We start from the raw sequence: 57671 nt of genomic DNA on the forward strand, positions 1-57671 counted from the left end.
CCGCGAATTAAGTCTTGAGGATTCTGAACACCAATGAGATTCAAAAGTTGTACGCTTAATACTGATATCTGCTCCGACACCATCCACACGAATACGTGCATAAATTGGAATTTGCCCATCACTTTTGATTGCCGTTTTTTTCAGCCAAAAGCCAATACTAAATGATTTTGTGGTTTTCATTACATTTCACTTTAGTTAAACAATGATTAAAGTGAAAGTCAAATCTCTGGAAAGTCCCGTAGGAAATACAATTTACAAAATTCATCTCAATTAAAATAGGACACCCTATAGGACATATTTAACGATGAACTCAAATGATTTCAATTGAAACCAAAAAATATTAAATATCTGAAAATCATTTATTTAACATTGTTTTGGTTTGCAATAAATCAACTTTGTCGGGGTGGCAGGATTCGAACCTGCGACCTCCTGCTCCCAAAGCAGGCGCGATAACCGGGCTACGCTACACCCCGAGGGTTGTAAAAAAAATTGCGGAGAGACAGGGACTCGAACCCTGGCGACAGTTACCCGTCGACAGATTAGCAATCTGCTCCATTACCACTCTGGCACCTCTCCTTAATTTTATGAACTTGTGCAATAAAATTGCGGTTGCAAATGTATACTATAGTTAAGAAGAACGCAACTATTTTTTACATTTTTTTTATAAATTATTCTGGGTACTCGATTCGCAAATGGTAAATGTTTGCTAACTTGTATTTTAGCACCTTTTTAATGGACTGAATTTCCTTGAAAGTAATGTTAGCATTTAAAAATTGTCCGCCTTCAATTTGTTTATCAATGATATTTTCAACGAAAGCATCGATTTTTGTGGAGGTTGGATCCTTTAAGCTTTTAGAAGCTGCTTCAATACTATCACACATCATTAATATGGCTGTTTCTTTACTAAATGGTTTTGGTCCTGGGTAGCTAAAATCTGCGACATCTACGTCTTCCCCTCCTTTCTTCTCTTGCATGTAAAAATAATAAACGACACTTGTTCCGTGGTGTGTTCTAATAAAATCTATAACTCTATCAGGTAAATTATATTTTTTGGCTATTTCTATACCGTCTATAACATGAGAGGTTATAATTCTTGCACTCTCTTTTGAAGATAATTCATCATGAGGATTAATACCCGTAGATTGATTCTCGGTAAAATAGGTTGGATTTTTCATTTTACCAATGTCGTGATACAATGCCCCTACCCTAACTAACATAGCATTAGCTCCAATTTCATTAGCAGAAGATTCGGCAAGATTAGCTACATTTAATGAATGATGAAAGGTTCCGGGCGCTTTATTAGATAATTCCTTAAGTAATTTTGAATTTGTATCGGATAATTCCAAAAGTGATACATCTGAAACTAGACCAAATATCTTTTCATAAGCATAAATTAAAGGTTGCACAAAAAGTGTTGCGAGTCCACTTAATACAAACCAAATAAACATTTCCCAATTAATAGTTTCCACACTACCCTCATGAATAACAAAAAAGGCAAAATAAGCAATGATATAAATTAAAGTAATCTGACCTACCGAAATGAATAAATTGGCGCGCTTATATAGCTCTGAAACCGTTAAAATTGTTACAATACCAGCTATTATTTGTAAAAACATATACTCGTAACTATTTGGCACTATAAACCCTAATAACAATACTGTAATTACGTGGGCAAACAAACCCAATCGCGCATCAAAAAAAGCTTTGAATATTAGCGGTAAAATACAAATAGGAACCACATACACAAACTTGGAATCGTAGTTAACTACTAAGGTTGTTATGAATATTAACAAGAATATATTAAAAAATATAAAAGTAACTTTCGTGTTATTTTGAAAAACTTCATCCCGATAATTTCTTAAAAATAACAACAACATTAACAAGGCCAATGATACCAATAAGGTGTATGCAAAAATTATCCAATTGTAATTAGATTTACTCCAAACCTGTGATTCGTACTCCGACTGTAACGATTTTAAAATTTGATATTTTGTTACATCAATAATTTCTCCTTTTGATATAATTAAAGTCTCCTTTTCGATACTTCCCCGAGCATAAGCTATTTTATTTAATTCTTCACTTAAAGCTTTTTTAGTAAATGATTCATCATAAGTTAAATTTGGCTTTATTAAATCGAAAAACAGCGATGCAAAATTTGTTTTATAATGCATCAAGTCATGCTTTTGAAGAATATCATTAATAACCGAAGTAACTTCATCCTGCTTAATTAAGTCCGAATAAAAACCATCTTGGGTTTTAACACGATTATCTAGAATGGCTATTGCCTTTTGCTCTTGAAAATTATAGTTTTCATTTAAAACACCAAAAGCATAAAAAGCAGTTATAATTTCTTCACCAACTTTATACAAATTAGCCAAAGATCTTTTTGGTAAAGAATCTGAAAAAACTGTTTTAAATTGTCTTTTATAGGCACTAAGTACCTGGGGTTTTATTGAATTATCAAGATCAAAATACAAAATAGAACTACCTTCAATAGATTCTTTTTCGGCAGTAATTTCTGCATCCGATTTTTTAATTGCAAAATTAAACGGTGCATATAAATTTTCAGATTGCCAAGGTTTACCTTTCTCAAAATTGTATTTAAACTTTCCACTTTTCGGAAATAAATACACAATTAAAAATGTAGTAAAAACAAATAACAGACCTTTATAAATCAAGGAATGGTGTCTATATAGTTTATTTATAAAGTCTTCCATTTAAAAAGTTAAGGAGAAACCAAAAGTAATAAAATTATAATCTAATACCATTTTTTATAATAGCGGAATCGTTCAAATTTCTACTAAAAAATGATTATTTTCGCATATATTAAGATTAAAAATCAAATAATGCATAAAGATGTAGTAATTGTTTCGGCGGCTAGAACTCCCATAGGAAGCTTTATGGGGGCACTGTCAACCATTTCTGCTCCAGAACTTGGTGCTATAGCTATTAAAGGTGCACTAAGTAAAATAAAACTGAAACCAGAATTAGTTGATGAAGTATTAATGGGTAACGTAGTACAGGCTGGAACAGGGCAAGCGCCGGCAAGACAAGCAGCTATATCTGCAGGTATTCCAAACACGGTGCCTTGTACAACTATAAATAAAGTTTGCGCATCTGGAATGAAAGCAGTTATGCAAGCAGCTCAAAGTATTGCTCTTGGCGATGCAAATATTATTGTTGCAGGAGGTATGGAAAACATGAGCTTAATCCCACACTATCTATATGCCAGAACAGGTACTAAATTTGGTTCAAACACACTGATTGATGGAATGCAAAAAGACGGCTTAGTTGATGCATATAATCAAAATGCCATGGGTGTTTGTGCAGATGCTTGTGCTACAAAGTATCATTTTTCTCGTGAAGATCAGGATGCTTTTGCCGTACAGTCTTATCAACGCTCTTTAGCTGCTTGGAATGCTGGCAAATTTGATAATGAAGTTGTTGCAGTAGAAGTGCCTCAAAGAAGAGGTGAACCCATTATAGTTAGTAAAGATGAAGAATTTACCAATGTAAAAATTGATAAAATTCCACAGTTGCGCCCAGCCTTCACAAAAGATGGAACCGTTACTGCCGCTAATGCCTCTACTATAAATGATGGTGCCGCTGCCTTAATATTAATGAGCAAAGAAAAAGCAATAGAACTTGGTTTAAAACCACTTGCTACCATAAAAAGTTATGCGGACGCTGCCCAGGAGCCCGATTGGTTCACAACTGCTCCGGCAAAGGCTTTACCAAAGGCATTGGATAAAGCAGGAATTTCCTTAAAAGACGTTGATTTTTTTGAATTTAATGAAGCTTTTTCTGTTGTTGGTTTAGCTAATATGAAACTTCTTGGACTTAACGATACGAACGTTAATGTTAACGGTGGTGCCGTATCACTTGGCCATCCATTAGGCTGTTCAGGGGCTAGAATTATTGTAACTTTATTAAATATATTAGAACAAAACAATGCTAAAATTGGTGCTGCAGCTATTTGTAATGGTGGTGGTGGTGCATCGGCAATTATTATAGAACGTTAAATTTTTATTATTTCTTATTGATTATTTTTTTAAATATGGATTACAACCCTAATTATTTTCATCGTATAAAGTCATTTATTTTATCGTATCCAATTTATAATTATCAATAATCAAAAGACAATAATTATATGCAATACGGAATTTGTAATTTAAGCATTGTACCTCTTAGAATTGAACCTGCAGACTCCAGTGAACTGGTTTCTCAAGTGCTTTATGGTGACATATTTAAAATATTAGAACAACGTAAAAACTGGAGTAAAATACGATTAGCTTTTGATAAATATGAGGGTTGGATTGACCATAAACAACTGTTCGAAATAACAGAAGAGCAATACAATCAACTTCATAAAGAAACTCCCAAATTATCTATTGATTTAGTGGAGTTTATTGAGGATAACAACCAACAATTACACCCTATTTTGTTAGGATCTTCCTTAAACGGGTTATCTATATTAAATCACAAACACGAAGGCTCTATTGTTGAAGGTATAAAGGCAAAAGAAAATATAATAGATACGGCATTTTTATATTTAAATGCACCCTATTTATGGGGAGGAAAATCCCCTTTTGGAATTGATTGCTCTGGATTTAGTCAAATGGTTTATAAACTAAACGGGTACAAATTATTACGTGACGCTTCACAGCAAGCTACACAGGGTGAAGCATTAAGCTTTATTGAAGAAAGTGAGCCTGGTGATTTGGCATTTTTTGATAATAATGAAGGCATAATTACTCATGTTGGTATCATTATGAGTGACAACTACATAATACACGCCCATGGAAAAGTTAGAATTGATAGATTAGACCATTCTGGTATTTATAATGTGGATAGAAAAATACACACACACAAGCTACGAGTTATTAAAAAAGTGATATAAAAAAACGCCGCAAATTGCGGCGTTTTTAGTTTCTATAATATGATGCTTTTTATTTTGCCTCTGCTTCAAGAGCTTCAACTTTAACTTTTAACTCATCATGTTTTGCTTTTTCACCAAGAATACTGTAAATATTCACTAATGTTTTTGCAGCACTAATATTTTTATCGTCAATTTCAAGAGCTTTAGTTAAATACGGTACTGCTTGCTTGTATAAATCTTGTCGTTGTCCTCTTAATTCATCGTATCGTAAGTCATCTTTCTTAGAACTTCCCAAACCGTTCATTTCCTTTATAATCGACTCTTCTTTTGACAAAATTAAAGCAGCTAAGTTTATGTAAGCATTAATATAATTTGGGCTTAATTCAATCGCTTTTTTATAGTAAGCTGTAGCTTCTTCTGGGTGACCAGATTCTGCAGAAATTACACCTAAGTTATATTGTAATTCAGGATTATTAGGCTCCATTTGAGTTGCTTTTTCTAATAAAGCTTTAAATTTCTCTGTATTTCCTAATTTGTAATAGATATTAGCTTCCGATAGAATTAAGTTAATATCATCTGGCGTTTCTGCTCTAGCTTCATCAATAGCTTTTAAAGCTTTTTCGTCATCACCTTTACTTATATAAATTAGGGCAATATTTTTTACAATTTCAGGTTTTTTAGATTCCGTCATACGCTCACCTGGGTTGGTATGGCTTTTTGCTTTCACATAAAGTTCGCGCGTACTTTTGTCTAAAATCTCTTCTTCTCCTGTAGATACATTTGTTGCAAAATATTGTTTTTCAACACCAGTATAATTCAAGTTTTTTAGTTCTTCATACAGTACTAAAGCACGATCGTACTCTTGAACGTTTACTGCTGTTGCAGCTGCATAATAAAGGAATAACGTATCTTTTGTACTTAATCTGTAAGCTTTTTCAAAATATTTAGAAGATGTTGAAAAATCTTTAGCTTCGTAAAACTTGTTTCCTTTTTTAATTATTCCATTAACCATAGATTGCTTTAAATCTGAGGATTCGGAAACATAATCTCCTTGTACTTTGCTTAAACTTTCTAATGCACTATCAATGTCTTTCATCGACGCTGCACCATTGGCGTATAAGGCTTCGGCGTTCAAATAATAGTATTGTGCTTTTTGCTTCTCGTCCATTTCAGACAATTGACTTTCAGCTTGCTTTAAAGCTGTTTTAGCTTCTGCATAATTATTTCCTTTAATTGCTTTTTCAGCTTCTTTCAATTCCTTCTTTTGCGCAAATGAAAACGCGCTTATAGAAACTGCTAAAGCTATGGTAATCTGTTTTTTCATTTTAATAATATTTAATTTAATTTTCTGTGTTATTTTCTTCTGTATTAGTATCAAGAGTTGTGCCACCATCAATATTCTCAGTGTTATCAACGTCTCCTACCTCTTCTACTTCTTCTTCATCGTGCATCACTTTTGCAACCGCTGCAATAGAATCTTTACCTTTTAAATTGATTAATTTAACACCCTGAGTGGCTCTACCCATTACACGTAAATCTTTAACTTCTAATCTAATTGCGATTCCAGATTTATTAATAATCATTAAATCATCATTATCTGTTACACTCTTGATCGCAACTAGTTTCCCAGTTTTCTCAGAAATAGAAATGGTTTTAACACCTTTTCCTCCACGGTTAGTAATACGGTAAACTGGCTCTCCATCTTCAGGATCATCAATATAAGTACGTTTTCCATAACCATTTTCTGAAACCACTAGAACTGATTCTTCTTGCGGGTTCTCTATAGTTACCATTCCAATTACTTCATCATTTTCATCAGCAAGCGTTATACCTCTTACACCCGAAGCACTTCGACCCATAGGGCGTGTTTTAGCCTCTTCAAAACGAATGGCTTTTCCAGATTTAAGCGCTAGCATTACTTGGCTTTCACCAGTTGTTAAACGTGCTTCTAATAAAATATCGTCTTCTTTAATAGTAATTGCATTGATACCATTAGTTCTTGGACGTGAATATTGCTCTAAAGACGTCTTTTTAACTTGACCTTGCTTAGTAGCCATAATCACATAATGACTATTTATATACTCCTCATCTTTAAGGTCTTTTGTACAAATAAATGCTTTTACAGTATCGTCTTGTTCAATATTTATTAAATTTTGAATGGCTCTACCTTTAGAAGTTTTACTTCCTTCTGGTATTTCGTAAACACGCATCCAGAAACATTTACCCTTTTGGGTGAAGAATAACATATATTGATGGTTTGTACCTACAAATAAATGTTCTAAGAAATCTTCATTTCTTGTGGTTGATGCTTTTTGTCCAACTCCCCCTCTATTTTGTGTTTTGTATTCAGATAATGAAGTACGTTTAATATAACCTGCATGAGAAATGGTAATTACCACAGGCTCATCGGCAATCATATCTTCAATACTTAAATCGCCACCTGCATACTCGATTACTGAACGACGCTCATCACCATATTTATCTCTAACTACAATTAATTCGTCTTTAATAATTTCCATTCGACGCTCTTTTTTATCTAAGATATCTTTTAAGTCGATAATGGTTTTCATAATCTCTTCGTATTCAGAACGCAATTTATCTTGCTCCAGTCCAGTAAGCTGACGCAAACGCATTTCAACAATTGCTCTGGCTTGAATTTCTGAAAGTTCAAAACGTTTTATCAAATTCTCTCTAGCTTCATCAGCATTCGTAGAGGCTCTAATAATTGCGATCACTTCATCAATATTATCCGAAGCAATAATTAATCCTTCTAAAATATGTGCACGCTCTTCAGCTTTACGCAATTCGTACCTGGTACGTCTTACTACAACTTCATGTCTATGCTCAACAAAATAATGAATTAACTCTTTTAAGTTTAAAAGCTGCGGACGCCCATTTACTAGTGCAATATTATTTACACTGAAAGAAGATTGTAATGCTGTATACTTGTATAGCTTATTAAGAACGATGTTTGGAATGGCATCACGTTTTAAAACATAAACAATGCGCATACCGTTTCTATCCGATTCATCCCGAATGGTTGCTATGCCTTCTAGTTTTTTCTCATTAACCAAATCAGCAGTTTTTTTAATCATTTCTGCTTTATTAATTTGATATGGAATTTCAGTCACAACAATACACTCACGACCTTGAACTTCTTCTATATTGGCTTTCCCACGCATAACGATACGGCCACGACCTGTGTGAAAAGCTTCTTTAACACCATCGTACCCATAAATTGTTCCGCCAGTTGGGAAATCGGGTGCTTTAATGTGTTTAATTAATTCATCAATTTCTATATCGTTATTCTCGATATACGCTATAGTACCATTAACAACTTCCGTTAAGTTATGAGGCGGCATATTAGTTGCCATACCTACAGCAATACCTGATGCACCGTTAACTAAAAGTCCAGGAATACGCGTTGGTAAAACAGTTGGTTCTTGTAATGTATCGTCAAAATTTAATTTGTGGTCTACAGTTTCCTTATCAATATCTGCCAACATGTCTTCAGAAATTTTTCGCATACGCGCTTCTGTATAACGCATTGCTGCAGGACTGTCACCATCTATTGAGCCAAAATTTCCTTGGCCATCAACCAGCATGTAACGTAAACTCCATTCTTGAGCCATACGAACCATCGCATCATATACCGATGTATCGCCATGCGGATGATATTTACCTAAAACTTCTCCAACTATTCTTGCTGATTTTTTGTGGGCTCCAGTAGCTCTAACTCCCAATTCATGCATACCAAAAAGCACACGTCTATGAACTGGTTTTAATCCGTCTCTTACATCTGGTAATGCACGTGACACTATGACTGACATTGAATAATCAATGTAAGCCGTTTTCATCTCATCTTCAATATTAATAGGGATCAATTTTTCTCCTTCTGCCATAAATAATTTAATTAAGTTTTATGAGTTTTTCAAAACAGGCTAATATACGGATTTCAATATAGACGAGAGTTGATAATAGTCATTTTTTCATGTATTTTATTAACAATTCAACCTGTTTTATTCGTTAATAAATATGAGGTCTAAAATTTTGATTTTCTAAACTTTTTTTCGTCAATTAGCAACTTTCACACATTTTAAGGTATAGTTTTTGCCATTAGTAAAATGTTTTAGTATTTTTAATGCAGAAAGGAAACTAATTATGGACGACAATTTTTCCCCAAGAGTAAAAGACGTGATTGCTTACAGCAAAGAAGAGGCACTACGTTTGGGTCACGATTTTATTGGAACAGAACACTTAATGCTTGGGCTTTTACGTGATGGTGATGGTAAGGCAATAAATATTTTAAATGCGTTGGATGTTGATTTAAATCATTTAAGGCGTAAAGTTGAAATATTAAGCCCTGCAAACCCAAGTATTTCGGCAGCTTCAAACAAAAAAACAAACCTACATCTTACTAGGCAGGCTGAACGTGCTTTAAAAACAACCTTTTTAGAGGCAAAACTTTTTCAAAGTACTTCAATTAATACAGCGCATCTATTATTATGTATTTTACGAAATGAAAACGACCCCACTACCAAGCTTTTAAATAAGCTTAAGGTTGATTATGACAACGTTAAAGAACAATTTAAATTTATGATAACAAACGACAGCGATTTTATAGAACCAAAAGCAGAATCCTTCCAAGATGATGATTCTCATATTGAAGATGACGGTTCGAAAGATATTTTCAACTCGCCTACAAGCAAAACAAGCAAAAAATCTAAAACACCTGTTTTAGATAATTTTGGACGTGATTTAACGGCTTTAGCAGAAGAAGGAAAACTAGATCCTGTTGTTGGAAGAGAGAAAGAAATTGAGCGTGTTTCTCAGATATTAAGTAGAAGAAAAAAGAACAATCCACTTTTAATTGGTGAACCTGGTGTTGGTAAATCTGCCATTGCAGAAGGCCTAGCACTTCGAATTGTAAAGCGAAAAGTATCGCGAATTCTATTCAATAAACGTGTAGTAACTTTAGATTTGGCTAGTTTAGTTGCTGGAACAAAATACCGCGGACAATTTGAAGAACGTATGAAGGCAGTAATGAATGAACTTGAAAAGAATGACGATGTTATTCTGTTTATAGATGAAATTCATACCATCGTTGGTGCCGGTGGTGCCACAGGAAGTTTAGATGCTTCTAATATGTTTAAACCTGCATTAGCTAGAGGTGAAATTCAATGTATTGGTGCCACTACGCTCGATGAATACCGTCAATACATTGAAAAAGATGGTGCTCTAGAGCGTCGTTTTCAAAAAGTAATTGTAGAGCCTACAACCGTTGCAGAAACTATTGAAATTCTAAATAATATAAAAGGTAAATACGAAGAACACCATAATGTTGATTATACACCAGAAGCTATTGAAGCTTGTGTAAAATTAACAAGTAGATATATGACCGAACGTTTTTTACCAGACAAAGCAATTGATGCACTGGATGAAGCTGGTTCACGTGTTCACATTATAAATATTGAAGTGCCAAAACAAATTTTGGAGCTTGAAAAACAATTGGAAATAGTAAAAGAAACTAAAAACTCTGTTGTTAAAAAACAAAAGTATGAAGAGGCGGCTAAACTTCGAGATGATGAAAAACGTATTGAAAAGGAGCTAGCAATTGCCCAAGAAAAATGGGAAGAAGACACCAAGCAACACCGTGAGGTTGTTACAGAAGAAAATGTTGCCGATGTGGTTTCAATGATGACAGGAATTCCTGTAAACAGAATTGCACAAACAGAAATCAATAAACTTGCTGAATTACCTAAGTTAATTAAAGGAAAAGTAATTGGACAAGATGATGCGGTTGCCAAAGTGGTAAAAGCCATTCAACGTAATCGCGCTGGTTTAAAAGATCCAAACAAACCGATTGGTTCATTTATCTTTTTAGGGCAAACCGGAGTTGGAAAAACACAGTTAGCTAAAGTATTATCTCGTGAATTATTTGACAGTGAAGATTCATTGGTTAGAATAGACATGAGTGAATATATGGAGAAATTTGCCATTTCAAGATTGGTAGGAGCTCCTCCAGGGTACGTTGGTTACGAGGAAGGTGGACAATTAACCGAAAAAGTAAGACGCAAACCGTATGCCGTTATTCTTTTAGATGAAATTGAAAAAGCACACCCAGACGTATTTAACATGTTACTTCAAGTACTTGATGACGGCTATTTAACCGATAGTTTAGGAAGAAAAATTGATTTTAGAAATACAATCATCATTATGACCTCGAATATAGGGGCTAGAAAACTTAAGGATTTTGGTACTGGTATTGGTTTTGGAACATCATCACAAAAATCACAAGAAGATGCAAACGCTAAAAGTGTTATTGAAAATGCACTAAAAAAATCGTTCGCTCCAGAATTCTTAAACCGAATTGATGACGTGGTTATGTTCAATGCCTTAGAAAAAGAGGACATCAATAAAATCATTGATATTGAACTTAACAAGTTACTTTTAAGAATAAAAGATTTAGGGTATATTTTAAAGCTAACAGATTCAGCCAAAGATTATATTGCTGATAAAGGATTCGATAAGCAATATGGCGCTCGTCCTTTAAAAAGAGCCATTCAAAAATATGTTGAAGATGCTTTAGCTGAAGAAATAATTACTTCTCATGTGGAAGAAGGTGATACAATAATTATTGACTTAAACGAAAGTACTCATGAACTTAGCATAAGTATTGATAAGGCTGAAAAGCCAACCGAGTCATAAAATTTATAATATTTCAAAAAATAAGAGCCTGCATTTTTTAAATGCAGGCTTTTTATATTATTCATGATAGGCTATCCTTCCTTTGGAACTCTAAGTAATAAAATTATTCCAGCTAAAAAAAACAAGAATAGAAAAAGAATACCATTGCGCATGCTACCCGTAATTTGGTCAATAGAGGCGAAAATAATCATACCTATTACAATACCAATTTTTTCAGCAACATCAAAGAAACTAAAATACGAAGTCGTGTCATTCGTTTCGGGTAAAAATTTAGAATATGTGGATCTGGCTAATGCTTGGATACCACCCATCACCATTCCCACTAAAGATGCTGCAATATAAAATTGTAAAGGTGTCACCATAAAATAGGCATAAAAACACAAAGACATCCAAATAAAATTAACAACTATAAGTGTTTTAATATTACCAAATCTTGCTGAAGATTTTGAGGTTAAGATAGCTCCAACGATTGCAACCAATTGTATTATCAAAATACTAACAATAAGACCTGTAGTTTTCTCACTATCATCCCCCCAAGCTATTTCTTCTTCACCGAAATAAACCGCCACTAACATAATCGTTTGAACTGCCATACTAAATACAAAGAAGGCATATAAGTACCTTTTCAATCTTAAATTTTGCTTTAGTTGTTTCCAAACTAACCCTAATTCCTTAAGTCCATTAAACACTATTTGGGTTGTTACTTTATGTCCTGAAGAGGTGCCTTCAGGCAACCAATAAAATGAATACTGACTAAATCCGGCCCACCATAAACCTACGGTAACAAAAGCGTAGCGCATCATCTGCATTTTGGACGCCCCATCTTCCTGACTCATAACCATTATTAAGTTTACTATCAATAATATAACACTACCTACATAACCAAAGGCAAATCCTTTTGCACTTATACTATCTTGTTGTTCTGGATACGCGATATCTGGCAAATATGAATTATAAAACACTAAACTCCCCCAATAACCAATTAATCCCATAAAGTAAAACACTAAACTTAAATGGATTTTATCGGCAGAAACATCAAACCAATACAAACCAATGCATCCAACACTCCCAACGTAACAGAAAAATTTCAAAAAGTTTTTTTTATTACCTACATAATCGGATATACCAGATAAAATGGGTGAAATTATAGAAACCACTAAGAAAGTAAATGCCGTTACAAATGTTATTAATGCAGTACTTTTAAAACTGTATCCGAAGGCATGAACTACTTTTAGCTCACTTAAAAACAATGCAGAATAAAATATTGGAAAAATAGATGAAGCAATGGTTAAAGTGTAAACAGAATTTGCCCAATCGTAAAATGCCCAAGCGTTTAATAATTTTTGACTTCCTTTTTCAAGTTGATTCATAAAATATAGGTATATATTTAACTTTAAAAACTAAAAACAAGCTTAATTATTTTTTTTTATAAACCATAAAAAAAGCTGCCTTTTAAAGCAGCTTCAAAGAAAACAAATATTTTTAATACTCGTTTAATAAATCATTATTTAAACGAAGTAACACCAAATTTGGCAGCTTCCTGTTTTGCTGTTGGTGCTAAAGATGTGAGGTTTGCAATTCTAGAGTCGTTTGATGGGTGGGTGCTTAATAATTCTGGTGTAGATCCGCTACCGCTTAAAGCACTCATGCGTTTCCAGAGTTCGGCGGCTTCATCTGGGTTATATCCAGCAATTGCCATTAAGTATAATCCAATTTTATCAGCTTCCGTTTCATGCGCTCTACTAAATGGCAACATCACTCCTACTTGTGAGCCTATACCATAGTATTGATTAAATGCATTTCTAGATTCCTCATCTTTTATTGCCACGTTTCCTGCAATAGCAACTCCTTGCTGTACATAAGCCGCACTCATACGTTGCTGACCATGGTTAGCCAGTGCGTGTGCAACCTCATGTCCCATTATAGCGGCTAATCCAGTTTCTCCCTTTGCAATAGGTAGAATACCAGTATAAACCACAATTTTTCCACCAGGCATACACCAAGCGTTTACAGTTTCATCACTAACCAATTTGTACTCCCATTTATAGTCATTTAAATAACCAACATGACCATTAGCATTTAACCAACGTTCAGCGGCAACTGCTATTTTTTGACCAACTCTTGTAACCATATCGGCATCTGAAGTACCAGTTACCACTTTGTTTTCAGATAAAAATTGATCATATTGTGCAAAAGATGTTGGAAACAACTGAGAGTTTGGCACCAAGGCCATTGTTTTTTTTCCTGTAAACGGATTTGTAGCACAAGCCACCATTAATCCTGCGGCAGTTATAATTAATAAAGCGTTTTTCAGTTTCATTATTGTTGTTTTTTTTAATTATTAAAAGTACAAAAATTGCACCAAAAATATTTCAAGCCAAAAGTAATTTATTTCTTATAATATAATAAATAAATTATTAATTTCTGCTTAATGTTATTTTCAACAAGTCGCTTCGACCAATTTAATATGTAAAATTTTATAATCTAAAGAATGAAAAAAATACTATTATTTAGCATGGGCCTTATATTATTTAGCTGCAATGGGAATGCTCAAAAAGAAACCAAAAAAAACTACAAAATTTCAAAAACAGAGGCAGAATGGAAATCTGAATTGACAGACATGGAATTTTACGTACTTAGAAAGGCAGGAACTGAACCCGCTTTTTCAAGCCCATTAAATAAAAATTATAAAAAAGGAATTTATGTTTGTGCAGCCTGTGATACTCCATTATTTAAAAGTGAGCACAAGTATGATTCAGGTTCTGGTTGGCCTAGTTTTGATAGAGAAATTAAAGGAAATGTAGCTTTTGGAACGGATAGAGATTTAGGTTATACTCGAGTTGAAGAACATTGTGCAACCTGTGGTAGTCATTTAGGTCACGTTTTTAATGATGGTCCAAAAACAACTGGAAAAAGACACTGTATTAATGGCGTTGCTTTAAAGTTTATTCCTGAAAAATAAATTATATCTTTACTATATGGAAAGCTATTTAGTAAGTGTTATAAAGCAATTTGAATATTATAAAGGTTTGGGAGATAAAACCTTAAACCAACTGACTTTTGATGAATTGCAATGGCAAGGCAGTGAAACATCTAATTCGGTTTCAATAATCGCAAAGCATATTGTAGGTAATATGCTAAGTCGCTGGACCAACTTTTTAACTGAAGATGGCGAAAAAGTATGGCGTAACCGCGATGCTGAATTTGAAGATACTTTTACATCGAAAGAGGAATTAATTGCTTCGTGGGAAAATGGGTGGTATTGCTTTTTTAGTACTTTGAAATCTTTAAAAACTGAAGATTTAGAGCGTATCATCTATATTAGAAATGAAGGACATACAGTTACAGAAGCTATCAATAGACAATTAGCTCATTACCCATATCATATCGGGCAAATGGTATTTTTAGGTAAACTTCTAAAAGGCGACCAGTGGCATTCTCTATCCATTCCAAAAGGAAATTCGCAAAAATACAATGAGACTAAATTTAACAAAGAAAAAGGAACACGGCATTTTACTGACAACGTTTAATCCTTAATTCAAAAAATAATAATCAGAATTCAAAAAAATCAGCTTTTTAATTTCTTCTTAAAAGGTCTAATAATTAATCGTGCTTCCCTATCAAAACGCACATAATTATACACCCAATTAATAAAAACCACCATTCGGTTTCTAAATCCAATTAAGAAAAATAAATGGACAAACATCCACACATACCACGCAAAAACACCTTGAAATTTAAATCTGGGTAAATCCACTACCGCCTTGTTTCTTCCTATTGTAGCCATGGCACCCCTATCATTGTATTCAAAAGGTATCATAGGTTTATTTTCAATTAAACGAACCATATTTTCGCCTAACTGTTTTCCTTGTTGCATCGCGGGTTGCGCCATCATAGGCAAGCCATTAGGAAACTCATCGGTAGTCATACAAGCAACATCTCCAACGGCAAAAATGTTTGAGAATCCTTTTACTTGATTAAATTTATCAACAAATAACCTATTGCCTTTAGTAATAAAATCGCCTGCATTTAATCCCTTTATTGTAGCTCCTTTTACACCTGCTGCCCATACCAAAGTAGCCGTTTCAAAAGTTAAATCGGTATTAGTAGTAACAAGTTTACCATCGTAATTGGTTACTCTTATATTTTTCCAAATGTTTACTCCTAGCTTCTCTAAGAAATCTTCAGCTTTGGCAGAAGCTTTATCGCTCATTCCTTTTAAAATACAATCACTAGACTGAATGATATGAATTTGCGCCAAACGTGTATCTAAATCGGGATAATCCTTCGGAAGAATGCCCTTTTTAATTTCGGCTAAAGCACCGGCAAGTTCTACACCAGTAGGGCCTCCACCAACAATCACAAAATTCATTAAAGCATTTCGTTCATTTAAATCGGAAGTTAATAATGCCTCTTCAAAATTTTCGAGTATTAAACTTCTTAAATTCAAAGATTCAGGTATGGACTTCATAGCCATACTGTTTTTTTCAATTTCTGAATTTCCAAAATAATTAGTTTCAGCCCCCGATGCAACAACCAAATAGTCAAATTTAAGAGGCCCAATATCTGTTAAAACTTTATTTTTAACGGGATCAATCTCTTCAACATTAGCCAATCTAAAATGAAAATTAGGAAAATCCTTAAGTATTTTTCTAATGGGATACGCTATAGAATCAGGCTCTAAACCGCCTGTAGATACTTGATATAATAAGGGTTGAAACGTATGATAGTTATTTTTATCTAACAAGACCACCTGCACTTCTTGTTTGGATAATTTTTTTGCCAACGAAATGCCAGCAAAACCACCGCCTATAATTACAACACGCGGATAACTTGTTTTTGGTATATTCATAAACTACGTATTAAAACAAAGGTAAGAAAAGATATAAATTTAAGGCCTTCTAAATTCATTATTAAAAATAGGTTTCGTAAATTCGTAGCCTGTAAATTAACGATTAAAAAAATCTCATGAGTAAATACGATATTATTGTTCTTGGAAGCGGACCAGGTGGCTATGTAACGGCTATTAGAGCGTCCCAATTAGGTTTTAAAACTGCTGTGGTTGAAAAAGAAAACCTTGGAGGTGTATGTTTAAATTGGGGTTGTATCCCTACTAAAGCGTTATTGAAATCTGCTCAAGTATTTGAATATCTGAAACATGCTGGTGATTACGGGTTATCTGTGAAAGATTATGATAAAGACTTTAACGCTGTTGTAAGTCGTAGCCGTGGTGTTGCCGATGGTATGAGTAAAGGTATTGAGTTTTTAATGAAGAAGAATAAAATTGACGTCATTAAAGGCTACGGTAAATTAAAACCAGGCAAAAAAATTGATGTTGATGGCACAGAATATAGTGCAGATCATATCATTATTGCTACAGGAGCACGTTCTCGCGAATTACCAAGTTTACCACAAGATGGGAAAAAAGTAATTGGTTACAGAGAAGCAATGAGCTTGCCAAACCAACCAAAAAAGATGATTGTTGTTGGTTCTGGTGCTATTGGTGTTGAGTTTGCATACTTCTACAACTCCATGGGAACCGAAGTAACTATTGTAGAATATTTACCAAATATTGTACCTGTTGAAGATGAAGACGTATCAAAACAATTAGAAAAATCATTTAAAAAGAGCGGTATTAATATCATGACTTCTGCTGAAGTTACCAAAGTTGACACATCTGGAGAAGGTGTTAAAGCAACCGTAAAAACAAACAAAGGTGAAGAAGTTTTAGAAGCTGATATTATTTTATCTGCCGTTGGAATTAAAACAAATATTGAAAATATTGGTTTAGAAGATGTTGGAATTGTTGTTGATAGAGACAAAATATTAGTTAACAACTTTTATCAAACAAATATACCAGGTTACTACGCTATTGGCGATGTAACACCGGGACAAGCTTTAGCCCACGTTGCTTCTGCTGAAGGTATTTTATGTGTTGAAAAAATTGCAGGACAGCATGTTGAGGCTTTAGATTACGGTAACATTCCTGGTTGTACTTATTGTACTCCAGAAATAGCAAGTGTTGGTTTAACCGAAAAACAAGCTAAAGAAAAAGGATTGGACATTAAAGTTGGTAAATTCCCATTCTCTGCTTCTGGTAAAGCAAGTGCAGGTGGAAATAAAGACGGTTTTGTAAAAGTTATTTTTGATGCAAAATACGGTGAATGGTTAGGTTGCCATATGATTGGCGCTGGGGTTACCGATATGATTGCAGAGGCTGTTTTAGGCAGAAAACTTGAAACTACAGGACATGAAGTATTGAAAGCAGTACACCCTCACCCTACTATGAGTGAAGCAGTTATGGAGGCTGTTGCTGCTGCTTATGATGAAGTAATTCACTTATAGACTTCTTAGATTTTAAGACAATTTATATTATTGGATAAAAAAAAGGTTTCAGAAATTCTGAAACCTTTTTTTATTAAGTATATTATCTTAAATTCTAGTAACCTAAAACCTGAAAATGTTTAAAAATTTCACAAAAAGCTTTGAATAGCTAACTCATAACTTTGTAAGCCAAAACCAAGAATTACACCTTTCGCATGCGCGGAAATATAGGATTGATGCCTAAATTCTTCCCTTCCGAATGTATTTGAAATATGCACTTCCACCACAGGTGTTTCAATACCTTTTACAGCATCACCAATACCTATTGATGTGTGTGTATAGGCTCCTGCATTTAATATAATACCATCAAAACTAAAACCAACTTCGTGTAATTTATCAATAATAACACCTTCAATATTTGATTGAAAATAATCAATTTGAACTGTTGGGTATTTATCCTTAAGATCTTCTAAGAATTGAGTAAACGTTAAACTCCCATATATATGAGGCTCTCTTTTGCCTAATAGATTTAAGTTAGGACCGTTAATGATGGTTATTTTTTTCATAAAGTAAATATATTAAAAATTAGACATAAAAAAAGGAAGCAATTTGCCTCCTTTTTAAATTTTAATAGAACAACTATTAGAACATAAAACCTATATAAATTTGAATTACATTGTTATGTTGTTTAAAATCATCAGAGTCTTCAAAATCCCAAATATTAGACAACCCTAAGTTGTATCTTGCTCCAAAATTCAAACCACTTGCTAATTTGTATCCAACACCTGCATTTATGCCAAAATCTATACCACTAGTGTAATCTTTAGCATCTTCTTCACCTGACTCGTTATAGAAAGAATCTTCTTTATCAAAATATTCATATTCATATTTAGAACTTAAAAGTAATCCTATTTGAGGGCCAGCTTCAATACTAAAACCTTCAGCCACATAAAATTTGGCCATCAAGGGAATATTAATATATTCTAATTTTAATACGTACTCTCCCTTTTCAAATGAATCCTCATACGTTTCTTTTGATCCTTGTGAAGAATACAATAATTCTGGTTGAAAAGAAAACTTATCGGAAAAAACAATTTCAGCAATACCACCTACATGGAAAGCTGTTCTCCCATCCTGATCACCTACATCATCCCCACCAATAGATGCAAAGTTCAATCCTGCCTTAGCCCCAAATTTTACTTCTTGGGCATTAAAATTCATTAATCCAAAAACTGTAATTAAAGCACTCAATAATAGTGTTTTCATAATTAAATAATGTTTAATTGGTTATTATTCATCTAATTAAGTCTATTTATACGATTTTAACAACTAAAATCAGTTTTTTCTGAATAGATAATACAAAAAATACGCATTAGTAAGTATAAAATTATTATTTAGTCAACAAATATATTTGCTTTATTTTTACACATATGAAATGGGAAAACGCATTAAAAGATTATCAATTATATTTAAGGATAGAACGCGGTTTATCTAAAAACTCTATTAACAATTATAGTTTTGATGTAAAAAAGCTAATTGGATATTTAGAAGAACACCAAATAAGTGAATCGCCTATTTCTATTTCAACAGAAACAATACAGCAATTCATTTATGAAAATGCTAAAGTACTTAATACGCGTTCACAATCGCGATTAATATCTGGTCTACGAAGTTTCTTTGGGTATTTAGTGTTTGAAGACTACATAGTAACCAATCCATTAGAACTTATCGAATCACCAAAAATAGGTCGAAAATTACCTGATACCCTATCCGAACAAGAAATAGATAATTTAATTAATAATATTGATTTAAGCACTCCTGAAGGTGAACGGAATAGAGCTATGTTAGAAACCCTCTACGGATGTGGTTTACGAGTTACTGAATTAATTAACCTAAAATTATCAGACTTATTTTTTGAAGAAGGTTACATTAAAGTAACTGGTAAAGGAGACAAAGAACGTTTTGTACCAATTATTGAGGTCACTCAGAAATATATAAATATTTATAGAAGTGAAATTAGAAACCATATGCAAATTAAAGCTGGTTTTGAAGATACCTTGTTTTTAAACAGAAGAGGAAAAAAACTTACCAGAGCTATGGTATTTACTATAATAAAAGAATTAGCTAAAAAAATTGGACTTAAAAAAAGTATTTCTCCCCATACCTTTAGGCATTCATTCGCTACACATTTATTACAAAACAATGCCGATTTACGTTCTATTCAACTCATGCTTGGACATGAAAGCATTACCACTACAGAAATTTATGTGCATTTGGACAAAAGTCATTTAACCAAGGTTATCGAACAATATCACCCCAGAAAATAGCGCATTTTAACGTTGTTATTTGTTTTTAATCGAATTATTGTTTAAGTTTGTAAGTATATTTAAGCTATGCCCCTATGAACGATATTTTAGAACGCAAATTTACTATTAACGATAAGGTTGATGTGAATTTAGACCTAAACTATGACAAATACACATCACAATTTGCCTTGGAAAACTCCAATATTGGTGTCTGGGATTTTAATTTAGAAACTAACTATGTTAACTACTCAAAAGAAGCAATAGAGGTTTTAGGAATTAATAATATGGATTTTAACCAGTACAACTGGAAAAAAACAGTTCATCCAGATGACATTGATAACTTACTTCTTAATTTAACCAAACATTACAATAAAGAAGCTCCTTATTACATTAGTGAACATAGAATTTTACGTGAAAATGGCACTTATAAGTGGATAAAGGAATCAGGGCGCGTTGTAAAAAGAGATGATTTTGGCAATCCACAACGTATTATCGGTACCGTGTGCGATATAACCGAGAGGAAGGAAAAGGAATCTCAGATAGCCAAAAACCTCAAAATTATAACTAATCAGAACAATAGACTTCAAAATTTTGCACATATTGTTACTCATAATTTAAAGGAATACGCTGGTAATTTCGAAAGTTTACTTGAGTTTTATGATTCAGCAGAATCAAACGAAGAAAAGGATGAAATAATTACCCATTTAAAAGCTGTTTCTGGCTCATTAAGTAAAACTATTACTAATTTAAATGAAATTGTTAGCAAGCAATTCGCAACAAAATTAGAGCGTGAAAGTTTATGTATTCATAAATACATTGAGAGCACCATTAAACTACTTAATCTAGAAATTAGTAGTAAGAAGGCCATTATAAACAATAATGTAGATCCAAACATAATAATTTATGCCAACAGATCGTATTTAGAAAGTATCATTCAAAATTTGGCTTCTAACGCAATTAAATATTCACATCCAGACAGAACACCTGTACTTAATATTGATTCTCATATACAGGAAGACGGTGTTGTAACCATTACAGTTGCAGATAATGGAATTGGTATTGATTTAGAAAAATACGGAAAAGATATTTTTGGACTATATCGCACATTTCATGGAAACGATAACGCAGAGGGTGTTGGATTATACCTCACAAAAAATCAAGTTGAAACACTTGGTGGTACTATCAAAATTAGCAGTAAAGTTAATGTAGGAACCACCTTTACCTTAACAATGAATATGAAAAAAAATCCAGCTTAAAGCTGGATTTTTTTATTTGATGATATAATTTATCTGCCTTTGGCAGGAATTTTTATTTGGCAATATTAACTGCTCTGGTTTCTCTTATAACAGTCACTTTAACTTGCCCAGGATACGTCATATCGGTTTGTACTTTTTGAGAAATACTAAAAGATAATTCAGCTGCTTTCTGATCGTCTACTTTTTCACTTTCAACAATAACTCTTAGTTCTCTTCCCGCTTGAATTGCATACGCTTTTTTAACTCCTGCAAATCCGAAAGCAATATCTTCTAAGTCTTTTAAACGTTGAATATAACTATCTAACACCTGACGTCTTGCACCTGGACGTGCACCAGAAATAGCATCACAAACTTGAACAATTGGTGCTAACAACGATTTCATCTCAATTTCATCGTGATGCGCTCCAATAGCATTACATACATCATCCTTCTCACCAAATTTTTCAGCCCATTGCATACCTAAAATCGCATGAGGCGTTTCCATATCTGTTTCAGCGTCTGGCACTTTTCCAATATCATGTAATAAACCAGCACGTTTGGCAAGCTTAGGGTTTAGTCCTAATTCTGCTGCCATAACACCACAAAGTTTAGCTACTTCACGTGAATGTTGTAATAGGTTTTGTCCGTATGACGAACGATATTTCATTCTACCTACCATTTTAATAAGTTCAGGATGCAAATTATGTATACCTAAATCTATAACAGTACGCTTTCCTACTTCAATTATTTCTTGCTCTATTTGCTTAGTCGTCTTTTCAACAACTTCTTCAATTCTAGCCGGGTGAATTCTACCATCGGTCACTAATTTATGTAATGATAAGCGTGCAATCTCTCTTCTTACTGAATCGAAGCAAGATAAAATAATGGCTTCAGGCGTATCATCTACTATAATTTCCACACCTGTTGCGGCTTCAATTGCCCGGATATTTCTACCTTCTCGCCCAATAATGCGACCTTTAACATCATCAGATTCTATATTAAAAACAGATACACAATTATCAACTGCCTCTTCTGTTCCTATACGCTGAATGGTATTAATAATTATCTTTTTAGCATCCTGCTCAGCTGTTAATTTTGCTTCTTCCAATGCGCTTTGAATAAATGCCATAGCATCATTTTTAGCTTCACCTTTTAATGATTCTACTAATTGGGATTTAGCTTCCTCTGCTGAAAGACTTGAAATTATTTCTAATTGTTTTACTTGATTTTTATGAAGTTTATCAATCTCTTCTTGTTTCTTTTCTAAAACTTCAATCCTATGATCGTAATCTTTTTCTTTAAGCTCAAGACTTTCATTTAGTTTTTTTGTTTTAGCAAGTTCATTTGATACTTGTGATTCTTTATCTCGCGTACGCTTTTCAGCTTCATCCATTTTCTTATCACGAGCAAAAATCACCTTTTCGTGTTCAGATTTTAATTCGATAAACTTCTCTTTTGCCTGAAGAATTTTATCTTTTTTTATTGATTCGCCTTCGCTATTAGCTTGTTTCAATATCAAAGTAGCCGATTTTTTAGCTTCTTTTACAAGTTTAGATGCATTATTTTTTTCTAATATTTTTGCAATAATAAAGCCTCCAACGACACCTATTATTAAGCTTCCAGCCATCAATATAATTGAGTTATCCATTCGTTTGTTTAGTTAATTTGTATATATAAAAAAGCCTACACCAGTATAAAAATTTTGTATAAACTCCTTAAATACAAGTTTAAGGCTAACAAGCTGATCAAGGATCTGCTCAAGGCAGCGTGCTTTTACAACTTAAACTCACCTTTTTTAAAGAATTAACGTTGAGTTTATCAAAAATGGATAACTAATGTAGGCAGTAACTTTTAGTTTATTTTAAAGAACGTTTAAGAGATTAAATGAGATTGCAATAAACTATTTAAGGCATTTAGTTTTTCTTCTACATGCTCGCTTACACTCTCTTTATCAATAGCTTTCTGTTCTACTTGAGCTGCAAATTGTAAGGCACACATAGCCAATACATCTTGTTTATCGCGAACAGAATAACTTTGCTCAAATTGCTTAATCATCTCATCAATATTCTTAGCCGCTTTTCGCAACCCTTCTTCTTGACTTGCATCAATATTCAAAGGATATACTCTGTTAGCTATAGACAGCTTTATTTTAAGCTTTTCAGACATTGATTTAAAAATTGCTTATTCAGATAATTGAGCAATACAATGATCAATTTCCCTAATTAATGCGTTTATTTTAAGCTTAGTTTCTCTTTTATTATCGTCACTACCAAGTATTGTATTTGCCATTTTAAGGGCTTCAAATTTTTCTTGCCAATTCAAAATTTGTTTTTTTTGACTAAGAATTTCTTGCTTTGAAATTTCTAATTCTTCATTTAATTTCAAATTAGCAAGCTTTAAAAGCTCCATTTTGTGTAATACCTTGCCTATTTTGCTTTCTAACGAATCTACAATATCTTCAATATTACTCATTTGCAAATTTCAATACTTATCTCACAAAGTTAACATACCTGCGTATATATTACAATTGTTTTTTAATAAAATTTTAAATTTTTCATCAGCACTCATAATCAATATCATGGCTTGATTTTTGTTTTATTCTTTTGCACATTCACAACTTATTAATATTTTAGCACGAACTACTTTTATATGCGATTAATCTTATACCTACTTTTAATATCCTCCATATTTACCAATGCCCAAAACAATTATCCTCAGGATTATTTTGGTGCCCCATTAGATATTCCATTAATTTTATCTGGCAGTTTTGCTGAGTTACGACCTAATCATTTTCATTCGGGTTTAGACATTAAAACGCAACAACGAGAGGGTTTGAATGTTTTAGCCAGCGCAAGTGGTTTTGTAAGTCGTATTAAATTAGCGCATTTTGGTTACGGTAAGGCCTTGTACATAACACACCCTAATGGATACACTACGGTTTATGGACATTTACAGCGTTTTTCACCGGAAATTGAGGCCTATATTAAAAAGCAACAATACGAACAAGAGTCCTATGAAATTGAACTTTTTCCTAGTGCTGAAACATTACCGGTTACCAAAGGGAGCATAGTTGCTTACAGTGGCAATACTGGCGGGTCCGGCGGGCCACATTTACACTTTGAGATTCGCGATAAATTGGAACGCCCCATGAACCCAATGCTCTTTGGTATAGATATTAAAGATACTTCTAAACCAATTATTAGCACTATTTATGTCTTTCCTTTGGATGAAAAATCTTCCATAAATAAATCAAACTCTAAACAGAAACTTAGGCTTATCCCTTTGAAAAGTGGTGATTATGCTACTGAAACTATCGAAGCTTACGGCAACATAGGTTTTGGAATTGAAACTACAGACAGACAAGATTTAGCTGCAAATTCCAATGGTGTTTTCAACATTCAAACATATCTGAACGGCAATAAAAATTTTGAAGTAGATTTTAGTCTGTTTTCATTTGACGAATCCAATTGCATCAATCAATATTTAGATTATGAGCATTATGTTACCAAAAGACAACGCATTCAAAAATTATTTAAATTAAATAATCCTTTAAGTATATTAAAACCTTATTTGAATGATGGGGTTTTAACTATTCAAGATAGTGTTTCTTCAATCTATAAAATTCGCGTTTCCGATTTTAAAAACAATGAATCATTCGTTTCTATTAATATAAAAGGTAAAAAAACTACAGTTACAAACCCTGTAATGCCAAAAACAACACCTTATTATATAACCGCTAGTCAAAGTACCAATTTAAAATCTGGTAATGTATCAGTAGATTTTTATCCAGACACCTTTTTTGAAGATTTTTATATAGATTTTGATGTTCGAAATGATACTTTAACCCTACACGAAGATGTTATACCGACTCGAAAAAACTTCACCATTAATTATGATATTAGTAGTTATAGAGATGTTGATAAAAACAAGCTATATATTGCCCGTTTAGTAGGTTCCAAAAAGTATCCTGTTTATTCTTCTACAAAAAGAGAAGGCAACATCTTGTCTACAAGCACGAAAACCCTTGGTACTTACGGGTTGGCTACCGATGTGGTTAACCCACATATTTCGGCTGTAAATTTTAGAGACGGTCAATGGTTAAGCAACTACCGATTTTTAAAACTTAAAATAAGCGATACACATTCTGGAATTTCTAACTATCGCGCTACGGTAAATGATAAGTGGATTTTAATGGAATACGATTACAAAACTCAAACTCTTACACACGATTTTAATGATAATATTATACCCGAAGGCAAGAATAATTTAAAAGTAATTGTCACTGATAATGTTGGAAATAGTACTACTTTTGAATCAGTGTTTTACAGAAAATAAATTTCATAAAAATTTGAAAACAACCTTTTTCGTTTTTACCTTATTCTTTTTTTCAATTATTCTTTTAGGTAATTCACAAACAGCCACCATAAAAGGAATTATTCTAGATGTAAATAATAACCCCATTGCTAATGTAAATATTAAAACTCCCACCAAAGGAACCACAAGTAATTCCAATGGTTTTTTCATGCTAGAAATTCCTGCAAACACGGATGTTTTGGTTGAATTTACACATTTATCTCATAAAAAAATTGTTAGTACTTTTAATTTAAAAAATGGAGAGGATTATGAATTTAATCCCGTTATGAGTGCATCTGTTGAACAAATAGCTGCGGTAGTTATAACCAATAAACGCCACCGGGAAATTGAAGGCATTATTACTTTAAGACCTGAAACCATTCGAAAAATTCCGGGTGCAAATGCTGGAGTTGAGAATTTACTTTTAACACTTCCTGGGGTTAGTAATAATAACGAATTAAGCACACAATATTCAGTACGCGGAGGAAATTACGATGAAAACCTTGTGTATGTTAATGATATTGAAGTATATCGCCCATTTTTAGTACGTTCTGGACAACAAGAAGGCTTAAGTTTCGTAAATACTGATATGGTACAAAACGTCGATTTTTCTGCAGGCGGTTTTCAAGCTAAATATGGTGATAAACTATCTTCTGTCTTAGATATTACTTATAAAAATCCATATCAATTTGAAGCTAACGCCGATTTAAGTTTTCTTGGTGGTAGTCTGTCGGTTGAAAATATAAGTAAAGATTCTAAATTTTCTGGAATTGTGGGGCTTCGTTATCGTGATAATAGTTTATTTGTAAATGCCAAAGAAACGGAAACCAATTTCAAACCTTCTTTCGCTGATGCTCAGGCATATTTCACTTATATATTTTCAAGTAAATTTCAATTAAGTTTCTTAGGAAATGCCTCCATTAACAAATACAACTACGAACCGGAAACTCGCCAAACAAATTTTGGCACATTAAGCGATCCTATCGCATTACTGGTTTTTTATGAAGGTCAGGAAAAAGACCGCTACCAAACTTATTTTGGTGCTTTTAAAGGCACTTATTTTGCTAATGATGATTTAACACTTAAACTAATAGCTTCAAGATATCATACAACAGAAGAAGAGTATTTTGATATTTTTGCACAGTATCGCTTGGGTGAAGTAAATAGTAATATTGGTGATGAAGCATTGGGAGAAGTGGAATTTAGCAGAGGTGTTGGTAGTCAATTAAATCATGGCCGAAATGATTTAGATGCTTTAATAACCAACGTAGAACATAAAGGTGATTATACAATTAATGATAACCGAATTGAATGGTCTTTAAAATACACCAACGAAGATATTCGCGATCGTTTAATTGAATGGGAAGTAATAGATTCTGCAGGGTTTTCAATCAGGCCTCCAAAAACAACACCTGCAAACGAACAGCCATATGAAGCCTACAGTGGTCCGTTGGAAGCTTTTCAAAATGTAAGAGCTACCAATTACACACAGATAAACCGTCTTCAAGCCTATGCGCAATGGAGTAAACGCACCACTTTAGGAACCAGTGATGTTTGGTACAATGCGGGTGTACGTATGCATAATTGGTGGGTTAACGATGAAAGTAGTTCTACTAAAAATTCAAACCAAGTGGTTTTTAGTCCACGTGCTCAATTTGCATTAAAACCTTATTGGGAAAAAGATATGCTCTTTAGAATTGCTGCAGGGTTGTATTACCAACCACCATTTTACAGAGAATTACGCGATGCCAATGGGATTGTACAACCAAACGTGAAAGCGCAACAATCATTTCATCTTGTATTAGGAAATGATTACAGCTTTAAAATTTGGGATCGCCCTTTCAAATTAATGTCGGAAGCCTATTATAAAAAACTTAATGATGTGAATCCGTATACCTTAGAAAATGTACGTATTCGTTATGCTGCCGAAAATAACGCAGAGGCCTATGCTTACGGGCTAGATTTGCGACTTAATGGCGAATTTGTTCCGGGCACCGAATCTTGGTTTAGCTTTGGATATTTAAAAACGGAAGAAAACATTAACAACCAAGGCTATATAGCTCGACCAACCGACCAACGTTTAAAATTTGCTGCCTTATTCCAAGATTATGTACCAAATGTACCTAATATGAAACTATACCTGAATTTGGTTTACAATACGGGTTTACCAGGAGGTTCTCCAAGTTATGCAGATCCATATGATTACCAAAACCGTTTACCCGATTACAAACGTGCCGATTTAGGCCTGCAGTTTGTATTAGTGGATGCTAAAAAACAATTTGATAGTGGTTGGAAAAAACCATTTAAAGAACTGTCTTTCGGTTTTGAAATATACAACATCTTTGATGTACAAAACTCCATTACAAATACTTGGGTACGCGATGTTTATACCAAACGTCAATACGCCATTCCAAATTATTTAACACCACGAGTTTTTAATCTTAGAACCACTATGAAGTTTTAATTATTCAATAAATTCTTTTAAAACATCTATTACATAATCAATTTCTTCTTTGGTATTATAAATACTAAATGAAAACCGAATTGAAGGCTTTTGTAAATCTTCCTCACATAAAATTTCATTTAAAACATGTGAGTTTTGGTTACTACCACTTTGGCAAGCACTTCCCTTAGAACAAGCAATACCCTTTAAATCCAATTGAAATAGTAACATGGCTGCTTTTTTAGGAGGAATTGGTAAGCACACATTAACTAAGGTATAGGTACTTTTTTCCATGTCGCCAGATTTCCCATTAAAGCTTACATTCTGAATTTTTGCTGTAATACTTTCTATAAAGTATTGTTTAAGGCTTAATATGTATTGGGTTTCCTTTTCTAAATTGTTATAAGCACTCTTTAAAGCCCTTTCCATCCCTACAATATTGTGAACACTTTCGGTACCAGCACGCAACCCTCGCTCCTGTTCACCTCCAAAAATAAGTGGTTTCAAGGCTGAATTCTTTCTAACAAAAGCAAAACCAACACCTTTTGGCCCATGAAACTTATGTGCTGAAGCCGCTAAAAAATCAACTTTTACGTCTTGTAAGTCCAATTTATAATGACCTACAGATTGTACAGCGTCGGTATGAAACAAGGCATCATTCGCTTTGCATAATTCCGATACTTTTTTTATGTTCAATACATTGCCAATTTCATTATTAATATGCATTAAACTTACCAGGGTTTTAGTTTCGCTTTTTAATAAAGTTGACAAATGCAAATAATCAATATTACCGTTTGGCTTCAAATCTACATAACTAACCGCTATTTTGTAGTCTTTAACTAACTGATCAATAGTATGCAAAACGGCATGATGTTCAATTTTAGAAGTAATAATGTGCTTAACTTTTAAATCTCTTACTGCACTTTGTAAAATTAAATTATCTGCTTCGGTACCTCCCGATGTAAATATAATTTCGGCTGCCGAGACATTTAAATAACTAGCAACTGCTTTTCTAGATTTTTCTATTAACACTTTAGCAGATCTGCCTATACTATGAGATGACGAGGCATTTCCATAATTATTTTGCATCACTTCAACAATTGATGTAATAACTTCATCTCTTATTTGAGTAGTTGCGGCATTATCAAAATATACTTGGTGCATTTTATTAATTTAGAGTCCAAAATTACTTAGAATAAAATTATTAACCATAAGCAGCGTTATAATTAACAATTCGTTTATTTTTGCAATCAAAACCCAAACCCAATGCGTAAGTTATTTTTTGTTATTTCATCTTTTGCTTTATTAAGTTTATACACCTGCGATGATGGTGATATTATTAATGTTGAATTTGAGTTTGACAATACATTTCAAGCATGCGGAACCAATGGTTTAGTATTTTACAAGACCAAAGAAGACCCTTCGGAATCTTTATCTATTATAATCTCTTCTTTAGAAATTGCAGATTTACTTGAAGTTGGTGAGGATAATATATACGAAGGCGAATTTACATTAAGCTCTACAAATACTTTTAATTACAGAACCTATAGCAACACCTCATTACCTAGTTTGTTCTGTAATGATGTACCTTCTTCTGAAATCAACATTACCAAAGATTTAGTGAGTACTAGCGGAAATGTTTACATCAAAACCGTTTTAACTGAAGATGATAATGATGGAATTGAAGCTGCATTAGAAGATATTAATGGGAATGGTAATTTAGATGATGATGACACCGATGGTGATGGTATTCCAAATTATTTAGATGCGGATGATGATGGTGACAACGTACTTACAAAAGATGAAGATCCAGATCAAAATGGTGACGGCGATTTAAGCGATGCTTTAGATACTGATGGCGATGGTATTCCTGATTATTTAGATCCTGATGATGATGGTGATGGCGTTTTAACACGCGATGAAGAAAACCAATCTGAGGATAATAATCCTGCAAACGATATTAGTATATTGATTGCCGATTATTTAAACCCTCAGGTTTCTACTAAAGTACCAGCAAAGGCTTACAGAGAACATACCATAATACAAACTTATGTAGTTACATTAACGGTTTCTAATTTTAATCTGGAAGTAATTTCATTTGACACCTTTGATTTTGGTGTACTGGAAGATAGTGCTTTATCAACATCAAGAAAAGTAACACCAGACCCAAACTTTTAATTAATCGGTTGTGGCATTTTGGAATATATAAATTTCTGTGGCACCAACACCATATTTTTGGTAATTGGCGTCGTAAAATTTGATATTGCTATACCGAGAAAATAAATATTCTAATTCAATTTTAAGTACCCCTTCACCAACACCATGAATAAACACCATTTTTTGAATGCGTTTAGAAATTGCGTATTCCAACTGGCGTTTTGCGGTGTCTAATTGAAGCGTAAGCATATCATGGTTGCTCATCCCTCTTGAAGATTTAACCAATTGATGAATATGTAAATCCACTTCCATAGTAGGCTCAAAACGTTCTTTGGGCTTAGTTTTTACTTGTTTTCGTTTAGCAGATAATTCTTTTTCCCTTAAAGCAGCCGCAGCACTGGCATGCGAAAAAGCTTCTTTCTTTAAACTAACTTCAGGATTACGTTTAATTAATTCACTACTATCATAATCCAAATAAAAGCCGTCGGTGGTCTCAATGGAAATTGTAGTTCCAACTATCTTTTTTACAACACCAGTCATGGCCTCATCTAAAACTAAAACGGTATCACCTACTTTAAACCCCATAGCATTTAGTTATTATTTTCGTCTAAATTACGTTCATCAGATTCATCGTTTCTACTTGGTATCGTTTTGGAAATCCTATAAATTCCCAACATGAGTAACACAATACCGCCAATTAAAATGTACTGATTTTGTTCTGTGTCTGCATTAGCATAAATAGCTACTGCGGCACCTAAAATTATAAATATATAGTTTAAATATTTCATGTGTATTTTTATTATTCAACAAAACTTGCCATTTCATGGTAACCATGTAAATAGATGCAACCATTTTAGCTTGTTTTTAGGGGTGTAAAATTACATTAAAAATTAGAGTTACTAATTGTTTAAAATAAATGAATTTTGATTTTTGAACCCTCAAAAAAAGGGTTATTGTTTTTTAGTTGAAATTTTCAAAATTAAGATACGCATTTACTGCAGATGTTTTCCAATTTTTATACATTTGAAAAACTCAAAATTAAAAAATGTCCTCTCTTGAAGATTACATGCTACCCTGTTTAAATAAGAAGCTATTAGGTCTTGATTGTATGGGTTGTGGCATGCAACGGTCGGTTAACCTTATTCTTCAGGCTGAATTTACCCAAGCATTTTTTATGTATCCAGCCATTTACACATTAATTTTAATGCTAGCCACCATTGGAATCAATTTTTTCAAAAACTTTAAATCTGCCAACACCATAATTTTTAGTTTGGCCATTTTAAATGCTGTAATTATCATTTCAAATTTTATATATAAAACATTTCTAACTTAATAATTCTTTTATGGAACAACAAAAACTACCAAATTCAACACTAATTTTAATATTCGGGATCATATCAATAATTACCTGTTGTTGTTATGGGGTTGTCGGTTTAATACTAGGTATTGTAACTATTGTTCTTGCTAGTAAAGCGACTCAGTTATATAATGAAAACCCTGACTTATATACTGGCTATTCAAATGTGAAAATTGGTAAAATACTTGCAATTATAGGTATCATATTAAGTGTTTTATATATCCTTTTTATAATATGGCTAATTTATGTTTTCGGAATAGATGCTTTACAAGACCAAGAATTATTGCAGGAAAGAATGCGCGAGTTCATGACCCAGAGAGCTTAAAATACTTGCAAATAAAAAAGCGACCAAATGGTCGCTTTTTTATTTGCAACAATATATGTTTCTATTTTTCAAACTGTTTAAGAGTCTTTTTTATAATCTCCACACAATCTAACAATTGCGCTTCTGTCATAACCAAAGGTGGTGCAAAACGAATGATATTTCCATGAGTTGGTTTTGCCAAAAGTCCGTTATCTCGTAAGGCAATACAAATATTCCAAGCAGTTTCACTATCTTCAGAATCGTTAATCACAATGGCGTTAAGTAACCCCTTACCTCTTACTAATTTAACAATAGTACTAGTTTCTATGTATTTGTTTAACTCACTCCTAAACAACCTACCAAGTTTTTCAGCATTTTCGGCTAGTTTTTCCTCTCTAATCACTTCTAAAGCAGCAATAGCAACAGCTGCTGCCAATGGATTTCCTCCAAAAGTGCTGCCATGAGTTCCTGGTGTTAAAACGTCCATAATATCATTATTGGCCAAAACTGCACTTACAGGATACACACCACCACTTAATGCTTTCCCCAAAATTAAAATATCAGGTTTAACATCTGGGGTTCCCGAACAATTCTTATCGGCACAATTACAATTACCACAGGTGGCTAATAAGCGACCCGTTCTAGCAATACCCGTTTGTATTTCGTCTGCAATAAACAAAACATTGTATTTTTCGCAAAGAGCTTTAGCTTTTACTAAATATCCCTCCTGAGGCACATAAACTCCGGCCTCACCTTGAATAGGTTCTACTAAAAATCCTGCAATATTCTTATTGGTTTTTAAAACGGTTTCGAGTGCCTCTAAATCATCAAAATCGATATTAATAAAACCATCTGAATAAGGCCCAAAATTCTTGTTTGCTGTATCATCACTTGAAAAAGAAACTATAGTAGTCGTTCTACCATGAAAATTTTTATTACAAACTACAATTTTAGCCTGATTTTCATTAATCCCTTTCACTTCGTAAGCCCATTTTCTACATAGCTTGATAGCAGCTTCAACACCTTCAGCACCAGAATTCATTGGTAATAACTTATCAAATCCGAAATATTCACAAGCAAATTTTTCGTATTTCCCAAGCATATCATTATAAAATGCCCTGGACGTTAAAGTTAATGTTTTTGCTTGTTCCGTTAATGCATTAACAATTTTTGGATGGCAATGCCCTTGGTTTACCGCTGAATATGCCGACAAAAAATCGTAATACTTTTTTCCATCAACATCCCAAACAAATACACCTTCGCCTTTACTTAAAACTACTGGTAATGGGTGATATGTATTGGAACCATATTTTTTTTCTAAATCAATCGCTTGTTGAGCGGTTAAATGTTCTAAAATAGCCATTTTAATAAAAATTTAAAGTGATAAAATAACCATTCCTTCTGTACCTTTATTTTTTCGATATTCTCGAAAAAGCAGCGTGGGAGAGAAATCATCCCCGGATAGACTTGCAAGTTAGTAAATATTATTCAAATTTCAGAGATACAAAGTTGCATTGTTGTACTGTCTCTCTGTTATGATACAAGTGAATTGTTGAAATTTTATAATTCCTTTTTTTTAATTTGAAACTTTTAATTAAAACTTAAATTTTTGATACTTTATCGCTGTGAAACTTTGAATCTTTTCTCCTTTCAAACTTTGAAATTTCAAAACTCAAAAATCGTTAATCAAAAATCGATATTATTTATAGGTTTCATTACTTTTGCAGCATGTCAAAAAGAACAAAAAAGCAAGCGTTTACAAACGTTGAAGTTTTAGATGCAGGGGCAAAAGGTAAAACCATTGCCAAAGCACCCGATGGAAAGGTTATTTTTCTATCCAATACCGTACCCGGCGATGTGGTAGATGTTCAAACATTTAAAGCCAGAAAAGCCTATTACGAAGCAAAAGCTACAGTGTTTCATAAATTATCCGACAAAAGAACAGCGCCAGTTTGCGAACATTTTGGTGTTTGTGGCGGTTGTAAATGGCAGGATATGGGTTACGAGCATCAGTTGTATTATAAACAAAAGGAAGTTACAAATAACTTATCCCGTATTGGGCATATTGAGTTACCAGAGATTACACCTATATTAGGTTCTGCTAAACAATATTTCTACAGAAATAAAATGGAATTTTCATTTAGTGATAGTCGTTGGTTAACAGTTGAAGAAGTACAGTCAGACGTTGACTTAGGTGATAGAAATGCTCTCGGATTCCATATTCCTGGTATGTGGGATAAAATTTTGGACATTAAAAAATGCCATCTTCAAGCCGACCCTTCCAACGCTATTAGAAATACCGTTAAACAATTCTCGCTTGATAATAACTTAGAATTTTTCAACACCAGAAATCAAACGGGTTTTTTACGAACCATGATGATTCGTACCTCCAGTACTGGCGATGTGATGGTTGTAATTCAGTTCTTCAAAGAAGACAAAGCAAATCGTATTTTATTATTAGATTATATTGCTGAAACTTTTCCAGAAATAACTTCTTTACAATACATCATTAATGGGAAAGCAAACGATACAATTTACGACCAAGAAGTGATTTGCTACAAAGGCGAAGATCATATTTTTGAAGAAATGGAAGGTTTGAAATTTAAAATAAATGCCAAATCGTTTTACCAAACCAACTCTAATCAAGCCTTTGAGTTATACAAAATAACTAGAGATTTTGCTGGTATTAAAGGAGATGAATTGGTATACGATTTATACACAGGTACTGGCACTATTGCACAATTTGTTGCAAAACAAGCTAAAAAAGTAATTGGAGTTGAGGCTGTGCCAGATGCCATTACTGCTGCCAAAGAAAATGCACAATTAAATAACATAAATAACGTTGAATTCTTTGTAGGCGACATGAAACATGTTTTTAATAGCGAATTCATTGCGGCTCACGGGCAACCAGATATCATTATTACCGATCCGCCACGTGACGGTATGCATAAAGATGTGGTGCAACAAATATTAAATATTGCGCCTAAAAAAGTAGTATACGTAAGCTGTAACAGCGCTACACAAGCTCGTGATTTGGAGCTAATGGATGCAATGTATAAGGTTACTAAAACACAAGCTGTAGACATGTTTCCGCAAACGTTTCATGTAGAAAATGTGGTGCTATTAGAAAAACGGTAAGTTGTTTGTCCTAGAGTCGTTTAACTGGCTTTCAACTTAACAACACACAACTCAATAGCAAAGAATAAAGAAATTGATGAAAAAAATAAGTTTACTTTTAATACTCATAACCGTTTTTGGAGTTGGCATCACTTTAAGTTGCGAACCTGATGATATTTGCTCGGAAGCAACCGCTACTACGCCTAGTTTAATAATTGATCCTTATGATGTTAGCAGTACCGACGACATAAAGGCTATTACCAAAATAGTTATTGGTGGTATAGATAACGATTATGCGCTAACGGATGGGATTGTATCTTTATCGCAAATAATACTTCCTTTAAAAACCGATGCGAACACAACACAATATATCCTTATTAAAGATGCTGTTCTAAACGATAATGGCACTCCTGATGATTCGATTGACGATTTTTACGACGGTAACAGCGACATTATCACCATAAATTATTCAAGAGAAGAAGTATATGTATCGCGTGCATGCGGTTACAAAACCATATACAAAAACGTAACCCTTACTATTGAACCTGATAGTGATAACTGGATAAAATCAAGACAACCTTTAAACGAAAATCAATCTGTAGAAGATGAAACAGAAACACATTTTAACATATTTCATTAGTAGCCTAACGTGTATGCTATTGTTTTCTGTGTCAATAAACGCTCAAAACGATAGTATCGTTAGCACTGCTAATGATTCCATAAAAATTAAAGAAAAATACGGACTACGTGTTGGTGGCGATATTGGAAAATTAATACGTTCTTTCGTAGATGACGACTTTAAAGGTTTTGAAATTTCGGCAGATTTCAGATTAAAAAAACGTTTATACGTTGCTGGTGAATTAGGTATTGAAGAAAACAATACTAAAACCGATTATTTAGATGTTAGCACTAGCGGAAGCTACATAAAAGCAGGTATCGATTATAATTTATACCAGAACTGGTTAGATATGGATAATATGATTTATCTGGGCTTTAGGGTTGGTGCAAGCACCTTTACTCAAAGTTTAAATAGCTATACCATTTATACTACCGATCCATATTGGTCGCCACAATTAACTTCAACCGATGTAAAAGAATTTAATGGGTTAACAGCTTTTTGGGGAGAAATCCTTTTAGGGGTAAAAACCGAGTTGTTAACTAATTTATATCTTGGTTTAAACGTGCAACTTAAACTGTCCATTACACAAACAGAGCCAGATAATTTTGAAAACCTTTATATTCCTGGGTTTAATAAAACCTACGACAGCAGCGGTATAGGGACTGGTTTTAGTTACTCGTTAATGTATCGTATTCCGCTATACAAGAAGGATAAGTAACCTTTTTCATAAAAACTTTATATTTGTAATAAATTTCAAATAAACAATGATGCCTAAAAACACATACAAAATAGCCGTTATTCAACTAAACTTGAACGACAAACCAGAAAACAATCTAAAAAAATGTATTCAATGGGTAAAAGACGCTGCCAAAAAAGGAGCTGAAGTTATCTCATTACCTGAATTATATAGCAGTCATTATTTCTGCCAAAGTGAAGATGTTGATAATTTCGCTTTCGCCGAACCACTTTACAGCACATCATTTATTGCTTTTAGTGAATTAGCTAAGGAATTAGGAGTGGTTATTATTGTACCATTTTTTGAAAAACGAATGGCAGGGGTTTATCACAACAGTGCCTACATTATTGATACAGATGGTACTGAAGCTGGTTTATACAGAAAAATGCATATTCCGGATGATCCTCACTTTTACGAAAAATTCTATTTCACACCAGGTGATATTGGCTTTAAGTCCTTCCCTACTAAAAAAGGAAATATTGGCACATTAATTTGCTGGGATCAATGGTACCCAGAAGCCGCCAGATTAACAGCCTTACAAGGTGCAGAGGTATTATTTTACCCTACTGCCATTGGTTGGCATCCACAAGAAAAAGCACAATATGGCGAAAACCAACAAGGTGCTTGGATGAATGTTATGCGTGGGCACGCCGTAGCAAATGGAATTTATGTGGCCGCCGCTAACCGTATTGGTTTAGAAAAATACCTTCCAGATACTAATGGTATCGAGTTTTGGGGATCTTCCTTTATTGCTGGTCCACAAGGTGAAATTTTGGCACAAGCTTCGGTAGATCAGGAAGAAATTTTAATCGCCGAAGTCGATTTAAGTTTACAAGAAAATGTTCGTCAGAATTGGCCATTTTTACGCGACAGACGCATAGATAAATATGGTGAAATTACTAAACGCGCAATTGATTAATGAAAGAAGCTAACTGGATATTTCCTGCTGAATGGGAAAAACAACAAGGTATTTTATTATGTTTTCCGCACAACGGTAACGATTGGCCAGGAAAATATGAAGCCGTACAATGGGCGTTTGTAGAATTCATTAAAAAAGTAGCTTCCGTTGAGGAAGTTATATTGGTGGTTGCCAACGATAAACTTAAAACCAAAGTAACGGACATGCTTGAAATGGCTCACGTTAATTTAAATAATGTGTCGTTTATCATTCACAAAACCAACCGCAGTTGGATGCGCGATTCTGGACCAATCATTGTAAAAAATGGTAAGGAAAGAAAAGCTATCAATTTTAATTTTAATGGTTGGGCAAAATACACTAATTTTCAATTAGATAAACATGTACCTAGCAAGGTTGCTAGCTTTTTAAACATTCCGTTAGAGCAAGCCATTTATAACGGAAAACCTTTTATTTTAGAAGGTGGCGCTATTGATGTAAACGGAAAAGGCACTTTGTTAACATCGGAAGAATGTTTACTGCACCCAAACGTACAAGTAAGAAACGCTGGTTTAACTAAAGCAGATTATGAAGCAGCTTTTAAACAGTACCTAGGCGTTACAAACGTAATTTGGTTAGGAAATGGGATTGAAGGTGATGACACCCACGGGCATATTGATGATTTAGCACGTTTTGTAAACGAGGACACGATTATAACCGTAGTTGAATCGGATCCAAAAGATGCCAATTACAAACCATTGCAAGACAATTTAAAACGACTGCAAGCAGCTACTTTAGAAAACGGTGAACAACCAAAGATTATAACCTTGCCAATGCCTAAACGTTTAGATTTTGACGGCATTCGCATTCCAGCGAGTTACGCAAACTTTTTAATATTGAATAAAACAGTTTTAGTACCAACATTTAATGATGCCAACGACGGTGTTGCACTAAATATTATTGCCGAATGTTTTCCTGATAGAGAAATTATAGGTATTGCAGCCACCGATTTTATTTGGGGGTTCGGAACCTTGCACTGTTTGAGTCAGCAAATTCCGGAATAGTACATAATAATTTAGTAAAATAGGATTTCCAGTTAAACTTGAAATCCTATTTTTTTTGTATTCGCTGAAAACTCAATTTATTCCAACTAATTTGTATGCCACATATATTAAAAAACCAGCATTTTGAAATTCAAATTGACTTCCCTTTAGAACATTATACACTTTCCAGATTTGATTGGACAGGTAAAATTTCATCGGTAAAATATAAGGGCATACCAATTTCCAGTGTAGAAAGCAGGGATTCCGAGAATGAAGACCATTTTGGAAAAGGTTTTTACAACGAATTTGGCATTGATAAAGCTTTAGGTTTTGAAGCAGCCGACATTGGCGGTTGGTTTCATAAAATGGGTGTCGGTTTACTAAAAAAAGACAGCGAAACATATAACTTTGCCAAAAGCTACGAGATTAAACCTGCAGAATTTAAAGTAATTACTAAACCTAATAAAGTTATAATTACCTGTACATCTGAAGCTGTTAATGGCTATTCATATGTTTTAAAAAAAGAAATTTCTGTACTAGGAAATCAATTTTCAATTTCCTATGAATTACAAAACACAGGGAGGAACGATATAATTACAGACGAATATGTTCATAATTTCACCTTAATCAATACCGATTTAATAGATCCATCTTACATTTTAAAATTTCCTTTTCAAATATATCCTGAACATTTTGAGGAAACCGTTAACCCAGAAAACAAGGTGCTTATTGGCCAAAACGATTTCAAATTTAAAGGCGAACACCAAACCCCTTTCTTTTTTAGTAATCTTTCTGGAGACAAAACTGTTACTGGTGGCTGGACACTTGTAAACCGTAAGAGCAACCTAGCTATAAGTGAAACAACTAATTTCAAAACAAATAAAGTAAACCTTTGGGGTTGCAATCATGTGGTAAGTCCGGAGTTGTTTATTAATATTAATGTTAAACCTGGAGAAGTTCAGGCATGGACACGGACTTATAAGGTTTTTGATTTGTAAGTAATTCATTTCGAGCCACGAAGTAATATTATCATTATTATCACAAAGTACACTACCCTCTCACAATAAGCAAATTACTTCGTTGTGCCTCCTCGCAATAAAGGAAAAATGTTAATAATTAGGTATAACTAGTTATTGTTTTCTTGGTAGGAAAAATCTAAATTAGTTTTTCACAACAATAAGAAATATTTCTTACTATATTATTTACTTAAAAAATCATTAATGGATAATCAAAGAATAAAACAAACTAAAAAAACTAAATTGACAGACTTCAATTTAGAAGAAATACGTGGTTGGATGATACAAAGAATGAATGATATTGAAACAAAAATAGATTTTATAATTTGTGATTATTTTGAGCCCACAAAAAATAGAGAATTTAAAAAAATAATGCTTAACTCTTCTATAATAACAATTGGTGGAAAAATGAAAATCTTAAGAAACATAAAAACCTTTGATAATAAAATTATTGTCAAAATTGGAGATCTCTCTAGAATCAGAAATGCTTTTGCTCATTTACCCATCGTGGAACATATTTTTGTTTCAGTCTCCCATGATGAAAATGGTGAATTTAAAAGTTCTAAAATTTCTAAAATAACAAGCAATATAGAAGTTATGAATTCAGAAGGAGTATTAAAAACCAAAAACGCTAATATATTAATTTCTGAATTTTCTCAATGGAATAAAGAAATTCGAGAATATTTGCTAAATTTCAATAAAAGCTCTTAAATTCCAATTTAAACAATTTATTTACAGTGAATTACAAGTTGATTACATTAAAAATTAATAATCTATTATCACTTCATATACTTCCCCTTCTTACTACCTTCATACATCACATATTTAACTAAACGTGCTTCAAGCTTCGCGTTAAATAATTGTATTTTTCGTGATGGACGTAAACCTACATGTTTTAAAGCATCTAGGTTACTAGTAATAAACCAAGCTTCGGTACCAGGATAACTTTGTTTCAAGGTGTCACCAATGTTTTTATAAAACTCTTGTAAATCAATATTTAAACGCTCGCCGTATGGTGGATTAAAAACCATGTGCAATTTTTCGTTTCCACCTTTTTGTGTTTTAAAGAAGTCTTCATGTTTAACTTCAATAAAGTCATCTAATTGCGCATTTTTAACGTTTTCTTTAGCTTTGGTTACAGCACTTGGTGCTTTATCGTAACCAATAATTTTATGATGGAAATCGCGGGTTTTAGCCAGTAGCGATTCTTCAATTTTTTCAAATAAATCCACATCCCAATCGTTCCAACGCTCGAAAGCAAATTCTTTGCGCATTAAGTTTGGTGGAATGTTACAAGCAATCATAGCTGCTTCAATAAGCATCGTTCCCGAACCACACATTGGGTCCATAAAATCGGTTTGACCATCCCAACCCGACAGCATAATTAAACCAGCTGCTAACACTTCGTTTATCGGTGCAATGTTAGTTGCTAGTTTATATCCTCTTTTGTGAAGGGAATCTCCCGATGAATCTAACGAAATAGTGCATTGGTGTCTATCAACATGCACATTTATTTTTAAGTCAGGAAACTTTAAATCCACATTCGGACGGTCGCCAACAGTATCTCTAAACTTATCTACAACAGCATCTTTTGTTTTTTGTGCTATATAAAGCGAATTTGTAAATAAATGAGAGTGTATGGTAGCATCAACCGCTATTGTTCCGGTTGGTTTTACATACTGATCCCACGGCATTTTGTAAATGTTATTATACAAATCTTGTTCATTATTTACCGTAAATGTGTGTATTGGTTTTAATATTTTAATAGCGGTGCGTAAACCCAAATTAGCTTTATACATAAACCCTTTATCGCCGACAAATGACACACTACGTACACCCGTTTTTACCTGCTGTGCTCCTAGTTGTGTTAGTTCCTTTGCCAATAACTCTTCAAAACCAAATAAGGTTTTGGCTACCATATTAAAATTTTCTTCCATTTTTTATCTCGAATAGATTGCAAAAATAATGTAATTTTGCGGTTAATTAACTAGCATTTGCTGATTATGGGTTAAGGATTGTAGCGACATCCTTTTTAAAACTGATTTACTAGCACTTTGTTTAGTACGATATTTGGCTGTTTGCCAATTACTTTGTACTGAGAAAGACCTTTTAAAAAGATATAGCGAAAAGCCTGACCCCTTGGGGTAACCCCAGCAATAGAATTAAAAGATTCCTGTGTACGCAGGAAATGTACATGAATAAAGATACTTCAACTTGGTTTACTTCGTGGTTTGACACACCTTTTTACCACATTTTATATAAAGACAGAGATGATACGGAGGCGCAACATTTTATGGATACGCTTACCGGTTATTTAAATATTCCGGAAGGCGGCAAAATTTTAGATTTGGCTTGTGGTAAAGGTCGCCATGCCATTTATCTAAACTCTTTAGGTTTTGATGTTACTGGTGTTGATTTAAGTGAAAACAGCATTAATTTTGCCAAAGAATTTGAAAACGACACTTTGCGATTTGATGTACACGATATGTGCATGCCATACAACAAGCCCTTTGATGCCATTTTTAATTTGTTTACCAGTTTTGGTTATTTTGATAAAGATGAAGACAATTTAAAAACCATAAAAGCCATAAAAGCCGATTTAAATGAGTCTGGTTTTGGTGTAATAGACTTTATGAATAGTGAGTTTGTTATAGCAAATTTGGTACCCGAAGAAGTAAAAACGGTTGATGATATCGATTTTCATTTAAAACGTTATGTTGAAGACGGCTATATTATAAAAGATATTCGTTTTACTTATGATACCAAAGACTATCATTTTCAGGAACGTGTAAGAGCCTTTACTTTAGTCGATTTTGAAGCCCTTTTTGAGGCAGCCGACGTGTATTTATTAGATGTTTTTGGTGACTATAAATTACGTAAGTTTAACCCGCAATTATCGGAACGATTGGTGATGATTTTTAAATAAACTGAATAATTAAATTTTAAGTGCATTTTACATTAAATGAATAAATTTCTTTTTCCATTTCTCGCCGTCGTTTTAGGCTTTATTTTAGCTTCGCTTACTAAAAAACAAAAATCCTGGAACATCAAGCTCCTACTCTCTTTTAGTGGTTCGTTTTTATTAGCCTTAACTCTTTTTGAGCTATTACCCGAAGTATACGAACATGTAGAACCTAAATTAGCCGGATTAATAATAATGTGCGGTATTATGCTGCAATTAATTTTAGAGTTATTTTCTAGAGGTGCAGAACATGGACATGTACACATACATGCACACGAAACCGCATTTCCGTGGTCGTTATTTATAAGTTTATGTATTCATAGTTTTTTGGAAGGCTTTTCTATACACGACCATAATGATATGGTATATGGCATTTTAGTGCACAAAGTACCTATTGCAACCTTAATTACCATGTTTTTATTTCAATCGCATTATAGTAAAAAACAAATTGCAGTGTTTTTATTGGTGTTTGCTTGTATGACCCCACTTGGAACTTTTATAGGAAATACATGGGAAGCAGCCACAACATACTCACAAATTATAAATGCGCTTGTAATTGGTATCTTTTTCCACATTTCTACCACGATTTTATTTGAAAGTGCTGAAGGCCATAAATTTAATTTATCGAAGTTCATTTCAATCATTTTCGGTGTTGCAGTGGCTTATATGATTTAAGAATTTAGTGTTATTAGTTAGGAAAACTACTCTTAACTTTGAAATTCAGTAACTTTATAAACTTTGAAACTCAAAGAATGTTTTCAAAAGAAGAATCTAGATTATTACGACAAGAATTTTGGACAAGTTTCGGAAAATCGTTTCCTCGGAAATGGATTTTGTATGACACGAAATTAAAAGGGTTTTCATTCAAATTTCATTTTGATACAAAAAGCGCGTTGATTGCTTTGGATTTGGAAGATGATTTAGAATTCAGAATTAAATATTGGGAAAAATTAGTCGCTTTAAAATCCATTTTAATAGACGATTTTTTACCTGAAGCCATTTTTGAAGAAGAATACCTGCTTGATAATGAAAAGGAAATTTCAAGAATTTATATTCCTTTAAATGAAAAAGTCTCCATTCACAACAAAAATACTTGGCGTACTGTAATGGAATTCTTTAATGAAAACATGAGTTTATTTGAAGCTTTTTTTGAAGAATATAAGGATGTGATTGAAGATTAATTGAATAACGATTAACAAGTTTTGAATAGTAACGTTAACCAAAAAATTTGAAACAATCTCAAATGCAAACTGCGATTGTAAAATGCGACTAAACTGCTTTCTCCATTAAAAAATCATCCATAAAAAACCCTTCGCCTATAGGAGCTTTCAGAGTACCCGTTTTTGTAAAGCCCATAGCCTCATAAGCATTTATAGCCTTAGTATTATTAATATTAACCGTTAAACGAATGGCTTTTAAGTCGTAGGATTTGGCCTTTTCTTCAATAAATTGCATTGCTTTTTTTCCTATTTTTTTCCCGCGGTAAGTACTTAACACATATATTTTACTCAAAAACAAGGTGTCTTCCTCCTTCTTAATAGCTATATAACTTACAGGAATTGTATCAAACGTAATTAGAAAATATTCAAAACCCGCTTCTACCTGATTTTTAATAGCTTCAACCGACTGAAATTTTTCGAGCATATAATCAATCTGTGGCTTACCAACCATGGGAATATAATATTCCCGCCAAATAATATCGGCTAGCCGGCCTAATTCTTGAAAATGATTTTGAGTTTTTGCTGGGATAATGTCTATCATAATTTTAGTTAATATTCAGAAGATTTCAACCTTTCCAAAATATAAAAATTCAAATTACATAAAAGAAAATCATAAAGAAATGAAAAATAGCACCCGCTAATACAAACAAATGCCAAATAACGTGGTTATACGGAATCTTCTTAATGGCATAAAATATTATACCCACGGTATAAGCTAAACCACCTGCAAACAGCAACAAAATACCATTACTATCTAAGAGTTTAGAAAGGTTAGTAAAATCAAAAACAATGAGCCACCCCATAAGCAGATACAGTAAGGTTGAAAATATTTCGAATCGCCCCGTAAAAAACAATTTTAAAATAACACCAAATGCAGCAATACCCCAAACCACGTAAAACAACAACCAGCCCAAACTATCTTGCAACGTAATCAATAATATGGGAGTGTAAGTTCCTGCTATTAAAAAGTAGATACTGATGTGATCCACAATACGGAAATAATGTTTTTTTACATCATCTTTTACTGAATGATATAAAGTAGAAGCGGTAAACAAAATTATAAAAGAAAAGCCATAAACTATTACACTGAATAAACTCCAGTCCGTTTTATTAGAATTAAAAATAATAAGTGCTATTAATCCCAACACACCAAAAATAGCACCAATGGCATGTGTTATGGCATTTAAACGTTCTTGTAATGGCGTTTGTTTTGCTAACAACTTATTTGTTTTTTTGCTTATCTAACCAAATATCGGTTAAATCTAAAAAATTATATTCTTCGGCAGCCTTTTGTCTTACTAACAAACCGTTTCTAAAACTTCGTTGTAAAATATCCTCAATAAGATAATCTTCATACACCGTTTTCGGGTCGAATGGTTTCTTTAAAGAAATGTCAAACATACCTGCGGTGGTATTATACCAAAAGGCTCGCCAACCGCTACGTAATTCTTTTACCAAACCAAAGGTGGTTTTACCTGTTTGCCTATGAATTAATTTCACTAAAATTTGACCTTCGGTACGAGAAAGTTTTTTTAACTCTTCCGAAAATTCTCCTTCAATATATTTTTGAATCATTTTGGTGTAGCGATTCCTATCACTTTTCTTTTTCATAGATTCCAAACGCGCATTCAAAGAATCTAACCTATCTGCTGCTAATTTGGCGTAAGGATACACTTTTAAGGTTTTTCTTCGTAAAATTAAGTACCTGATTCTGTCTTCTTTACTAGCAAATTTCATATTACCCATTATATAAATGGGGTTTAAGTTTACAATGGTTTGCGGCACCGAATCACCATCAATAAACATATATTCATATTCCGAAGTATCCTCTTCCTTTTCCTTTATTTGTGCAAATAAAAAAACAGGGAAAATTAAAAAAAGATATATAACATAATTCTTCATAAAAATATGGGAGCAAAATTGTATCAAAATTAACAAATTACATCTTCTAAAACATTTTTTTTGTATTTATATTATTAATTTAGTGCAAAACTTTAACACAAAACGATGAAGAGCATTTTAAACAAAAAGTCTATGGACTTTTTAGAGAAATATTTAAATAATGCAGCCCCAACTGGCTATGAATGGACAGGACAAAAACTATGGATGGATTATTTAAAACCCTATGTAGATGAGTTTATTACCGATACCTATGGTACTGCAGTAGGTGTAATTAACCCAGAAGCGAAATACAAAGTTGTAATTGAAGGCCATGCCGATGAAATTTCGTGGTATGTAAATTATATTTCAGACGATGGGTTAATTTATGTAATTAGAAATGGTGGAAGCGACCACCAAATTGCACCAAGTAAAATTGTGAATATCCACACAAAAGAAGGTATTGTAAAGGGTGTTTTTGGATGGCCAGCAATTCACACAAGAGACAAATCGAAAGAAGAGGCTCCAAAACCCGATAATATTTTTATTGATTGCGGATGTAAAACTAAAGCCGATGTAGAGAAATTAGGCGTTCATGTGGGTTGCGTTATTACCTACCCAGACGAATTCCATATTTTAAATGGTGATAAATTTGTTTGTCGTGCCTTAGATAACCGCATGGGTGGTTTTATGATTGCTGAAGTAGCACGTTTATTAAAAGAAAACAATAAAACCTTACCATTTGGATTGTACGTTGTTAATGCCGTACAGGAAGAAATTGGGCTACGTGGTGCCGAAATGATTACACAAACCATCAAACCAAACGTGGCGATTGTAACCGATGTAACCCACGATACCACAACACCAATGATTGAAAAGAAAACTCAAGGTGATTTGGAATTGGGTAAAGGTCCTGTTATTGCATATGCGCCAGCGGTACAACAAAAGCTTCGTGACTTAATTACCGACACAGCCGAAGCTAAAAAAATACCATTTCAGCGCAATGCCTTATCTCGTGCAACTGGTACAGACACAGATGCCTTCGCTTACAGCAATGGTGGTGTGGCATCTGCTTTAATTTCGTTACCGTTACGCTACATGCATACCACAGTAGAAATGGTTCACAGAGAAGATGTTGAAAATGTTATCAAACTTATTTATGAAAGTTTGTTAAACATAAAAGATGGTGAAACATTTAGTTATTTTAAATAAAATCTGAAAATCAACGTCATTGCGAAGGAAACATAACTGAAGCAATCTTATCCTTGTTAAGTACAAAATATACTTTGGAAAAACCTAATGAGATTGCTTCTTTCCTCGCAATAGCGTTTTAAAAACAAATAGAAATTAATTTGGGCGTTACCACAAGGGTCGGGTTTTCCGCTATATCTTTTTTGCTTTTAATGGCAAAAAAGGATGCCGCTTCAACCCCTAACGCACAGGCAACTTCAAACTATAGTAAACACTACGCAACAAATAGTTATGGATGAATATATAGATGTAGTAGATGATACCGGAAAGCCATTAGGTAAATCGGAGTTAAAATCCGTAATTCATCAAAAAGGGTATTACCACCATACCGCTCACGTTTGGTTTTATACTAAAGATGGCCATGTGCTATTATCGCAACGCTCATCAAAAAAAAGTATTTGTCCATTAATGTGGGATGTATCCGTAGCCGGTCATATTGATGCTGGAGAAACAGCCAAACAAGCTACCATAAGGGAAACCAAAGAAGAAATTGGTTTAGATATTTCAGAAACCGATTTACATTGTATTGGTGTTTTTCCTTGTTTTCAATCATACGGTTCAGGCATTGTAGACAATGAATTTCACAACACCTTTATTGCAGAGCTTAAAGTACCTTTAAACACATTAACACCACAAATTGAAGAGGTTGAGGCTTTAAAATTAGTCTCCTTGGATACATTTAAAAGTTTAATTAAAAACATTGGTTCAAACAATCATTTTGTACCATCCAATAAAGCATATTACGAATTGGTTTTACAAAACATAATTGAAACTATAAACTAACACCTCATTTTCTTTGAATGGATTTATTAATATATTCCATAACGCCCATACTAATTGTTATTCTATACATCTATTTTAAGGATAGATACGAGAAAGAGCCAAAGGAACTGTTATTTTATAACTTTTTAATGGGTGCTTTTATAAGCATTCTCATAGCTACCCTATTTTATTACGCTTTTAACCTACTGTTACCTCTTAAAGACGACACGAGTGTTTTACAACAATTTACAAAAGCCTTTTGTGTAGTCGGTTTTACTGAAGAATTTAGCAAATACCTTATCGTTAGGTATTACTCTCAAACCCACAAAGAATTCAATGAACCGTTTGATGGTATTGTATATGCCGTTGTAGTTTCCATGGGTTTTGCAGCAACCGAAAATGTTTTTTACGTATTAGAAGGCGGTTTTTCTACAGCCCTAATGCGTGCCTTTACAGCAATTCCTGCACATGCTACGTTTGGAATATTAATGGGCTATTATATTGGGAAAGCTAAGTTTTCTAATAACAAAGCTCTTTTTAATCTAACTGGGTTATTATTTGCAATTATTTTCCATGGGGCTTATGACTTTTTCTTATTCATAGACTTTATTCCTGGTGTTTGGATTGGTGCTTTTATTTCTCTTTTTATTGGAATTGTTTTGTCTAGAAGAGCTATAAAAAAGCATCAATTAAGTTCTCATTTTAAAGTTTAGATTTTTTTTTAATAAAAAGAAAGGAAATAAAAATATTCCCTTCCAAATTTCAAGACCCAATAATTTGTATATTATAGTAATACCAAAACGCCAAAGGATAAATCTGAAGTACTAAAATTAAAATTAAAGTTATTTAACTTCGATGTTATTCCTTCATCATTTTCACTTTTATCACTGTAGTAACCTATTGATCCTAAATTAGCATTCAAATAAATTTTATTGGTTAAGCTATAAGTCAGTCCTGGTCTAACACCTATAAATATTGAATTCCTATCTGATTCACTTGTAATATTAGTTACGCTGTTAGCATATTTATTTTCACTTTTTTGATATGAATACATGAATTCTCCTTGCACATTAAGCGCAAAATTATTGCTAATAGCAAAATATTTTCTAATGTAAGGAGCTATGCTAAATCCATTACTTTTATACTCTTCATTACTTCCTTCACGTTTAGAATTTAGAATATTAAAACCTGGCATCAAACCTATTACTAAATTACTATCTATTGCATATCCAATATCTGGTTTAATAAAAAATGAAGTTTGATTAGAATCAGAATCATAATCTTCGTTCTGGCTTTCATAATTTTGAGAACTGAAATTAATTAAACCACCAACAATCCATTGGTTTTTTGGTATTTCAAATTTCTCTTCTGAATTTTGAGCAAAAGTAAATGTACTCACTAATAATAATGCAATAATTAAAGGTGTTTTCATAAATATGTTTTTAAGATTAGACTTATGCTAACCAAAATTGCACCAATAATTAATGATTGATGTTAAGTTATCTTAAAGGCTATGTAAATTAATTAATACAAACTTATTATGAATATTTATACAAATAAAAAGCGAACCCAGTAGTTCGCTTTTTATTATAATATAAGATTTGGAATTACTTAAATGTGCAACGCTCTATCTTCCGTGGCAGCTAAAGCCGCTTCTTTAATAGCTTCCGTAAATGTTGGATGCGCATGAGACATTCTAGATACATCTTCAGCGCTTGCTCTAAATTCCATAGCAACAACAGCTTCAGCAATCATATCGGCTGCACGAGCACCAATCATGTGTACACCTAAAATTTCATCTGTTTTCTTATCGGCTAAAATTTTAACAAAACCATCTAAATCCATACTTGCTCTACTTCTACCTAAAGCACGCATCGGGAACGATCCTGTTTTGAATTCTACACCAGCTTCTTTAAGTTGTTCTTCTGTTTTACCTACAGCGGCGACTTCTGGCCATGTGTAAACCACACCCGGAATTAAATTATAATCAATATGTGGTTTTTGTCCAGCTAACGTTTCAGCAACAAAAACGCCTTCTTCTTCCGCTTTGTGCGCTAACATGGCCCCCTTTACAACATCACCAATGGCATAAATATTTTTAGTACTTGTTTGTAAATGATCGTTTACTTCAATTTGACCTCTATCGGTTAATTTCACACCTGCAGCTTCGGCATTTAAGCCATCAGTATACGGACGACGACCAACAGAAACTAAGCAATAATCGCCTTTAAACTCGATTTCATTACCTTTTTTATCGTCTGCTTTTACAATAACTTCATCACCAACACGCTCAACAGATTTTACTTTATGTGATGTATTGATGTTGAATTTTTGTTTTTTCAACACCTTGTTTAATTCTTTAGAAAGTCCAGCATCCATGGTTGGAATGATGCGATCCATAAACTCAATTACCGATACCTCGGCACCCAAGCGTTTGTAAACCTGACCTAGTTCTAAACCAATAACACCACCACCAATTACGATTAAGTGTTTTGGAATTTCTTTAAGTTTTAAAGCTTCGGTTGATGTGATAACACGCTCTTTATCAATATTAATAAAAGGAAGACTTGAAGGTTTACTTCCTGTTGCTATAATGGTGTTTTTTGCCTCAATTTCGGTAGTTTCTTCACCTGTAATTAAAATATGGGTCGCATCCTTAAAGCTTCCTAATCCTTGATAAACATCAATTTTATTTTTCTTCATTAAAAAATCGATACCTCCAGTAGTTTGATCCACCACCGATTGTTTACGGGCTACCATCTTTTCAAGGTTCACTTTAATATCACCAGGTATATCAATTCCATGTTCCTCAAAATGTTTTACAGCATCTTCATAATGATGTGAAGAATCTAAAAGCGCTTTACTTGGTATGCAACCAACATTTAAACACGTGCCTCCAAGTGTATTGTACTTTTCAATAATAGCAGTTTTCATGCCTAATTGTGCGCAACGTATTGCTGCAACATATCCTCCAGGACCCGAGCCTATTATGGCTACATCGTATGAATTCATAGTATATTTTGATGTTTCGTTTATTAAATTATTAAAATCAAAAATACAAATGTTTTATTTGGAAGCCAATAAAAAACAATGCTTTATCAAGTTAATTAGTAATTTAATAATAATGCGTTTTTATTTTTATTAAAATCGAATAAAAATAATAAAACTGGCATTCTATTCAATTTTATTAATTATCTGGTGAGTTAATGCGCTGCAAAACCCATTCAATTTCTGGATCGCCGTTATTAATTATATCTTCAATAGTATGGGCAATTTCCACATCAGGCATAACACCAAAACCATCGGGTGTTTGTTTGTAAGGCGTTTCAATCTGCATTAAACCCATCCTTATTTTAAGTTTTGAATTGGGTAATTGGTGAATTTTATAAATACCCGCAACACACCCATTATAAGCACCTCCCGTTTCCTCTCCTACAAAAACAGCACGATCCGTAGCTTTTAAATGCGTTGATAATAAAGCGGATGCTGAAAAAGATCCACCATTAATTAACACATACAAATTACCTTTATAAGCCAAATTATTAGGTTCTTTTTCTTTAGAAAACCTAAGGTTGTAATAAATTCTATCTTCTCGCTTTTTAGTTTTAATTAAATTATGGATTACAATCATTGGAGACCCTAGTACCGAAGCTATTTTTAAAGATGTTGGTGTAGTATTACTCATTAAAAAATCGAAATAAGGCAACCTGCTGTTCACCTCACTTTCTTTAACCAATTGAAATTTTTCTTTGGCTAAAAATGAATATAAATAAGAAATTTCAGAAATTCTACCACCACCATTATCTCGCAAATCGAGTATGAAGTTTTCTGTTTTTAAAGAGTCTAAAATCGCAAAGCTTTCTTTGTAAAACTTTTTATAATTTCCATTAGTAAACGATTCAATTCTCATGTAAGCCACCCTACTATCTGTCTCTAAAAATTTAAAATTTCGGGTGAATTCATCACCTTTAATTAGGCCGTGTTTTTTATTATATTTCCGTTTGTTACGATTTGCTATTCTATTTGCTTTTTTCTCGGCTTTCGTCAGTTTTGGCTTTTCAACTTTCACCGTTTCTTTTTTAGATACACTATCTTGTTTTTTATTTTTATCAACATATTTAAACATTTTCGTAAAAATAGAATCTTGCTGTTTAAACGTTACTTGTAAACTATCCAAATATCCGTGTTCTTTAAGATGTAATCTAGAAAACACCTTACCAACATACTGATTATGAAGTGTTTTGTTATACCCATCTGAAGCAAAACGTGTTTTATAAGTAGCTACTAAGCTGGAAACTAATTCATTATCAATTTTAATAACTTCGCTACCGATGATGGCGTTATCTTTTTCTTTGGTTTTGGTTACCCATAATTTTTCATTCAAATATTCAAAACCTAAATCTAAAAACTCAAATTTCTTTTTACTTAATTGTTTTCGCTCCTTCTTGTTATAACGCTTTCCGGCCGAACCTACAGACACATGTCCTTGTTTCACATTTGCAACCACAGGCGCTAACTTCTTATAAAACTCACGAGAATTTATAGGTTCCTTTATTGATAATTTTAAACTATCAAACTTAAAATCCAAGATTTCTTTTGGCGTATATTGGTATAAATTAGGGTGGTGCTTTTTTAACTGAAAATAGACATTATCAATATCTGCACGTAGAGCTTCAATTGTATGTAACTTGCTAATTTGTTCATTATATTTTTTAACGCTACTACACGATGATATTAGTACAAAAACCAGTAAAATTTTTATAAATTTCTTCATATAACTACAAAACAGAACAAAAGCTAAATTAGTAGTAATTATAATGCTAAAAGCACTGTTAGTTAATATTTAACTTTTCGCTTAAATCAAATCTATCTTTAAAAATAAATTTATGTAATTTTGTGCGGCATGCAAAAAAAAATCAACATACAAAATAAAAAGGCCCGCTTTCTATACGAAATATTAGATACGTATACTGCTGGTATTGTGTTAACGGGCACCGAAATAAAGTCTATTAGAAATAGCAAGGCATCCATTGCGGAAAGCTTTTGTGAATTTAATGCAAAAGGCGAACTTTTTGTAATAAATGCAACTATTGAAGAATATGCTTTTGGGAATTATTACAACCACCGTCCAAAAGCGGAACGAAAATTGCTGTTAAACCGAAAAGAATTAAAAAAGTTACATAAAGAAGTACAAAGTTCGGGACTTACAATAATCCCGTTGCGTTTATTTATTAACGAAAAAGGTTTTGCTAAATTAGATATTGCTTTGGCAAAAGGTAAAAAGTTATACGACAAACGCGAGACTATAAAAGACCGCGACAACAAACGTGATTTAGACCGAATAAAGAAAAACTTCAAATAAAATTTAAATTTTTATAATGAAAAAAGTCCTCTTAGTTATTCTAATATCTTTTACTTTTTTAAACGTTCAAGCCCAAAATAAGGGTAAAGACAATAGTAAAAGCAAAGAAAATAATAAATCTGTAGCTAAAGATTATTCGGAAAACGTATTAACCATTGATAGTACTATCAATTCATTATACAAAGTAATTTCAGGTGAAAAAGGACAAAAAAGAGATTGGACACTTTTTAAATACCTATTTCATGAAGATGCCAAATTGATTACTTCTGGTAAGAATGATGAACGCAAGTTCCAAATTCGCTATATGAAACCGGACGATTACATGAAAAGTTCTAGTAAATGGATGACAGACGCTGGCTTTATTGAAAAAGAAGTTCATAGAACGGTTGATGCTTACGGAAACATTGCTCATGTATTCAGCACCTTTGAATCGTTTAATAGCAAAAATGATGAAGAACCATTTATGCGTGGCATTAACAGTATTCAACTATTAAACGATGGTACGCGCTGGTGGATTATGAATGTTTTTTGGGATAACGAAACACGATGGAATCCTATTCCTAGAAATTATTTACCAAAAACAAAGAGTTAGTTGTCTGCTGTTTGTTGTTTAAATCTCTTGAACAACTCCACAACCAACAATTAATTTAATTTTTATCCTCTAATAAAGGTACAAACCTGAACTCACCAAATTCGTGTTGTTCGAATTCTTTAGGGCCTTTTCTAATAAAAAGCGTCATAATTTGCACATCATCTCCAACAGGAATTACTAACCTACCACCTACTTTTAGCTGACTTAATAAAGGCTTGGGTACAAAAGGTGCACCTGCAGTTACAATAATACCATCAAAAGGAGCTTCTTCTTCCATTCCTTTGTAGCCGTCACCAAAAACAAGTTTTTTAGCACGGTAACCTAATTTAGGTAAAAAGACACTTGTTTTTTTAAACAACTCTTGTTGGCGCTCAATACTGTACACCTTTGCACCTAGTTCACATAAAACAGCGGTTTGGTAACCACTACCTGTGCCTATTTCAAGAATTTTATCTCCTTTTTTAACTTTTAGTAATTCTGTTTGAAAGGCTACTGTATAGGGTTGGGATATGGTTTGATCTGCCGCAATAGGAAATGCCATATCCTTATAGGCATAATCCAAGAAGCTAGAGTCCATAAAAAAATGTCTAGGAATGTTCCCTATAGCCTTTAAAACAGCTTCATCGGCTATTCCTTTGGCTTTAATCACATTTACTAATTGTTGTCTTAGGCCCTTGTGTTTAAACGTGTCTTTCAATGTTGGTATATTTGAAAAGCGAAAATAAATCAAACAAAATGAAGTTCAAAGTATATATTTTAAAGTTTTAATCTATTTTCTATTTCCTAGTAGACCTTTTCTGAAACTAAAATCTTATTTTTGTTGAAAACCTTATACTATTATGCTAAAAGCTGGTGTACTGGGTGCTGGTCACCTTGGAAAAATTCATTTAAAACTTTTGAAGCAATCTGATAAATATGACCTTATTGGGTTTTATGATGCCGATGAATCAAATGGTAAAAAAGTAGAAGCCGAGTTTGGCTATAAATTTTTCAACTCTATTGATACGCTGATTGATGCCGTTGATATGGTTGATATTGTTACGCCTACTTTATCGCACTACGAATGTGCAAAAAAAGCCATTTCTAAAGGAAAACATATTTTTATTGAAAAACCAATTACCAATACGGTTGAAGAAGCTGAACATATAAGAGCGTTATTATCTGAACACAATTTAAGAGGTCAAGTAGGCCATGTTGAACGATTTAATCCTGCATTTTTAGCAGTAAAAGACGATATTAAATCGCCAATGTTTATTGAATCTCATAGACTTGCTGAATTTAACCCACGTGGAACCGATGTTCCTGTGGTATTAGATTTAATGATTCATGATATCGATATTATACTGAGTGTGGTAAAATCGAAAGTAAAACATATCAGTGCTAGTGGTGTAGCTGTAATAAGCAATTCTCCTGATATTGCAAATGCACGAATTGAGTTTGAAAATGGTTGTGTTGCCAACTTAACCGCCAGCAGAATTTCACTTAAAAAAATGCGTAAAGCACGCTTCTTCCAAAAAGATGCTTACATCTCTGTCGATTTTTTAGATAAGAAATGTGAAGTAGTAAAAATGAAGGATGCTCCAGAAGATCCAGGAGATTTTGATATGGTATTACAAAATGCAGAAGGTGTTAAAAAACAAATCTATTTTGACAATCCGGATGTAGCAAACAACAATTCTATTTTAGATGAATTGAATGCCTTTGCTGATGCCATAAATAATAATGAATCACCAATTGTAACACTTCATGACGGCACTGAGGCTCTGCGTGTTGCAACTCAAATAATTAACAGTTTTTAAGTAAAAAAGCCATATAGTACCAAGCAATCTTTTTATCAATTAACAGATTACTTCACTTGGCATTTAATATTGAGTATAATAATATTCTAGTTCCATGAAAAACGTTGCAGTTATTGGCGCAGGCACTATGGGAAATGGCATTGCACATTCCTTTGCCCAAAACGGTTTTAAAGTTAACCTTATTGACATTAGCAAAGAAGCTCTTGAAAAAGGGGTAGCAACCATTGCTAAAAATCTGGAAAGAATGCTTTCCAAAGAAGCCATAACCGAAGCTGAAAAAGTAAATACACTAAAAAATATTTCAACGTTTACAACCATAATAGAAGGTGTTAAACATGTTGATTTAGTAGTGGAAGCCGCCACCGAAAACACTGATTTAAAACTTAAAATTTTCAAACAATTAGATGAAGCGTGTGCTGAAAACACCATTTTAGCAACCAACACATCTTCAATTTCCATTACGCAAATAGCAAGTGTTACCAAAAGACCGGAGAAAGTAATTGGAATGCATTTTATGAATCCAGTGCCTATTATGCAATTGGTTGAGATTATTAGAGGTTATAACACCAGTGATGCCATTACAAAGACCATCATGGAACTTTCTAAAACACTAGGTAAAACACCTGTGGAAGTTAACGACTATCCTGGATTTGTAGCTAACCGTATATTAATGCCCATGATTAATGAATCTATTGAAACATTATATAATGGTGTTGCAGGGGTAAATGAGATTGACACTGTAATGAAATTAGGAATGGCGCACCCAATGGGTCCATTACAACTAGCCGATTTTATAGGTTTAGATGTGTGTTTATCTATATTAAATGTAATGTATGACGGATTTAAAAACCCAAAGTACGCAGCCTGTCCCCTACTAGTTAATATGGTTCGCGCCGGAAAATTAGGTATAAAATCTGGTGAAGGATTTTATGATTATTCTGAAAGTAGAAAAGCGGAAAAAGTGTCTTCTCAATTTATTAAATAAGTTCAATCGTTTAGGTATTTTGTCATTTAGTTGTTATTCTACTATTCCACTAAATAATGAAATAGTGTGCTGTTTGCTATGGAAACAATAAGCAATAGGTTACCAACAACTAAACAAAAAATAACAAAATGTACATACAAGAAAATCTAAATCAAATAAAATCTACTTTACCGAACCACGTTACTTTAGTAGCTGTTTCCAAAACAAAACCTATTAACGATTTAATGGAAGCTTATAATGCCGGACAACGCATTTTTGGAGAGAACAAAATTCAGGAAATGGTTGATAAGTTTGAGGCTATGCCAAAAGATATTGAATGGCATATGATTGGGCATGTTCAAAGTAACAAAGTAAAATATATGGCATCATTTGTGAGCTTAATACATGGTGTTGATAATTTTAAATTGTTAGAAGAAATAAACAAACAAGCAAAAAAACATAATCGGGTTATTAATTGTTTGCTTCAAATAAAAATTGCATCTGAAGATTCTAAATTCGGAATGACACCAGAAGAAGCTTCAAAAATCATTCAATCGGAAGCTATGGCAGGGCTAAAAAACATTAAAATAGTTGGAGTAATGGGTATGGCAACCTTCACCGAAAATGAAAACCAAATAAAAGAAGAATTTACTTTATTAAAATCCGTATTTGATAGCCTAAAATCATCAGAAACTTTTAACTTTAAACCTGAAACTATAAGCATGGGAATGAGTGGTGACTACCAATTAGCAATTAATTGTGGTAGCAACATGATTCGTGTAGGAAGTAGTATATTTGGTGAACGGAATTATAATTAAAATTGTTAAGTGGGTTGTCGTGGAATTATTGAGTTCATCAACATAATCACAATGGCTAAACCACAAACATCTAAACAACAAACAACTTATTTACGCAATATTAGACATAGAAACCACTGGCGGAAAGTATAATGAAGAAGGTATCACAGAAATTGCCATCTATAAATTTGATGGTCATAAAGTAGTTGATCAATTTATCAGCCTTATTAATCCTGAACGAGATATACAGCCTTTTGTAGTGAATTTAACAGGTATTAATAACAACATGCTTCGCAATGCCCCAAAGTTTTATGAAGTAGCCAAACGAATTGTTGAAATTACCGAAGATTGTATTTTAGTGGCCCACAACGCACAATTTGATTACCGAATTTTAAGTACCGAATTCCGTCGCTTGGGATTTGAGTTTATTCGCCCGTCGCTATGCACCGTCGAACTGTCTAAAGATTTAATTCCGGGGCAAGAATCCTACAGTTTAGGAAAATTAGTCCGATCACTTGGTATTCCTGTAACAGACCGGCATCGAGCATCAGGTGATGCCATCGCTACGGTTAAATTGTTTCAAATGCTATTG

General features: G+C 33.2%; 56 protein-coding genes, 2 tRNA genes and 1 other RNA gene (1 of these 59 running past the window's edge). 32 read left to right on the forward strand and 27 right to left on the reverse strand.

The window, feature by feature from the left end; genetic code table 11:
* From ABYI63_RS06150 to ABYI63_RS06165, 4 genes are all read right to left on the reverse strand, one after another.
* Nucleotides 1-180 (reverse strand): Arm DNA-binding domain-containing protein (locus ABYI63_RS06150; RefSeq protein WP_372754536.1); only part of this gene is annotated, 180 nt, incomplete at its 3' end.
* Between the two features lie 218 nt (nt 181-398).
* Nucleotides 399-473, reverse strand: a tRNA-Pro gene (locus ABYI63_RS06155).
* A gap of 19 nt (nt 474-492) precedes the next feature.
* Nucleotides 493-576: transfer RNA gene (locus ABYI63_RS06160), tRNA-Ser, on the reverse strand.
* A gap of 92 nt (nt 577-668) precedes the next feature.
* A complete protein-coding gene (locus tag ABYI63_RS06165; protein WP_372754538.1) occupies nt 669-2717 on the reverse strand; it encodes an HD family phosphohydrolase in 2049 nt (682 codons plus the stop codon).
* Between the two features lie 129 nt (nt 2718-2846).
* Between ABYI63_RS06165 and ABYI63_RS06170 the strand changes: the two genes are divergently transcribed.
* On the forward strand, nt 2847-4022 hold the full coding sequence (locus ABYI63_RS06170) for an acetyl-CoA C-acyltransferase (RefSeq protein WP_372754540.1): 1176 nt from the start codon (nt 2847-2849) through the stop codon (nt 4020-4022).
* 128 nt (nt 4023-4150) lie between these two features.
* Nucleotides 4151-4900 carry an NlpC/P60 family protein gene (locus ABYI63_RS06175; RefSeq protein ID WP_372754542.1) on the forward strand — a complete coding sequence of 250 codons (750 nt, stop codon included), beginning with the start codon at nt 4151-4153 and terminating at the stop codon, nt 4898-4900.
* Between the two features lie 49 nt (nt 4901-4949).
* Here the strand turns inward: ABYI63_RS06175 and ABYI63_RS06180 are convergent, their stop codons facing one another.
* On the reverse strand, nt 4950-6203 hold the full coding sequence (locus tag ABYI63_RS06180) for a tetratricopeptide repeat protein (protein ID WP_372754544.1): 1254 nt from the start codon (nt 6201-6203) through the stop codon (nt 4950-4952).
* Nucleotides 6204-6219: 16 nt separating this feature from the next.
* Entirely contained in the window at nt 6220-8781 is a 2562-nt protein-coding gene (gene gyrA / locus ABYI63_RS06185) for a DNA gyrase subunit A (protein WP_372754546.1), read from the reverse strand.
* A 259-nt stretch (nt 8782-9040) separates the two neighbouring features.
* On the opposite strand from gyrA, the gene ABYI63_RS06190 reads away from it, so the two are divergent.
* On the forward strand, nt 9041-11587 hold the full coding sequence (locus ABYI63_RS06190) for an ATP-dependent Clp protease ATP-binding subunit (RefSeq protein WP_372754548.1): 2547 nt from the start codon (nt 9041-9043) through the stop codon (nt 11585-11587).
* 71 nt (nt 11588-11658) lie between these two features.
* Here the strand turns inward: ABYI63_RS06190 and ABYI63_RS06195 are convergent, their stop codons facing one another.
* Both ABYI63_RS06195 and ABYI63_RS06200 read right to left on the reverse strand, forming a co-directional pair.
* Entirely contained in the window at nt 11659-12957 is a 1299-nt protein-coding gene (locus tag ABYI63_RS06195; RefSeq protein ID WP_372754550.1) for an MFS transporter, read from the reverse strand.
* 134 nt (nt 12958-13091) lie between these two features.
* Nucleotides 13092-13907: a M48 family metallopeptidase gene (locus ABYI63_RS06200; RefSeq protein ID WP_372754552.1), complete on the reverse strand. Its 816-nt coding sequence runs from the start codon at nt 13905-13907 to the stop codon at nt 13092-13094.
* Nucleotides 13908-14078: 171 nt separating this feature from the next.
* Between ABYI63_RS06200 and msrB the strand changes: the two genes are divergently transcribed.
* Both msrB and ABYI63_RS06210 read left to right on the forward strand, forming a co-directional pair.
* Nucleotides 14079-14549 carry a peptide-methionine (R)-S-oxide reductase MsrB gene (gene msrB / locus ABYI63_RS06205; RefSeq protein WP_372754554.1) on the forward strand — a complete coding sequence of 157 codons (471 nt, stop codon included), beginning with the start codon at nt 14079-14081 and terminating at the stop codon, nt 14547-14549.
* A gap of 16 nt (nt 14550-14565) precedes the next feature.
* Nucleotides 14566-15117, forward strand: a complete 552-nt coding sequence (locus ABYI63_RS06210) for a DUF1572 family protein (protein ID WP_372754556.1) — start codon at nt 14566-14568, stop codon at nt 15115-15117.
* A 38-nt stretch (nt 15118-15155) separates the two neighbouring features.
* Here the strand turns inward: ABYI63_RS06210 and ABYI63_RS06215 are convergent, their stop codons facing one another.
* Nucleotides 15156-16439 (reverse strand): NAD(P)/FAD-dependent oxidoreductase, encoded by a 1284-nt coding sequence (locus ABYI63_RS06215; protein WP_372754558.1) that lies wholly within the window; start codon nt 16437-16439, stop codon nt 15156-15158.
* A gap of 116 nt (nt 16440-16555) precedes the next feature.
* Between ABYI63_RS06215 and lpdA (ABYI63_RS06220) the strand changes: the two genes are divergently transcribed.
* Complete coding sequence (lpdA, locus tag ABYI63_RS06220; RefSeq protein ID WP_372754560.1) at nt 16556-17932, forward strand: dihydrolipoyl dehydrogenase; 1377 nt, start codon at nt 16556-16558, stop codon at nt 17930-17932.
* Nucleotides 17933-18060: 128 nt separating this feature from the next.
* On the opposite strand, the gene aroQ is transcribed toward lpdA (ABYI63_RS06220), so the two are convergent.
* Both aroQ and ABYI63_RS06230 read right to left on the reverse strand, forming a co-directional pair.
* A complete protein-coding gene (aroQ, locus tag ABYI63_RS06225; protein ID WP_372754562.1) occupies nt 18061-18477 on the reverse strand; it encodes a type II 3-dehydroquinate dehydratase in 417 nt (138 codons plus the stop codon).
* Nucleotides 18478-18553: 76 nt separating this feature from the next.
* Nucleotides 18554-19177, reverse strand: coding sequence for a porin family protein (locus tag ABYI63_RS06230; protein ID WP_372754564.1), 624 nt, complete (start codon nt 19175-19177; stop codon nt 18554-18556).
* Nucleotides 19178-19341: 164 nt separating this feature from the next.
* On the opposite strand from ABYI63_RS06230, the gene xerD reads away from it, so the two are divergent.
* Both xerD and ABYI63_RS06240 read left to right on the forward strand, forming a co-directional pair.
* Nucleotides 19342-20238 (forward strand): site-specific tyrosine recombinase XerD, encoded by an 897-nt coding sequence (gene xerD, locus ABYI63_RS06235; RefSeq protein ID WP_372754566.1) that lies wholly within the window; start codon nt 19342-19344, stop codon nt 20236-20238.
* Between the two features lie 74 nt (nt 20239-20312).
* Nucleotides 20313-21473, forward strand: coding sequence for an ATP-binding protein (locus tag ABYI63_RS06240; protein ID WP_372754568.1), 1161 nt, complete (start codon nt 20313-20315; stop codon nt 21471-21473).
* 52 nt (nt 21474-21525) lie between these two features.
* Here ABYI63_RS06240 and rny read toward each other — a convergent pair whose 3' ends face one another.
* From rny to ABYI63_RS06260, 4 genes are all read right to left on the reverse strand, one after another.
* Complete coding sequence (rny, locus tag ABYI63_RS06245) at nt 21526-23100, reverse strand: ribonuclease Y (RefSeq protein ID WP_372754570.1); 1575 nt, start codon at nt 23098-23100, stop codon at nt 21526-21528.
* A 60-nt stretch (nt 23101-23160) separates the two neighbouring features.
* A non-coding RNA gene (gene ssrS / locus ABYI63_RS06250) (6S RNA) lies at nt 23161-23267 on the reverse strand.
* Between the two features lie 57 nt (nt 23268-23324).
* Nucleotides 23325-23618, reverse strand: coding sequence for a cell division protein ZapA (locus tag ABYI63_RS06255; protein ID WP_372754572.1), 294 nt, complete (start codon nt 23616-23618; stop codon nt 23325-23327).
* 15 nt (nt 23619-23633) lie between these two features.
* Nucleotides 23634-23924, reverse strand: coding sequence for a hypothetical protein (locus ABYI63_RS06260; RefSeq protein ID WP_372754574.1), 291 nt, complete (start codon nt 23922-23924; stop codon nt 23634-23636).
* Nucleotides 23925-24101: 177 nt separating this feature from the next.
* Between ABYI63_RS06260 and ABYI63_RS06265 the strand changes: the two genes are divergently transcribed.
* A complete protein-coding gene (locus tag ABYI63_RS06265) occupies nt 24102-25787 on the forward strand; it encodes a M23 family metallopeptidase (protein WP_372754576.1) in 1686 nt (561 codons plus the stop codon).
* A complete protein-coding gene (locus ABYI63_RS06270) occupies nt 25741-28269 on the forward strand; it encodes a carboxypeptidase-like regulatory domain-containing protein (RefSeq protein ID WP_372754578.1) in 2529 nt (842 codons plus the stop codon). Before ABYI63_RS06265 ends, ABYI63_RS06270 begins: the two co-directional genes overlap by 47 nt.
* On the opposite strand, the gene ABYI63_RS06275 is transcribed toward ABYI63_RS06270, so the two are convergent.
* Nucleotides 28270-29412: a cysteine desulfurase family protein gene (locus ABYI63_RS06275; RefSeq protein ID WP_372754580.1), complete on the reverse strand. Its 1143-nt coding sequence runs from the start codon at nt 29410-29412 to the stop codon at nt 28270-28272.
* Between the two features lie 102 nt (nt 29413-29514).
* On the opposite strand from ABYI63_RS06275, the gene ABYI63_RS06280 reads away from it, so the two are divergent.
* Complete coding sequence (locus ABYI63_RS06280) at nt 29515-30426, forward strand: hypothetical protein (protein WP_372754582.1); 912 nt, start codon at nt 29515-29517, stop codon at nt 30424-30426.
* On the opposite strand, the gene ABYI63_RS06285 is transcribed toward ABYI63_RS06280, so the two are convergent.
* Together ABYI63_RS06285 and ABYI63_RS06290 are read right to left on the reverse strand one after the other, a co-directional pair.
* A complete protein-coding gene (locus ABYI63_RS06285; RefSeq protein WP_372754584.1) occupies nt 30427-30990 on the reverse strand; it encodes a DNA mismatch repair protein MutS in 564 nt (187 codons plus the stop codon).
* A 5-nt stretch (nt 30991-30995) separates the two neighbouring features.
* Nucleotides 30996-31193 carry a hypothetical protein gene (locus ABYI63_RS06290; RefSeq protein WP_372754586.1) on the reverse strand — a complete coding sequence of 66 codons (198 nt, stop codon included), beginning with the start codon at nt 31191-31193 and terminating at the stop codon, nt 30996-30998.
* Nucleotides 31194-31450: 257 nt separating this feature from the next.
* Between ABYI63_RS06290 and ABYI63_RS06295 the strand changes: the two genes are divergently transcribed.
* Together ABYI63_RS06295 and ABYI63_RS06300 are read left to right on the forward strand one after the other, a co-directional pair.
* Nucleotides 31451-31738 carry a DUF2752 domain-containing protein gene (locus tag ABYI63_RS06295; RefSeq protein ID WP_372754588.1) on the forward strand — a complete coding sequence of 96 codons (288 nt, stop codon included), beginning with the start codon at nt 31451-31453 and terminating at the stop codon, nt 31736-31738.
* A 10-nt stretch (nt 31739-31748) separates the two neighbouring features.
* Nucleotides 31749-32087: a CCC motif membrane protein gene (locus ABYI63_RS06300; RefSeq protein ID WP_372754590.1), complete on the forward strand. Its 339-nt coding sequence runs from the start codon at nt 31749-31751 to the stop codon at nt 32085-32087.
* 61 nt (nt 32088-32148) lie between these two features.
* On the opposite strand, the gene rocD is transcribed toward ABYI63_RS06300, so the two are convergent.
* Entirely contained in the window at nt 32149-33429 is a 1281-nt protein-coding gene (gene rocD, locus ABYI63_RS06305; RefSeq protein WP_372754592.1) for an ornithine--oxo-acid transaminase, read from the reverse strand.
* 365 nt (nt 33430-33794) lie between these two features.
* Between rocD and rlmD the strand changes: the two genes are divergently transcribed.
* From rlmD to ABYI63_RS06340, 7 genes are all read left to right on the forward strand, one after another.
* Nucleotides 33795-35204, forward strand: a complete 1410-nt coding sequence (rlmD, locus tag ABYI63_RS06310; protein ID WP_372754594.1) for a 23S rRNA (uracil(1939)-C(5))-methyltransferase RlmD — start codon at nt 33795-33797, stop codon at nt 35202-35204.
* 76 nt (nt 35205-35280) lie between these two features.
* Complete coding sequence (locus tag ABYI63_RS06315) at nt 35281-35823, forward strand: DUF6452 family protein (RefSeq protein ID WP_372754596.1); 543 nt, start codon at nt 35281-35283, stop codon at nt 35821-35823.
* The gene (locus ABYI63_RS06320; RefSeq protein WP_372754598.1) at nt 35789-36520 is read left to right on the forward strand and encodes a DUF6048 family protein; all 732 of its coding nucleotides are present in this window, start codon (nt 35789-35791) and stop codon (nt 36518-36520) included. Before ABYI63_RS06315 ends, ABYI63_RS06320 begins: the two co-directional genes overlap by 35 nt.
* 49 nt (nt 36521-36569) lie before the next feature.
* On the forward strand, nt 36570-37457 hold the full coding sequence (locus tag ABYI63_RS06325) for a carbon-nitrogen hydrolase (protein WP_372754600.1): 888 nt from the start codon (nt 36570-36572) through the stop codon (nt 37455-37457).
* On the forward strand, nt 37457-38497 hold the full coding sequence (locus ABYI63_RS06330; RefSeq protein ID WP_372754602.1) for an agmatine/peptidylarginine deiminase: 1041 nt from the start codon (nt 37457-37459) through the stop codon (nt 38495-38497). The genes ABYI63_RS06325 and ABYI63_RS06330 overlap by 1 nt, the downstream gene beginning before the upstream one ends.
* A 95-nt stretch (nt 38498-38592) precedes the next feature.
* Complete coding sequence (locus tag ABYI63_RS06335) at nt 38593-39474, forward strand: hypothetical protein (RefSeq protein ID WP_372754604.1); 882 nt, start codon at nt 38593-38595, stop codon at nt 39472-39474.
* Between the two features lie 222 nt (nt 39475-39696).
* On the forward strand, nt 39697-40203 hold the full coding sequence (locus ABYI63_RS06340) for a hypothetical protein (protein ID WP_372754606.1): 507 nt from the start codon (nt 39697-39699) through the stop codon (nt 40201-40203).
* A gap of 68 nt (nt 40204-40271) precedes the next feature.
* On the opposite strand, the gene ABYI63_RS06345 is transcribed toward ABYI63_RS06340, so the two are convergent.
* Nucleotides 40272-41429: a class I SAM-dependent RNA methyltransferase gene (locus ABYI63_RS06345; protein ID WP_372754608.1), complete on the reverse strand. Its 1158-nt coding sequence runs from the start codon at nt 41427-41429 to the stop codon at nt 40272-40274.
* Nucleotides 41430-41686: 257 nt separating this feature from the next.
* Between ABYI63_RS06345 and ABYI63_RS06350 the strand changes: the two genes are divergently transcribed.
* The 3 genes from ABYI63_RS06350 (at nt 41687) to ABYI63_RS06360 (ending at nt 43635) form a co-directional block, all read left to right on the forward strand.
* Nucleotides 41687-42418, forward strand: a complete 732-nt coding sequence (locus tag ABYI63_RS06350; RefSeq protein ID WP_372754610.1) for a class I SAM-dependent methyltransferase — start codon at nt 41687-41689, stop codon at nt 42416-42418.
* 36 nt (nt 42419-42454) lie between these two features.
* Nucleotides 42455-43129, forward strand: coding sequence for a ZIP family metal transporter (locus tag ABYI63_RS06355; RefSeq protein WP_372754612.1), 675 nt, complete (start codon nt 42455-42457; stop codon nt 43127-43129).
* 77 nt (nt 43130-43206) lie between these two features.
* Nucleotides 43207-43635 (forward strand): DUF4268 domain-containing protein, encoded by a 429-nt coding sequence (locus tag ABYI63_RS06360; protein ID WP_372754614.1) that lies wholly within the window; start codon nt 43207-43209, stop codon nt 43633-43635.
* 88 nt (nt 43636-43723) lie between these two features.
* On the opposite strand, the gene ABYI63_RS06365 is transcribed toward ABYI63_RS06360, so the two are convergent.
* The 3 genes from ABYI63_RS06365 to ABYI63_RS06375 are packed head-to-tail and all read right to left on the reverse strand — an operon-like array spanning nt 43724 to nt 45576.
* Nucleotides 43724-44215, reverse strand: coding sequence for a GNAT family N-acetyltransferase (locus tag ABYI63_RS06365; RefSeq protein WP_372754616.1), 492 nt, complete (start codon nt 44213-44215; stop codon nt 43724-43726).
* A 49-nt stretch (nt 44216-44264) separates the two neighbouring features.
* Nucleotides 44265-44894, reverse strand: coding sequence for a hemolysin III family protein (locus ABYI63_RS06370; RefSeq protein WP_372754618.1), 630 nt, complete (start codon nt 44892-44894; stop codon nt 44265-44267).
* Nucleotide 44895: 1 nt separating this feature from the next.
* Nucleotides 44896-45576: a DUF4294 domain-containing protein gene (locus ABYI63_RS06375; RefSeq protein WP_372754620.1), complete on the reverse strand. Its 681-nt coding sequence runs from the start codon at nt 45574-45576 to the stop codon at nt 44896-44898.
* Nucleotides 45577-45681: 105 nt separating this feature from the next.
* On the opposite strand from ABYI63_RS06375, the gene ABYI63_RS06380 reads away from it, so the two are divergent.
* The 3 genes from ABYI63_RS06380 to ABYI63_RS06390 all read left to right on the forward strand — a co-directional run bounded on the left by ABYI63_RS06380 (nt 45682) and on the right by ABYI63_RS06390 (nt 48278).
* Nucleotides 45682-46764 (forward strand): M42 family metallopeptidase, encoded by a 1083-nt coding sequence (locus ABYI63_RS06380; RefSeq protein WP_372754622.1) that lies wholly within the window; start codon nt 45682-45684, stop codon nt 46762-46764.
* A gap of 270 nt (nt 46765-47034) precedes the next feature.
* Nucleotides 47035-47586, forward strand: a complete 552-nt coding sequence (locus tag ABYI63_RS06385) for an NUDIX domain-containing protein (protein ID WP_372754624.1) — start codon at nt 47035-47037, stop codon at nt 47584-47586.
* Between the two features lie 17 nt (nt 47587-47603).
* Entirely contained in the window at nt 47604-48278 is a 675-nt protein-coding gene (locus ABYI63_RS06390) for a PrsW family intramembrane metalloprotease (protein WP_372754626.1), read from the forward strand.
* A gap of 71 nt (nt 48279-48349) precedes the next feature.
* Here ABYI63_RS06390 and ABYI63_RS06395 read toward each other — a convergent pair whose 3' ends face one another.
* The 3 genes from ABYI63_RS06395 to ABYI63_RS06405 all read right to left on the reverse strand — a co-directional run bounded on the left by ABYI63_RS06395 (nt 48350) and on the right by ABYI63_RS06405 (nt 52339).
* A complete protein-coding gene (locus tag ABYI63_RS06395; protein WP_372754628.1) occupies nt 48350-48997 on the reverse strand; it encodes an outer membrane beta-barrel protein in 648 nt (215 codons plus the stop codon).
* Between the two features lie 179 nt (nt 48998-49176).
* Entirely contained in the window at nt 49177-50577 is a 1401-nt protein-coding gene (lpdA, locus tag ABYI63_RS06400) for a dihydrolipoyl dehydrogenase (RefSeq protein WP_372754630.1), read from the reverse strand.
* A 175-nt stretch (nt 50578-50752) separates the two neighbouring features.
* The gene (locus ABYI63_RS06405; protein WP_372754632.1) at nt 50753-52339 is read right to left on the reverse strand and encodes a S41 family peptidase; all 1587 of its coding nucleotides are present in this window, start codon (nt 52337-52339) and stop codon (nt 50753-50755) included.
* Between the two features lie 129 nt (nt 52340-52468).
* Between ABYI63_RS06405 and smpB the strand changes: the two genes are divergently transcribed.
* A complete protein-coding gene (smpB, locus tag ABYI63_RS06410; protein WP_372754634.1) occupies nt 52469-52927 on the forward strand; it encodes an SsrA-binding protein SmpB in 459 nt (152 codons plus the stop codon).
* Between the two features lie 16 nt (nt 52928-52943).
* Nucleotides 52944-53519, forward strand: a complete 576-nt coding sequence (locus ABYI63_RS06415) for a hypothetical protein (RefSeq protein WP_372754636.1) — start codon at nt 52944-52946, stop codon at nt 53517-53519.
* A gap of 55 nt (nt 53520-53574) precedes the next feature.
* Here the strand turns inward: ABYI63_RS06415 and ABYI63_RS06420 are convergent, their stop codons facing one another.
* Nucleotides 53575-54216 (reverse strand): protein-L-isoaspartate(D-aspartate) O-methyltransferase, encoded by a 642-nt coding sequence (locus ABYI63_RS06420; RefSeq protein ID WP_372754638.1) that lies wholly within the window; start codon nt 54214-54216, stop codon nt 53575-53577.
* A gap of 142 nt (nt 54217-54358) precedes the next feature.
* Here ABYI63_RS06420 and ABYI63_RS06425 point away from each other — a divergent pair, with 142 nt between their 5' ends.
* The 4 genes from ABYI63_RS06425 to ABYI63_RS06440 form a co-directional block, all read left to right on the forward strand.
* The gene (locus tag ABYI63_RS06425; RefSeq protein ID WP_372754640.1) at nt 54359-55318 is read left to right on the forward strand and encodes a Gfo/Idh/MocA family protein; all 960 of its coding nucleotides are present in this window, start codon (nt 54359-54361) and stop codon (nt 55316-55318) included.
* 94 nt (nt 55319-55412) lie between these two features.
* Nucleotides 55413-56303, forward strand: coding sequence for a 3-hydroxyacyl-CoA dehydrogenase family protein (locus ABYI63_RS06430; RefSeq protein ID WP_372754642.1), 891 nt, complete (start codon nt 55413-55415; stop codon nt 56301-56303).
* A gap of 128 nt (nt 56304-56431) precedes the next feature.
* Nucleotides 56432-57100, forward strand: coding sequence for a YggS family pyridoxal phosphate-dependent enzyme (locus ABYI63_RS06435; protein WP_372754644.1), 669 nt, complete (start codon nt 56432-56434; stop codon nt 57098-57100).
* 88 nt (nt 57101-57188) lie between these two features.
* Nucleotides 57189-57671, forward strand: the start of a protein-coding gene (locus ABYI63_RS06440) for an exonuclease domain-containing protein (protein ID WP_372754700.1). It continues 882 nt past the right edge of the window; 483 of the gene's 1365 nt are visible here — the first part of the coding sequence; it begins with the start codon at nt 57189-57191; its stop codon lies off the right edge, out of view.

Source organism: Mariniflexile sp. (assembly GCF_041583155.1).
Classification (GTDB): Bacteria; Bacteroidota; Bacteroidia; order Flavobacteriales; family Flavobacteriaceae; genus Mariniflexile.

Coding starts and splice junctions, on each gene's coding strand:
- gyrA (WP_372754546.1), bottom strand. CDS start 8,781: ATGGCAGAAGGAGAAAAATTGATCCCTATTAATATTGAAGATGAGATG.
- ABYI63_RS06395 (WP_372754628.1), bottom strand. CDS start 48,997: ATGAAAACACCTTTAATTATTGCATTATTATTAGTGAGTACATTTACT.
- ABYI63_RS06195 (WP_372754550.1), bottom strand. CDS start 12,957: ATGAATCAACTTGAAAAAGGAAGTCAAAAATTATTAAACGCTTGGGCA.
- rny (WP_372754570.1), bottom strand. CDS start 23,100: ATGGATAACTCAATTATATTGATGGCTGGAAGCTTAATAATAGGTGTC.
- ABYI63_RS06345 (WP_372754608.1), bottom strand. CDS start 41,429: ATGGAAGAAAATTTTAATATGGTAGCCAAAACCTTATTTGGTTTTGAA.
- ABYI63_RS06355 (WP_372754612.1), top strand. CDS start 42,455: ATGAATAAATTTCTTTTTCCATTTCTCGCCGTCGTTTTAGGCTTTATT.
- ABYI63_RS06275 (WP_372754580.1), bottom strand. CDS start 29,412: ATGCACCAAGTATATTTTGATAATGCCGCAACTACTCAAATAAGAGAT.
- aroQ (WP_372754562.1), bottom strand. CDS start 18,477: ATGAAAAAAATAACCATCATTAACGGTCCTAACTTAAATCTATTAGGC.
- ABYI63_RS06300 (WP_372754590.1), top strand. CDS start 31,749: ATGGAACAACAAAAACTACCAAATTCAACACTAATTTTAATATTCGGG.
- ABYI63_RS06385 (WP_372754624.1), top strand. CDS start 47,035: ATGGATGAATATATAGATGTAGTAGATGATACCGGAAAGCCATTAGGT.
- ABYI63_RS06170 (WP_372754540.1), top strand. CDS start 2,847: ATGCATAAAGATGTAGTAATTGTTTCGGCGGCTAGAACTCCCATAGGA.
- ABYI63_RS06200 (WP_372754552.1), bottom strand. CDS start 13,907: ATGAAACTGAAAAACGCTTTATTAATTATAACTGCCGCAGGATTAATG.
- ABYI63_RS06390 (WP_372754626.1), top strand. CDS start 47,604: ATGGATTTATTAATATATTCCATAACGCCCATACTAATTGTTATTCTA.
- lpdA (WP_372754560.1), top strand. CDS start 16,556: ATGAGTAAATACGATATTATTGTTCTTGGAAGCGGACCAGGTGGCTAT.
- ABYI63_RS06415 (WP_372754636.1), top strand. CDS start 52,944: ATGAAAAAAGTCCTCTTAGTTATTCTAATATCTTTTACTTTTTTAAAC.
- ABYI63_RS06380 (WP_372754622.1), top strand. CDS start 45,682: ATGAAGAGCATTTTAAACAAAAAGTCTATGGACTTTTTAGAGAAATAT.
- ABYI63_RS06435 (WP_372754644.1), top strand. CDS start 56,432: ATGTACATACAAGAAAATCTAAATCAAATAAAATCTACTTTACCGAAC.
- ABYI63_RS06285 (WP_372754584.1), bottom strand. CDS start 30,990: ATGGGGTTTAAAGTAGGTGATACCGTTTTAGTTTTAGATGAGGCCATG.
- ABYI63_RS06255 (WP_372754572.1), bottom strand. CDS start 23,618: ATGTCTGAAAAGCTTAAAATAAAGCTGTCTATAGCTAACAGAGTATAT.
- ABYI63_RS06165 (WP_372754538.1), bottom strand. CDS start 2,717: ATGGAAGACTTTATAAATAAACTATATAGACACCATTCCTTGATTTAT.
- ABYI63_RS06360 (WP_372754614.1), top strand. CDS start 43,207: ATGTTTTCAAAAGAAGAATCTAGATTATTACGACAAGAATTTTGGACA.
- xerD (WP_372754566.1), top strand. CDS start 19,342: ATGAAATGGGAAAACGCATTAAAAGATTATCAATTATATTTAAGGATA.
- ABYI63_RS06265 (WP_372754576.1), top strand. CDS start 24,102: ATGCGATTAATCTTATACCTACTTTTAATATCCTCCATATTTACCAAT.
- ABYI63_RS06270 (WP_372754578.1), top strand. CDS start 25,741: ATGTTGGAAATAGTACTACTTTTGAATCAGTGTTTTACAGAAAATAAA.
- ABYI63_RS06280 (WP_372754582.1), top strand. CDS start 29,515: ATGCGTAAGTTATTTTTTGTTATTTCATCTTTTGCTTTATTAAGTTTA.
- ABYI63_RS06335 (WP_372754604.1), top strand. CDS start 38,593: ATGCCACATATATTAAAAAACCAGCATTTTGAAATTCAAATTGACTTC.
- ABYI63_RS06260 (WP_372754574.1), bottom strand. CDS start 23,924: ATGAGTAATATTGAAGATATTGTAGATTCGTTAGAAAGCAAAATAGGC.
- ABYI63_RS06375 (WP_372754620.1), bottom strand. CDS start 45,576: ATGAAGAATTATGTTATATATCTTTTTTTAATTTTCCCTGTTTTTTTA.
- rlmD (WP_372754594.1), top strand. CDS start 33,795: ATGTCAAAAAGAACAAAAAAGCAAGCGTTTACAAACGTTGAAGTTTTA.
- smpB (WP_372754634.1), top strand. CDS start 52,469: ATGCAAAAAAAAATCAACATACAAAATAAAAAGGCCCGCTTTCTATAC.
- ABYI63_RS06295 (WP_372754588.1), top strand. CDS start 31,451: ATGTCCTCTCTTGAAGATTACATGCTACCCTGTTTAAATAAGAAGCTA.
- ABYI63_RS06425 (WP_372754640.1), top strand. CDS start 54,359: ATGCTAAAAGCTGGTGTACTGGGTGCTGGTCACCTTGGAAAAATTCAT.
- ABYI63_RS06330 (WP_372754602.1), top strand. CDS start 37,457: ATGAAAGAAGCTAACTGGATATTTCCTGCTGAATGGGAAAAACAACAA.
- ABYI63_RS06430 (WP_372754642.1), top strand. CDS start 55,413: ATGAAAAACGTTGCAGTTATTGGCGCAGGCACTATGGGAAATGGCATT.
- ABYI63_RS06350 (WP_372754610.1), top strand. CDS start 41,687: ATGAATAAAGATACTTCAACTTGGTTTACTTCGTGGTTTGACACACCT.
- ABYI63_RS06315 (WP_372754596.1), top strand. CDS start 35,281: ATGAAAAAAATAAGTTTACTTTTAATACTCATAACCGTTTTTGGAGTT.
- ABYI63_RS06215 (WP_372754558.1), bottom strand. CDS start 16,439: ATGAATATACCAAAAACAAGTTATCCGCGTGTTGTAATTATAGGCGGT.
- ABYI63_RS06365 (WP_372754616.1), bottom strand. CDS start 44,215: ATGATAGACATTATCCCAGCAAAAACTCAAAATCATTTTCAAGAATTA.
- ABYI63_RS06180 (WP_372754544.1), bottom strand. CDS start 6,203: ATGAAAAAACAGATTACCATAGCTTTAGCAGTTTCTATAAGCGCGTTT.
- ABYI63_RS06210 (WP_372754556.1), top strand. CDS start 14,566: ATGGAAAGCTATTTAGTAAGTGTTATAAAGCAATTTGAATATTATAAA.
- ABYI63_RS06175 (WP_372754542.1), top strand. CDS start 4,151: ATGCAATACGGAATTTGTAATTTAAGCATTGTACCTCTTAGAATTGAA.
- ABYI63_RS06290 (WP_372754586.1), bottom strand. CDS start 31,193: ATGAAATATTTAAACTATATATTTATAATTTTAGGTGCCGCAGTAGCT.
- ABYI63_RS06190 (WP_372754548.1), top strand. CDS start 9,041: ATGGACGACAATTTTTCCCCAAGAGTAAAAGACGTGATTGCTTACAGC.
- ABYI63_RS06340 (WP_372754606.1), top strand. CDS start 39,697: ATGGATAATCAAAGAATAAAACAAACTAAAAAAACTAAATTGACAGAC.
- ABYI63_RS06325 (WP_372754600.1), top strand. CDS start 36,570: ATGCCTAAAAACACATACAAAATAGCCGTTATTCAACTAAACTTGAAC.
- lpdA (WP_372754630.1), bottom strand. CDS start 50,577: ATGAATTCATACGATGTAGCCATAATAGGCTCGGGTCCTGGAGGATAT.
- ABYI63_RS06405 (WP_372754632.1), bottom strand. CDS start 52,339: ATGAAGAAATTTATAAAAATTTTACTGGTTTTTGTACTAATATCATCG.
- msrB (WP_372754554.1), top strand. CDS start 14,079: ATGAAAAAAATACTATTATTTAGCATGGGCCTTATATTATTTAGCTGC.
- ABYI63_RS06320 (WP_372754598.1), top strand. CDS start 35,789: ATGAAACAGAAACACATTTTAACATATTTCATTAGTAGCCTAACGTGT.
- rocD (WP_372754592.1), bottom strand. CDS start 33,429: ATGGCTATTTTAGAACATTTAACCGCTCAACAAGCGATTGATTTAGAA.
- ABYI63_RS06230 (WP_372754564.1), bottom strand. CDS start 19,177: ATGAAAACACTATTATTGAGTGCTTTAATTACAGTTTTTGGATTAATG.
- ABYI63_RS06240 (WP_372754568.1), top strand. CDS start 20,313: ATGAACGATATTTTAGAACGCAAATTTACTATTAACGATAAGGTTGAT.